The 57194-nt window shown below is 44.0% G+C and carries 58 protein-coding genes, 1 tRNA gene, 1 rRNA gene and 1 riboswitch (1 of these 61 running past the window's edge); of the genes, 29 read left to right on the top strand and 31 right to left on the bottom strand.

Annotated features, from left to right (window positions below; all coding sequences use genetic code 11):
- The 5 genes from NX845_RS19510 to NX845_RS19490 all read right to left on the bottom strand — a co-directional run.
- Positions 1-911 carry the 5' portion of an ABC transporter permease gene (locus NX845_RS19510; RefSeq protein ID WP_004735278.1) on the bottom strand. It extends 349 nt beyond the left edge of the window, so 911 of the gene's 1260 nt are visible here — the first part of the coding sequence; it begins with the start codon at positions 909-911; the stop codon falls past the left edge of the window.
- A complete protein-coding gene (locus NX845_RS19505) occupies positions 908-1624 on the bottom strand; it encodes an ABC transporter ATP-binding protein (protein WP_004735279.1) in 717 nt (238 codons plus the stop codon). Before NX845_RS19505 ends, NX845_RS19510 begins: the two co-directional genes overlap by 4 nt.
- 139 nt (positions 1625-1763) lie before the next feature.
- Positions 1764-2486 carry a DUF2796 domain-containing protein gene (locus NX845_RS19500; protein WP_260257081.1) on the bottom strand — a complete coding sequence of 241 codons (723 nt, stop codon included), beginning with the start codon at positions 2484-2486 and terminating at the stop codon, positions 1764-1766.
- A 41-nt stretch (positions 2487-2527) separates the two neighbouring features.
- Entirely contained in the window at positions 2528-2818 is a 291-nt protein-coding gene (locus NX845_RS19495) for a DUF2607 family protein (protein WP_017078801.1), read from the bottom strand.
- A gap of 91 nt (positions 2819-2909) precedes the next feature.
- Positions 2910-3461: a YtfJ family protein gene (locus NX845_RS19490; protein WP_017083758.1), complete on the bottom strand. Its 552-nt coding sequence runs from the start codon at positions 3459-3461 to the stop codon at positions 2910-2912.
- Between the two features lie 252 nt (positions 3462-3713).
- On the opposite strand from NX845_RS19490, the gene NX845_RS19485 reads away from it, so the two are divergent.
- Positions 3714-3914 carry a DUF1107 family protein gene (locus NX845_RS19485; RefSeq protein WP_004735283.1) on the top strand — a complete coding sequence of 67 codons (201 nt, stop codon included), beginning with the start codon at positions 3714-3716 and terminating at the stop codon, positions 3912-3914.
- A gap of 106 nt (positions 3915-4020) precedes the next feature.
- Here NX845_RS19485 and msrA read toward each other — a convergent pair whose 3' ends face one another.
- A complete protein-coding gene (gene msrA / locus NX845_RS19480; RefSeq protein WP_004735284.1) occupies positions 4021-4650 on the bottom strand; it encodes a peptide-methionine (S)-S-oxide reductase MsrA in 630 nt (209 codons plus the stop codon).
- A gap of 195 nt (positions 4651-4845) precedes the next feature.
- Between msrA and NX845_RS19475 the strand changes: the two genes are divergently transcribed.
- The 4 genes from NX845_RS19475 to NX845_RS19460 all read left to right on the top strand — a co-directional run bounded on the left by NX845_RS19475 (position 4846) and on the right by NX845_RS19460 (position 11157).
- Entirely contained in the window at positions 4846-6558 is a 1713-nt protein-coding gene (locus tag NX845_RS19475) for an autotransporter assembly complex family protein (protein ID WP_065682688.1), read from the top strand.
- On the top strand, positions 6555-10313 hold the full coding sequence (locus NX845_RS19470) for a translocation/assembly module TamB domain-containing protein (protein ID WP_065682689.1): 3759 nt from the start codon (positions 6555-6557) through the stop codon (positions 10311-10313). The genes NX845_RS19475 and NX845_RS19470 overlap by 4 nt, the downstream gene beginning before the upstream one ends.
- A gap of 49 nt (positions 10314-10362) precedes the next feature.
- A complete protein-coding gene (locus NX845_RS19465; RefSeq protein WP_065682690.1) occupies positions 10363-10719 on the top strand; it encodes a gamma-glutamylcyclotransferase in 357 nt (118 codons plus the stop codon).
- Positions 10720-10800: 81 nt separating this feature from the next.
- Positions 10801-11157: a DUF2799 domain-containing protein gene (locus NX845_RS19460; RefSeq protein WP_065682691.1), complete on the top strand. Its 357-nt coding sequence runs from the start codon at positions 10801-10803 to the stop codon at positions 11155-11157.
- Positions 11158-11249: 92 nt separating this feature from the next.
- Here the strand turns inward: NX845_RS19460 and fbp are convergent, their stop codons facing one another.
- A complete protein-coding gene (gene fbp / locus NX845_RS19455) occupies positions 11250-12260 on the bottom strand; it encodes a class 1 fructose-bisphosphatase (RefSeq protein WP_004735289.1) in 1011 nt (336 codons plus the stop codon).
- Between the two features lie 270 nt (positions 12261-12530).
- Between fbp and mpl the strand changes: the two genes are divergently transcribed.
- The 5 genes from mpl (at position 12531) to thiQ (ending at position 18202) form a co-directional block, all read left to right on the top strand.
- Entirely contained in the window at positions 12531-13889 is a 1359-nt protein-coding gene (mpl, locus tag NX845_RS19450; RefSeq protein ID WP_017096055.1) for a UDP-N-acetylmuramate:L-alanyl-gamma-D-glutamyl-meso-diaminopimelate ligase, read from the top strand.
- Between the two features lie 38 nt (positions 13890-13927).
- A complete protein-coding gene (locus tag NX845_RS19445; RefSeq protein WP_004735291.1) occupies positions 13928-14551 on the top strand; it encodes a flavin prenyltransferase UbiX in 624 nt (207 codons plus the stop codon).
- 43 nt (positions 14552-14594) lie between these two features.
- Positions 14595-14714, top strand: a riboswitch (TPP riboswitch).
- A gap of 53 nt (positions 14715-14767) precedes the next feature.
- Positions 14768-15760, top strand: coding sequence for a thiamine ABC transporter substrate binding subunit (gene thiB, locus NX845_RS19440; protein ID WP_017096056.1), 993 nt, complete (start codon positions 14768-14770; stop codon positions 15758-15760).
- A gap of 124 nt (positions 15761-15884) precedes the next feature.
- Positions 15885-17498 (top strand): thiamine/thiamine pyrophosphate ABC transporter permease ThiP, encoded by a 1614-nt coding sequence (gene thiP, locus NX845_RS19435; protein ID WP_017083750.1) that lies wholly within the window; start codon positions 15885-15887, stop codon positions 17496-17498.
- Entirely contained in the window at positions 17498-18202 is a 705-nt protein-coding gene (gene thiQ / locus NX845_RS19430; protein WP_020477151.1) for a thiamine ABC transporter ATP-binding protein, read from the top strand. The genes thiP and thiQ overlap by 1 nt, the downstream gene beginning before the upstream one ends.
- A 108-nt stretch (positions 18203-18310) precedes the next feature.
- On the opposite strand, the gene yjgA is transcribed toward thiQ, so the two are convergent.
- Positions 18311-18835, bottom strand: coding sequence for a ribosome biogenesis factor YjgA (gene yjgA, locus NX845_RS19425; RefSeq protein WP_004735296.1), 525 nt, complete (start codon positions 18833-18835; stop codon positions 18311-18313).
- A 118-nt stretch (positions 18836-18953) separates the two neighbouring features.
- Between yjgA and pmbA the strand changes: the two genes are divergently transcribed.
- Positions 18954-20297: a metalloprotease PmbA gene (pmbA, locus tag NX845_RS19420; protein ID WP_004735297.1), complete on the top strand. Its 1344-nt coding sequence runs from the start codon at positions 18954-18956 to the stop codon at positions 20295-20297.
- A 162-nt stretch (positions 20298-20459) separates the two neighbouring features.
- On the opposite strand, the gene mgtE is transcribed toward pmbA, so the two are convergent.
- The 12 genes from mgtE to NX845_RS19360 form a co-directional block, all read right to left on the bottom strand.
- Positions 20460-21815, bottom strand: a complete 1356-nt coding sequence (mgtE, locus tag NX845_RS19415; protein ID WP_004735298.1) for a magnesium transporter — start codon at positions 21813-21815, stop codon at positions 20460-20462.
- A gap of 149 nt (positions 21816-21964) precedes the next feature.
- A complete protein-coding gene (locus NX845_RS19410; RefSeq protein ID WP_004735299.1) occupies positions 21965-22240 on the bottom strand; it encodes an HPr family phosphocarrier protein in 276 nt (91 codons plus the stop codon).
- A gap of 2 nt (positions 22241-22242) precedes the next feature.
- A complete protein-coding gene (rapZ, locus tag NX845_RS19405) occupies positions 22243-23112 on the bottom strand; it encodes an RNase adapter RapZ (protein WP_004735300.1) in 870 nt (289 codons plus the stop codon).
- Position 23113: 1 nt separating this feature from the next.
- A complete protein-coding gene (ptsN, locus tag NX845_RS19400) occupies positions 23114-23575 on the bottom strand; it encodes a PTS IIA-like nitrogen regulatory protein PtsN (RefSeq protein WP_017107765.1) in 462 nt (153 codons plus the stop codon).
- Between the two features lies 1 nt (position 23576).
- Positions 23577-23864 (bottom strand): ribosome hibernation promoting factor, encoded by a 288-nt coding sequence (hpf, locus tag NX845_RS19395; RefSeq protein ID WP_004735302.1) that lies wholly within the window; start codon positions 23862-23864, stop codon positions 23577-23579.
- Positions 23865-23936: 72 nt separating this feature from the next.
- On the bottom strand, positions 23937-25397 hold the full coding sequence (locus NX845_RS19390; RefSeq protein WP_004735303.1) for an RNA polymerase factor sigma-54: 1461 nt from the start codon (positions 25395-25397) through the stop codon (positions 23937-23939).
- A 54-nt stretch (positions 25398-25451) separates the two neighbouring features.
- A complete protein-coding gene (gene lptB, locus NX845_RS19385) occupies positions 25452-26177 on the bottom strand; it encodes an LPS export ABC transporter ATP-binding protein (RefSeq protein WP_004735304.1) in 726 nt (241 codons plus the stop codon).
- A 2-nt stretch (positions 26178-26179) separates the two neighbouring features.
- On the bottom strand, positions 26180-26674 hold the full coding sequence (gene lptA, locus NX845_RS19380; protein ID WP_004735305.1) for a lipopolysaccharide transport periplasmic protein LptA: 495 nt from the start codon (positions 26672-26674) through the stop codon (positions 26180-26182).
- Positions 26655-27218 (bottom strand): LPS export ABC transporter periplasmic protein LptC, encoded by a 564-nt coding sequence (lptC, locus tag NX845_RS19375; RefSeq protein ID WP_004735306.1) that lies wholly within the window; start codon positions 27216-27218, stop codon positions 26655-26657. Before lptC ends, lptA begins: the two co-directional genes overlap by 20 nt.
- Positions 27215-27772 (bottom strand): 3-deoxy-manno-octulosonate-8-phosphatase KdsC, encoded by a 558-nt coding sequence (kdsC, locus tag NX845_RS19370; RefSeq protein ID WP_017080887.1) that lies wholly within the window; start codon positions 27770-27772, stop codon positions 27215-27217. Before kdsC ends, lptC begins: the two co-directional genes overlap by 4 nt.
- A complete protein-coding gene (locus tag NX845_RS19365) occupies positions 27772-28743 on the bottom strand; it encodes a KpsF/GutQ family sugar-phosphate isomerase (RefSeq protein ID WP_017080888.1) in 972 nt (323 codons plus the stop codon). The genes kdsC and NX845_RS19365 overlap by 1 nt, the downstream gene beginning before the upstream one ends.
- 34 nt (positions 28744-28777) lie before the next feature.
- Positions 28778-29743 carry a calcium/sodium antiporter gene (locus NX845_RS19360; protein ID WP_004735309.1) on the bottom strand — a complete coding sequence of 322 codons (966 nt, stop codon included), beginning with the start codon at positions 29741-29743 and terminating at the stop codon, positions 28778-28780.
- Between the two features lie 264 nt (positions 29744-30007).
- Here NX845_RS19360 and mlaF point away from each other — a divergent pair, with 264 nt between their 5' ends.
- The 8 genes from mlaF (at position 30008) to NX845_RS19320 (ending at position 35503) form a co-directional block, all read left to right on the top strand.
- Positions 30008-30802 carry a phospholipid ABC transporter ATP-binding protein MlaF gene (gene mlaF / locus NX845_RS19355; protein ID WP_004735311.1) on the top strand — a complete coding sequence of 265 codons (795 nt, stop codon included), beginning with the start codon at positions 30008-30010 and terminating at the stop codon, positions 30800-30802.
- A 1-nt stretch (position 30803) separates the two neighbouring features.
- Entirely contained in the window at positions 30804-31583 is a 780-nt protein-coding gene (gene mlaE, locus NX845_RS19350) for a lipid asymmetry maintenance ABC transporter permease subunit MlaE (RefSeq protein ID WP_017089960.1), read from the top strand.
- A gap of 2 nt (positions 31584-31585) precedes the next feature.
- Positions 31586-32077 (top strand): outer membrane lipid asymmetry maintenance protein MlaD, encoded by a 492-nt coding sequence (gene mlaD, locus NX845_RS19345; protein ID WP_017089961.1) that lies wholly within the window; start codon positions 31586-31588, stop codon positions 32075-32077.
- Between the two features lie 70 nt (positions 32078-32147).
- Positions 32148-32777 carry a phospholipid-binding protein MlaC gene (locus NX845_RS19340; protein WP_136973692.1) on the top strand — a complete coding sequence of 210 codons (630 nt, stop codon included), beginning with the start codon at positions 32148-32150 and terminating at the stop codon, positions 32775-32777.
- Complete coding sequence (locus tag NX845_RS19335; RefSeq protein WP_004735315.1) at positions 32777-33085, top strand: lipid asymmetry maintenance protein MlaB; 309 nt, start codon at positions 32777-32779, stop codon at positions 33083-33085. Before NX845_RS19340 ends, NX845_RS19335 begins: the two co-directional genes overlap by 1 nt.
- 13 nt (positions 33086-33098) lie before the next feature.
- Complete coding sequence (gene ibaG / locus NX845_RS19330; RefSeq protein WP_004735316.1) at positions 33099-33353, top strand: BolA family iron metabolism protein IbaG; 255 nt, start codon at positions 33099-33101, stop codon at positions 33351-33353.
- A gap of 8 nt (positions 33354-33361) precedes the next feature.
- Entirely contained in the window at positions 33362-34627 is a 1266-nt protein-coding gene (gene murA / locus NX845_RS19325) for a UDP-N-acetylglucosamine 1-carboxyvinyltransferase (RefSeq protein WP_004735317.1), read from the top strand.
- Positions 34628-34777: 150 nt separating this feature from the next.
- A complete protein-coding gene (locus NX845_RS19320) occupies positions 34778-35503 on the top strand; it encodes a 1-acylglycerol-3-phosphate O-acyltransferase (RefSeq protein WP_029222177.1) in 726 nt (241 codons plus the stop codon).
- Positions 35504-35626: 123 nt separating this feature from the next.
- On the opposite strand, the gene NX845_RS19315 is transcribed toward NX845_RS19320, so the two are convergent.
- The 5 genes from NX845_RS19315 to arcA form a co-directional block, all read right to left on the bottom strand.
- On the bottom strand, positions 35627-36016 hold the full coding sequence (locus NX845_RS19315; protein ID WP_004735319.1) for a RidA family protein: 390 nt from the start codon (positions 36014-36016) through the stop codon (positions 35627-35629).
- Positions 36017-36151: 135 nt separating this feature from the next.
- Positions 36152-36613 carry an aspartate carbamoyltransferase regulatory subunit gene (gene pyrI, locus NX845_RS19310; RefSeq protein WP_004735320.1) on the bottom strand — a complete coding sequence of 154 codons (462 nt, stop codon included), beginning with the start codon at positions 36611-36613 and terminating at the stop codon, positions 36152-36154.
- A 12-nt stretch (positions 36614-36625) separates the two neighbouring features.
- Positions 36626-37555 (bottom strand): aspartate carbamoyltransferase, encoded by a 930-nt coding sequence (gene pyrB / locus NX845_RS19305; RefSeq protein ID WP_004735321.1) that lies wholly within the window; start codon positions 37553-37555, stop codon positions 36626-36628.
- A gap of 287 nt (positions 37556-37842) precedes the next feature.
- Entirely contained in the window at positions 37843-38847 is a 1005-nt protein-coding gene (locus NX845_RS19300) for an ornithine carbamoyltransferase (RefSeq protein ID WP_004735322.1), read from the bottom strand.
- A gap of 156 nt (positions 38848-39003) precedes the next feature.
- A complete protein-coding gene (arcA, locus tag NX845_RS19295) occupies positions 39004-40224 on the bottom strand; it encodes an arginine deiminase (protein WP_004735323.1) in 1221 nt (406 codons plus the stop codon).
- 577 nt (positions 40225-40801) lie between these two features.
- Between arcA and rraB the strand changes: the two genes are divergently transcribed.
- Positions 40802-41218: a ribonuclease E inhibitor RraB gene (gene rraB, locus NX845_RS19290; protein WP_004735324.1), complete on the top strand. Its 417-nt coding sequence runs from the start codon at positions 40802-40804 to the stop codon at positions 41216-41218.
- Between the two features lie 125 nt (positions 41219-41343).
- Positions 41344-42141 carry a glycosyl hydrolase 2 galactose-binding domain-containing protein gene (locus NX845_RS19285; protein WP_017083744.1) on the top strand — a complete coding sequence of 266 codons (798 nt, stop codon included), beginning with the start codon at positions 41344-41346 and terminating at the stop codon, positions 42139-42141.
- 94 nt (positions 42142-42235) lie between these two features.
- Here NX845_RS19285 and NX845_RS19280 read toward each other — a convergent pair whose 3' ends face one another.
- Entirely contained in the window at positions 42236-43141 is a 906-nt protein-coding gene (locus NX845_RS19280; protein ID WP_017078781.1) for a helix-turn-helix domain-containing GNAT family N-acetyltransferase, read from the bottom strand.
- Between the two features lie 79 nt (positions 43142-43220).
- Positions 43221-43625 carry a DUF2061 domain-containing protein gene (locus NX845_RS19275; RefSeq protein ID WP_009847723.1) on the bottom strand — a complete coding sequence of 135 codons (405 nt, stop codon included), beginning with the start codon at positions 43623-43625 and terminating at the stop codon, positions 43221-43223.
- 331 nt (positions 43626-43956) lie between these two features.
- Here NX845_RS19275 and NX845_RS19270 point away from each other — a divergent pair, with 331 nt between their 5' ends.
- Positions 43957-45129 (top strand): YjgN family protein, encoded by a 1173-nt coding sequence (locus NX845_RS19270; RefSeq protein WP_004735328.1) that lies wholly within the window; start codon positions 43957-43959, stop codon positions 45127-45129.
- Positions 45130-46131: a M48 family metallopeptidase gene (locus NX845_RS19265; protein WP_260257080.1), complete on the top strand. Its 1002-nt coding sequence runs from the start codon at positions 45130-45132 to the stop codon at positions 46129-46131. It abuts the gene before it with no gap.
- A 149-nt stretch (positions 46132-46280) separates the two neighbouring features.
- On the opposite strand, the gene NX845_RS19260 is transcribed toward NX845_RS19265, so the two are convergent.
- The 3 genes from NX845_RS19260 to pepA form a co-directional block, all read right to left on the bottom strand.
- Positions 46281-49154, bottom strand: a complete 2874-nt coding sequence (locus NX845_RS19260) for a valine--tRNA ligase (protein WP_260257079.1) — start codon at positions 49152-49154, stop codon at positions 46281-46283.
- 103 nt (positions 49155-49257) lie between these two features.
- Positions 49258-49707, bottom strand: a complete 450-nt coding sequence (locus NX845_RS19255) for a DNA polymerase III subunit chi (protein WP_004735334.1) — start codon at positions 49705-49707, stop codon at positions 49258-49260.
- A 106-nt stretch (positions 49708-49813) separates the two neighbouring features.
- On the bottom strand, positions 49814-51334 hold the full coding sequence (gene pepA, locus NX845_RS19250; RefSeq protein WP_004735335.1) for a leucyl aminopeptidase: 1521 nt from the start codon (positions 51332-51334) through the stop codon (positions 49814-49816).
- A gap of 192 nt (positions 51335-51526) precedes the next feature.
- Between pepA and lptF the strand changes: the two genes are divergently transcribed.
- Together lptF and lptG are read left to right on the top strand one after the other, a co-directional pair.
- Complete coding sequence (gene lptF, locus NX845_RS19245) at positions 51527-52627, top strand: LPS export ABC transporter permease LptF (protein WP_065682695.1); 1101 nt, start codon at positions 51527-51529, stop codon at positions 52625-52627.
- Positions 52628-52630: 3 nt separating this feature from the next.
- On the top strand, positions 52631-53701 hold the full coding sequence (gene lptG, locus NX845_RS19240; protein WP_017078773.1) for an LPS export ABC transporter permease LptG: 1071 nt from the start codon (positions 52631-52633) through the stop codon (positions 53699-53701).
- A gap of 63 nt (positions 53702-53764) precedes the next feature.
- Here lptG and NX845_RS19235 read toward each other — a convergent pair whose 3' ends face one another.
- A complete protein-coding gene (locus NX845_RS19235; RefSeq protein ID WP_004735338.1) occupies positions 53765-54241 on the bottom strand; it encodes an RDD family protein in 477 nt (158 codons plus the stop codon).
- A 195-nt stretch (positions 54242-54436) separates the two neighbouring features.
- On the opposite strand from NX845_RS19235, the gene NX845_RS19230 reads away from it, so the two are divergent.
- The 4 genes from NX845_RS19230 to NX845_RS19215 all read left to right on the top strand — a co-directional run.
- A tRNA-Leu gene (locus NX845_RS19230) sits at positions 54437-54521 on the top strand.
- 246 nt (positions 54522-54767) lie between these two features.
- Complete coding sequence (locus tag NX845_RS19225; RefSeq protein ID WP_004735357.1) at positions 54768-55175, top strand: VOC family protein; 408 nt, start codon at positions 54768-54770, stop codon at positions 55173-55175.
- Positions 55176-55258: 83 nt separating this feature from the next.
- Positions 55259-56512: an HD-GYP domain-containing protein gene (locus NX845_RS19220; RefSeq protein WP_065682696.1), complete on the top strand. Its 1254-nt coding sequence runs from the start codon at positions 55259-55261 to the stop codon at positions 56510-56512.
- Between the two features lie 607 nt (positions 56513-57119).
- Positions 57120-57194: ribosomal RNA gene (locus NX845_RS19215) — 16S ribosomal RNA — on the top strand; the annotation flags it as partial.

Below are 57194 nucleotides of genomic sequence, written 5' to 3'. Positions count from 1 at the left end.
CCTAACAGTCCCGCGATTACAACAAACCCTGAAACAATCAGTAGTGCTTGTTCTGCTACTGCCATCATTCCCCATAATTCGTGAAGCGCAATGCCTGGCATAATGGCGCTCAAAGGTTCTTGGCGGTAGTTATTGATTTCTCGTTGCAGTGCAAAGGTTTGGATCTTCGATTTAAGGCCAACCATCATCGCGGTAATCTGCTTCGGTTGGAAGTCACGTTGCTTTAGCGCTTCAGCATTCGGTGTGTGCCCGAGGTTAGCCCCCGATTCCCAACCAACGTGAATCGCTTCAATGGCCTCTAACGAAACATGCACCGTTTTATCTACTGGTGTGCCGGTTGGCGCGAGTATTCCGACAATGGTGAAGGGCAGGTTATCATGGCGACTAAAGGCAACATCACTGATACCGTGCGCCAGAATGATGTGATCACCGATTTTGTAATCTAACTTCTTCGCGACATCGGCACCAATCACGACATCAAATAGCTGATTAAACTCTTTACCTTGCTGAAAAGTAAGTGGTTGCTTACTTCCATAGCGATAATTTTCGAAGTAGCTATGGTTCGTGCCCATTACGCGGAAGCCTTTATGTGAATCACCCAATGAGATTGGGATCGCCCACTTTACAGCGTTGTGCTGGCTAAATTCTTCATAGCTTTTCCAGTCGATGTTGTTGGTCGCATTACCGATTCGAAATACGGAATAAAGCAGCAGGTTTACCTGACCAGAGCGGCCACCGACGATAAGGTCAGTACCTGATATCGTATTCGCAAAGCTGCTCTTAGCTTCGGTTCTTACACGTTCCACACCGAGTAATAGAATGACTGACACCGCCACGGTGAGAATAGTCAGAATGGCTGTGGCTTTACGGTTGAGTACGCTTTTTAAGGCTAAGTGAGTAATTACTTTCATACGACAACCTTAGCTTGGTTAACGGTTTTTAAATCTATGGTTCGAGTGAACAGTTTTTCTAGTGTTGGATCGTGACTGACAAAGATCAGGGTAGAACCCGCCTGATTCGCTTGTTCTAGCAACAGTTCGATAAAGGCTTCTCGGTTGTCATGATCCAGAGCCGATGTCGGTTCGTCGGCAATAATGATTTTGGGTTGGCCGATCAAAGCACGAGCGGCAGCAACACGTTGCTGTTGACCAATACTCAACTCGGTAACGGGCTTGTCCATTAGAGCTTGAGGTAGCTTTAATCTGAGCAACAACTCTTGAGCGGTTGCTTGCAAGCTGTTCTGACTTTCAGTGACTTGCTGCTTACGAATCTTAGAAAACTGACAAGGAAGCGTCACGTTGTCGATGACTGACAAGTAAGGAAGCAGGTTAAATTGTTGGAATATATAACCAATATGATCGGCTCTGAATTTGTCTCTCTGGCGAGGTGTTAGCTGTGTGAGATCTTGGCCAAGGATAGATACTTCGCCTTGTTCAGCTTGGTTGATTCCGGTCAGTAACCCTAACAATGTTGATTTCCCGCAACCACTAGGCCCTTTGATGAAAAGGTGCTCTTGGGCTTGGATATGCAGTGAGGGGATCTCTAGCGTTGGGGGCAATTCAGGCTTCCAACGAAAGCTGATATTTTCGAGTTTGACCACAAGTGATGAACTGTCAAAAGACATATTAGCTCCAATAATTAAAGCGGTGTCTCTACTGGACAGTTATTAGAATAATAAATTCCCAGAGCACACCGATTTGTACAGCCAAGTAAGTGAATACTTACTTGGCTGCTTATCTACGTTTAATTCAATCTAATGCTAATTAGAATCGAAAACTAATACGATCTGCGTTAAGTACTTCTTGAATTTGAGCACTGTCAGTTAACAGGTTCACAGTCATTGATTTTGTGTTGCTGAACTTAGAGAACCACTGAGTATTCACGGTATCCAGTTTTTCAATGTCAGTACATTGGTAGTGGTACTCGACAGTGAACTCACCGTGGCCGCCTTCTGAGTGGTCATGGCCTTCGTGCTCAGCATGGTCATGGCCTTCGTGGTCATCATGATCGTGCTCAGCATGGTCATGGCCTTTGTGGTCGTCATGATCGTGTTCCGCGTGGTCATGGTCTTTGTGGTCGTCATGATCGTGCTCAGCGTGGTCATGACCTTCGTGGTCGTCATGTTCGCCTTCAGCGTGGTCATGGCCTTCATGGTCATCATGATCGTCTTCTAGGGTGTTCGTCACTGACTTGAACTTCAAAGTACAGCTTGCATTGTTGAAACCAAATAGTTCTTCTGGCTTGTTCAGTTGCGCAATCGCTTGTTCAAACACTTTCTTTTGCTCGGCAGTTTCTGGAGCATGTTCAAAGCCAACCACATCAGCGCCGGGAGCTGTTACTTCAACAAGCAGCTCTTGCCCATCTTGAGCGATGTTCACTTCAACTTTACCGTGCACGTGTGCTTCGTGAGAGCGGAATTCTTCGTTAGCTAGAACATTCGTTGAGACAGTCATGCCGATAACAACGGCTAAAATAGTAGGTTTCATGTTTTTTTCCTGAATAAAGGTTAATTAAAAAGTAGTGGTAATTAAGCGATATTTACAGGAGGTGAACGTGCTAAATAAGCGAAATACAGGCGCTGTAACGAAATTACTGACTCTGTAATAGTGGCTGTAAATTCTGAATGGAACTCTGGAACTTGTGGCAGTGAGTGCGCAGTAATGAACTGATTTATCGAAAACAGCTCACAGTGATGCGAAGTGTGGTGATCGGGGTCAATATCCACCATATGTGTTGCCGCTAACACGCTTAACATGAGCATCAGCCCAAGCAAGAAGCCTGTTTTGCGTTTCACATTGTTAGGTGTGTTTTGCCACATGAGTATGATTAACCACAGAATTAAAAAAGGATACTGTTATAATATAACAATATCCTTTGGTCAGGTCTCGAAAAAGACGCGAATATCTTATTTAAAGGCTCGCTTTAATCAACTCAATGACTTGAGTGACTTCTGATTCGTTTAATGCCCCTTCTTTAACAAACAAGATTTTACCTTGCTTGTCTTGAACGATAATCGCAGAGCTTTCTTCTTTTAAAGCCCATGATGACGCTACCGTGCCGTCTTCATCTAGCACCATAGAAGACCATGGAAATTCTTCTTTGCTACTTTCTGCTGACGATTTAACAAAAGACCCAGTACCCCAAATCGCATCATCTTGGTTGATGATGGTAGTGGTTTGGTAGCTGTCTTCTGCGAATTTCGATGCTGTGATGGCTGCCATCAGTGGTGCGTTGAGCTCTTTCGAGCTGCTACGGCCTGCAATAGCTTGAACGACGCGAACTTTACCTAGAAGAGCGTTGGTTGCCCAAGCTTGATATCCAGTATTTCCGTCGTTTAGTACGATTTCACCATAGTTGCTAACATCGACAGCAGGCAGAGTTGTACCTACAGATAGGTTGTGAGCATTGGCGAAGAGTGGAGAGGCTGCGGCTAAAAAAGCCAGTAGAGTTTTGTTTTTCATTATATTTTTGTTCCGCTTATTGGTTTGCTCTGGAAGTATAATATGAAATTTGAAAAATGCCTCTTTAACTTTTTTATCGTACGACGTAGAAATAAGTTGCAGGCTTGTTACCAAAAGGTATAATGCATCAATATCGAGATGAACAATAGATTATCTTGCTGTTTGCTAAAGGAATTAGCGATTGAATGTGCTTTGAATACGTTGGTGTTTAGGTACGTGACTGTAGTACTCAAATGGAATTGAGGTTGTATTATGTTAAGAAAATTTTCTACTTATCGTCCACATCAGGTGGCACGTTTCGTTAAAGTCCTATTCAAAGGCCAGTTTGCTATTGAGGGTATCGGAGAGTTTCGCTTCGACCAAGGCAAAGTGCTTCTTCCTGAAGTTTCAGACAAACAAAAGCTCACTATTTTTAAAGAAGTTAACGGCACCATTGCTGCGCTGCCGGTGTAACTGACTGTTATAGATTTGCATTGCGTCAAATAGATTTCCAATGAAAAGGGCTTCCTAGCGGAAGCCCTTTTTAATGGATGTTGTTCTAGTTTGTATGCCTAACACATTATTGCGGAGGGAAGCAGACACCCGTACCGCCCAACCCACAGTAACCGTTAGGATTTTTGGCTAGGTATTGTTGGTGGTAGGTTTCTGCGAAAAAATATTTTCCAGCAGGCAGAACTTCCGTCGTGATCTCGTTGCCTAATGATTCAGTCATTGCTCGTTGATATTCACGTTTAGAGTGCTCGGCGACGGCTTGTTGCTGTTCGCTGAATGTGTATATCGCGGAACGGTACTGAGTCCCTAAGTCGTTGCCTTGGCGCATACCTTGGGTTGGGTTATGGCGCTCCCAAAAGGTCTCAAGTATTCGAGCTAAAGATGTTTGTTCGCTATCAAAAATGACACGAACGACTTCGGTATGGCCGGTTTGTCCGCTGCATACCTGCTCGTAAGTAGGATTGACTGTGTATCCACCAGCGTAGCCAACGGATGTGGAAATAACACCATCAAGTTGCCAAAACAAACGCTCAGCTCCCCAAAAGCATCCCATACCAAGTAGGACTTCTTGTTGAGAGCCCGTAGGCGCATCAAGCAGATCGGTTTGATTGACGAAATGACGCTCAGTGATTCGAATTGGGTCAGCATTTCCCGGTAGTGCGGTTGCTGCAGAAACCAGTTGTTGTTTGTTTAGCATGTTATATTCCTTTTCGCATACGTTTACCGCGCTGGCTTTTATTTAACTTGGGTTCATATTAACTGTTGGTCAATATTGAATAAGTCTTTAAATTAGACCGTGTTATTCCAAGATTTATTACAGACTCAATGTCTTTTTAGCGGTATTATTTCTTTTCATTTATTAACGTATTGATAACTTCTTCACCAATTAAGCATGATAAGAAAAACTTTACCAGTTCTGATTGGCACTCTATTGTCATCGACGCTCGCTTTCGCTGATGTTTCCCTTGAAATTAAAGGGCTTAATGGAGCGCTTGAGGATAATGTTGATGCTTATCTGAGTGCGATTCCTGAAGAAGAGTACTCGGTTTCATTAAGGTTCCAATCTCGCTTGGAGTCTATGATAAAAGAAGCCCTGAATGCGTTAGGTTACTACCACCCTAATATCACATTTTCTCACTCCCAAGATGATACCGAAATGACCGTTACGGTTGAGCCGGGAGAGCCTGTTGTTATTTATACTTCAGATATCGTTCTGACTGGTGAAGCCAAAGATGATCCTGACTTTTTGGCTTTGATAGCTAGAAGTAAGCTGTCTAAAGGTTCGATTCTGAATCATGGCAATTATGATTCTTTGAAATCATCGATCCGCAACCTTGGATTAGCGAAAGGCTACTTCGATGGGTCGTATGATCTTAGCAAGCTAGAAGTCGCCCCTGAATTAAACCGTGCTTATGTCCGCCTTCATTATAACAGTGGTATACGCTACCACTTTGGCACAACTACAGTGACGGGCAGTCAAATTGAAGATGACAAAGTTCAATCTCTCAAGCCGTTTAAAGATGGCGAACCTTACTCTATTACCAAAGTCGGCGAGTACAACCAAAACTTGTCGAATACAGATTGGTTCTCCTCGGTATTTGTTGAGCCAGATTTAAGTCAGTTAGGCGAAGGCCGAGAAATCCCGATGAAGGTTAGCCTTGCTCCGCAAGCTCGTAACCAAATCGAAACGGGTATCGGTGTCTCAACGGACCTTGGTGTGAAAGGCACTCTTAAATGGAAAAAACCTTGGGTTAATGACAGAGGCCATAGCTTCAATAGTAGCTTGTCGATCTCCAAGCCTGAGCAGACGATCACTGCAGCTTATAAAATCCCATTGGATGACGTACTTAATGACTACTACCAAGTTAAGTACGGTATGAAAAATTTGGATAATCGTGATACCAAGAGTTTGGAATCCAACCTCGCCTTAGAAAGATATTGGCGTCTGGACAATGGCTGGCAACGCACGGTGTTCATTCGATACTTGGTCGAAAACTATGAACAAGGTTTACAAGATGACTTGGCACAGTTTGTTTTGCCGGGTTTCTCTTTCTCACGAACTCGAACGCGAGGTGGTTCGATGCCGATGTGGGGCGATAAACAAACCATTATGTTTGAAGCGGCCGATGATACCTTGTTATCCGAAACTAAGGTTGTTCGTTTTCAAGGCCAAACCGCTTGGATTCGAAGCATTGGCGATAACCACCGAGGCCTAACTCGGCTTCAATTTGGCGGTAACTTTGCCGACGAGTTTGAGAAGCTGTCTCCTTCCCTAAGATTCTTTGCCGGTGGTGATAACAGTATTCGTGGTTATGGCTATGAGTCGATCTCTCCGCGCGATGAAAGTGGCGCTCTAACGGGTGCAAAATTTATTGCAACCAGTTCGTTTGAATACCAATACCGCTTGGTTGGAAACTGGTGGGGCGCTGCATTCTACGATATTGGTGATGCATTTAATGACAAGCCAGAGTGGAAGCACGGCACCGGTGTCGGGGTGCGTTGGGCGTCCCCCGTTGGTCCAGTGAGTCTAGATTTTGCTTGGGGCCTAGATGCGAAGAAAGGCGATGAGTTCCAACTGCACTTTAGTTTAGGACCTGAATTATGATCAAAGTGATGGGCAAGTGCCTGAAATGGACGTCGATCTCATTGACGTCTATTTTGCTATTGTTGATAGCCCTGCTCGGTTTTGTTTTGTTCACCAATCCAGGGTTGAACACCGTGTTGTGGGGCGCTGAAAAAGCATTACCACAACTTAAAGTGGAAAGTACTAAAGGGGCCCTGTTCCCAAGCTTTACGCTTAATAATGTTCAGTTTAAAGATGACAGCCTGCATATCGACACCAAGGTTCAAAAGCTTAACTTGGCTATTAACCCTCGTTGTTTGCTTGATCCTAAGCTGTGTGTTGATCGTTTAGCGATTCAAGGGTTGGACTTCGCATTTACTGAACTGCCTCCACCCTCTACAGAAGAAGTAGAACCGACTCCGCCCGTGACATCGGTAAAAACACCACTACCAATAGTGATCAATCGCATCGCTTTATCTGATATCAAACTGAATATCTTGGGTCATGAAATCGAATGGGGTTTGTTCTCAACCGCTCTGAGCATGCAGGGTGAAACGCTGACGGTTTCGCCAACCTTGTTCAATGATCTTAAGGTTAAACTTGCTGAGTCGACGGTAGAACCACAAGCAGAAACTGTCGAGCCAGAAACCGCCGCTAAAACGGCTATCGAGTTACCTGAAGTCTTAATTCCTTTGCAGGTTGTACTTGAGCGTTTTGACCTAAACCGTTTCACCTTAGAACAAGAAACGCCAATTATTGTCAACCACCTTGGCCTTGAAGCTAAGGCGGGTAAGCACACGGTAGATGTTTCCACTCTAGAGCTCGATATGCCCCAAGCAAGTGCGAATTTAGCGACGAAGGTTGAGCTCAAGGGTGGCTATCCGCTAGAACTTTCTTTGGATGCGTTAGTGAAAGAAACAGACCTTGCTGGTCAGAAATTATCACTAAAAGCACAAGGAAGCGTGGCTAAGCTGCACTTAGATTCTCAGTTTTCTGAGCTGATTGAGGCAAAGCTGTCTGGGGATATTCAACCCTTAGAGCCAACTCTACCATTTGACCTTCTTTTAGAGGGCGGACAAGCGCAGTGGCCTCTTACCGGAAAAAGCGATTACCAAGCGACAATTGAGCAATTCAAAGCTGATGGCTCATTAGATGGCTTCAATGTTCTACTTAAAGGTGAGGCCGATGGTAAGGAAATCCCTGAGTTATCAATCGATCTGCAGGGTAAAGGCACGACGGAACAGATTGAGTTCGAGCGTCTAAAGCTAAACACGTTAGGCGGTGAACTCAACGGTGTCATTAAAGCGAATTGGAAGAGTCTCGTTGACTGGCAAGCTGACGTGACACTTAAAGACATTCAACCGGGCCTGCAATGGCCAGAAGCCGAGGGTAACATTAGCGGAAGCATTGTCACCTCGGGTGAGTTGACGGAAGCGGGCGGTTGGGCGATTGAATTGCCTAAACTGGATATTGAAGGGATCTTGCGAGAGTACCCTCTGGATATCGAAGGACAATTGTCAGCGTCAGATCGCAGCGCGAGCGGTGAACCAAAGTTGAAAACCAGCGGTTTGAGCTTGGCTCATGGTGTTAACTCGATTAAGGCACAGGGGCAACTTGATAAGCAATGGGACATGGGCGTTGAGATCTTCTTCCCTGAGCTTGCAAAAAGTAGTCCTGAGCTGAAAGGTAGAGTGATCGGTAGCATCCAACTTAGCGGCCCAACGAAAGAGCCTGAAGTCGATCTTGCTTTAAATGTTGATAAGGTCGATTGGAATAACGAAGCAACACTAGAATCCTTGTCGCTTAATGGCTCTTTGGTTCCTCTGCCATTACCTGAAGCCCAAGCCGATCTTGTACTCAAAGCTAAGAACTTGACCTATCAAGATCAAAACGTGGAAAGTATTGATCTCACGGTGAGTGGTGGTGAGAAGAAACACACAGTGACACTTGATGTGATATCCGACATCGTGTCGACAAGTTTGGCGATCTCTGGAGAGTTGATTCAAAAGCCTTCTATTATTTGGGATGGGTCGTTAGACCGCGTCAAAATAACCACTCAGCAAGGTCCTTGGGTATTAGATCAACCTGTCGCGATAAAGGCGGATGTCGATAAACAGTTTGCCGATGTTCAAGCGCACTGTTGGAAGCAATCTGGTTCGAGTGTGTGTTTGGATGAAGACGTTCGTGTCGGTAAATCGGGTGAGGCCAAGGTGGCCATCAATCAATTCGATTTCGAGCAGATTAAAGCCTTTGTGCCTAAAGAGACGCAATTGCAGGGCTTAGTCAATGCGACTGCCCATGCTAAGTGGTCTGAACAAGGTGAGCCTGAGGTTACGGTAAGCGTTGATATGCCGAAAGGTCAGGTTGTTCAACAAGTTGGTGAGCCAATTACACTGGGTTGGGAAAGTATTGCATTGAATGCCCAGTTGAAAGACAACAAACTGGATGCCGATTTTAAGCTGGATGTTTCCGACAATGGTGACCTGTCTGGTACGGTGTCGTTACCGGATATCCTTGCCGAAGACAAAATGGTCGATGCTGCAATTAAGCTGACCACGTTCCACCTCGATTTCTTGCAACCAATCCTAGGTGAGTACAGCCTATTGAAAGCCGGCCTTGAGAGTGATCTTCAAGTTAAAGGTTCTTTGATGCACCCTCAAGTTTTTGGTCAGTTCTCGGTTGATGGTATTCAAGTCAAAGGCGACGTCACGCCTGTTGATGTGAAAGATGGCCGTATCGATCTCGACTTTGATGGTTATAGTGCAAAGCTTGATGCGAATGTAGAAACACCTGACGGTCACCTTGATATTGAGGGAACCGGAGATTGGCAAGATCTTAAAGCATGGCACTCTAACGTTAGAGTTTTTGCCGATGAGTTGATGGTTGATATCCCGCCGATGGTCAAGGTTAAGGTCGTACCTGATATGACTATTGATGTCACGCCCGAGCTGGCAAAAATTACGGGTGACATAGCACTACCATGGGGACGAATTGTGGTAGAAGACTTACCACCGTCAGCGGTTGGTGTGTCTTCCGATCAGGTGATATTGAACAAAGATCTTGAGCCTGAAAGTGAAGATACGATCCCATTCAATGTGATGACCAATATTAATATCTCCATTGGTGATGACTTTAAATTGTCTGCCTTCGGTCTTGAAGGCGACTTGGTTGGTAAGCTCAATGTAGCTCAAAAAGACCAAGGCCCATTCATCACTGGTGAAGTGAATATCGTCGATGGTACTTACCAATCATTCGGGCAAGACCTCTTGATCGAAGAGGGTAAAATTCTAATGAATGGTCCACCGGATCAGCCATATGTAGCCATCAATGCGATTCGTAACCCTGATAATACTCAGGATGATGTGACAGCAGGTATTCGAGTTACAGGCCCTGCGACAGAGCCGACCATCGAGATTTACTCTGATCCAGCGATGCCACAAGCGAACGCGCTGTCTTATATTTTGCGTGGCCAAGATATCGATGGTGAGTCGAGCGGTTCGATGACAACAACCTTGATCGGTTTGAGTTTGGCTAAGAGTGGTAAGGTTGTTGGCGAAATCGGCGAAGCCTTTGGTGTACAAGATTTACAACTGGATACAGCAGGCTCTGGCGATGACTCTCAGGTTACGGTAAGCGGCTATATTCTCCCAGGTTTACAGGTGAAATATGGTGTGGGTATCTTTAACTCGTTAGGCGAGTTTACCGTTCGTTATCGATTGATGCAGGATCTCTACGTTGAGGCAGTATCGGGTCTAGACAGTGCTGTGGATCTTCTCTATCAATTTGAATTTGAGTAACACTTTGAGCGGTGATTGATTAGCGGATGACGAATGCTAGGGAGTGAGTATGCAGCACCTCGTTTTTGTTTATGGGACATTGAGAAAAGACCAATCAAACCACCACTATTTAAAACAGTGTGAGTGTTTAGGAAGGTTTGACACACCTGAGGAATACGCACTTTTTGATTTAGTTGCGTATCCGGGGATGATTTTTGGAAAGAAAAGTGTCGCTGGCGAGGTCTATATCATTAACGACGAAATTTTGGAGTCGCTCGATCGGCTAGAAGATGTTCCTGTTGAGTATCGTCGCGAGCAAATAGAGACTATATTTGGATTAGCATGGGTATATTTGTATCAGCTTGATCTAACAGCTAATAAAGAAATACTTTCGGGTGACTGGTGTAAGCGGGACAACCCGCTATAGTGAATGAACTACTGGAAGCATTCTGACGTAATAGCTAAAAGTCTCAATGTACGAGCTAGTCTTTTCCATCAGGAGGAAATTATGAAATATATATTATTGGTGCTATCAGTAATGCTATTTGGTTGTGCGCAAACCCCGCCACCAACATCAATGAATACGACCGATTGGCAGAGCTTTGGCGAAGAAATGGCGCTAAAAGGGAAAACCAAACAGACTGAAGCAAGTTTGGCAGAAGCTGCGTCTTCACCATCTATTGATGCCGATTTGTATGCGGCTTACGACCAAGGTTATGAAGTGGGTAAAACTCAGTACTGTTCACAGAACCCGCGAGCGCTAGGACGCCGCGGTGAGACCTACCTTGGCATTTGCGATGACGTCGATAAATGGTTCCGTTTTAATTACGAGCGTGGTGCTGAATCAAAGTATAGCGTTCAATAGTTCGGTGATTGTTTAATTCAGCGAACAACAAAAAGCCAGCATATAAATGCTGGCTTTTTTAATGACGTTATTTTGAGAAATAAACGAGAGAATTAGTCTCGGTTAAGCTCAAGAAACTCTTCTACTTTGCGAACCATGTCTGTTGAGCCAACAAAGAAAGGTACACGTTGGTGTAACTCAGTTGGTTTGATGTCCATGATACGTTGAGCACCGTCTGAAGCGATACCACCCGCTTGTTCCATAAGGAAAGCAATTGGGTTGCACTCGTAAAGCAAACGTAGTTTACCTTGAGGATGGCTTTGTGTGCTTGGGTATAAGTAGATGCCACCTTTCAGCAGGTTACGGTGGAAATCTGATACTAGAGAACCGATGTAACGAGAGGTGTAAGGGCGGTTATCACTTGGCTCATCTTCTTGGCAGTACTTGATGTACTTTTTAACACCCGTAGGGAAGCGGAAGTAGTTACCTTCGTTGATCGAGTAGATCTTACCTTCATCAGGGATCATCATGTTTTCATGAGATAGACAGAAGGTACCCAGTGATGGGTCGTAGGTGAAACCATTGACGCCAGCGCCTGTTGTGTAAACAAGCATGGTTGAAGAACCGTAAATTACGTAACCAGCTGCGACTTGTTTGTGTCCAGGTTGCAGGAAATCTTCTTGTGTTGGTGGGGTACCAATCGGTGACACTCGGCGGTAGATAGAGAAAATCGTACCAACCGATACATTCACATCGATGTTTGAAGAACCATCAAGTGGATCCATCAGAACAACGTATTTTGCGTTTTTGTTGAGCTCTTTATTGAAGGCAACAGCTTCGTCTTCTTCTTCACTTGCAACGCCACAAACTTGGTCACGAGCTTCTAGAGCCGCTTTAAATTTGTCGTTCGCGTAAAGGTCTAGCTTTTGTTGCTCTTCACCTTGAACGTTGTCTGTACCAACAGCGCCAGTAATGTCGACAAGACCTGCTTTGTTGATTTCACGGTTAACAATTTTCGCAGCAAGACGAATTGATGACAAAAGGGATGATAGATCACCACTTGCATGGGGAAAGTCACTTTGTTTTGCAACAATGAACTCACCAAGGGTGCGCATCTCAGACATGTTATTTCCTTAAACTTCTCTCAATATTAGGGGGGATTTGAGCACTGTAGATTAGGCCTCTTGAGTGGGCTTTATTCATCTAGACGCTTACCTAAATTCTAAAGGTTAGATCTTTTTAATGGTAATGAACTAAGCGACACAGATCTCACTTACTATGTCGACTAAATTTGTTTTGCATTGCTGCTCGCTTTTAATCGCCATTTAATGATAATGAGTGCAAGTAGTTTGATTTAAACATGGCTCATTTAGCCAAGCGTTTGGAAGCAATATATGCATATTCACATCTTAGGAATTTGTGGCACCTTCATGGGTGGTGCCGCGGTATTGGCTCGTCAATTAGGTCACAAGGTTACGGGTAGTGACGCGAATGTTTACCCTCCAATGAGCACTTTGTTGGAATCGCAAGGGATTGAAATTATTGAAGGGTTCGACCCTAGTCAATTAGAGCCAAGGCCTGATCTCGTGGTTATCGGTAATGCGATGAGCCGTGGTAACCCGTGTGTTGAGTATGTATTGGATAATAACCTTAGATACACATCAGGCCCGCAATGGTTGCAAGAATTTCTACTGCATGACCGTTGGGTTCTTGCGGTCTCGGGAACGCATGGCAAGACCACTACATCAAGCATGTTGGCTTGGATCTTGGAAGACTGTGGCTATGCTCCGGGCTTCTTAGTTGGTGGTGTGTTGGGTAACTTTGGTATCTCTGCTCGCCTTGGTGAAAGCATGTTCTTCGTGGTTGAAGCCGACGAATATGACAGTGCTTTTTTCGATAAACGATCTAAGTTCGTTCATTACCACCCAAGAACCTTGGTGATGAATAATCTTGAGTTCGATCATGCGGATATCTTTGACGATCTTGAAGCGATCAAGCGACAGTTCCATCATTTGGTTCGCACTGTGCCAAGTAATGGTCGTATTTTCTCACCGAAGCAAGATACGGCTATTGAAGATGTTCTATCTCGTGGGTGTTGGAGTGAGACTGAATCGAGCGGCGAACTTGGCGATTGGGATGCCAAGAAACTGGTTAAAGATGGCTCCAAATTTGAGGTCTATTTCCAAGACGAATGTGTTGGAATGGTAGACTGGGATTTGGTTGGTGATCATAACGTAAGTAATGCCTTGATGGCGATTGCGGCGGCAAGACATGTTGGTGTGACACCCGACTTAGGATGTGAATCACTGGCAACTTTCATTAATACCAAGCGTCGCTTAGAGTTTAAAGGCGAAGTGGCAGGTGTTTCTGTCTATGACGATTTTGCTCATCATCCTACAGCGATTGAACTTACTCTGGGTGGCTTACGTAATAAGGTCGATACGAAAAAAATCATTGCTGTTTTAGAGCCTCGTTCTGCCACCATGAAGCGTGGTGTGCATAAAGAAACCTTGGCTGATTCGCTCAAACAGGCGGATTCTACCTACTTATTCCAACCGGATAACATTGATTGGTCTGTACAAGATGTTGCCGATGCGTGCCATCAAACCGCACATGTAAGTGATGACATGGATGCATTCGTTGCTAGAATTGTCTCAGAGGCACAAGCGGGCGACCAAATCTTAGTCATGAGTAATGGTGGCTTTGGTGGTATTCACCAGAAATTGTTGGATGCGTTGGCACTCAAAGGCTAACGGCATCCACGACCTTATATTTTGAAGTAATTGAGAACATGACAAAACACGATAAAGCTATAACCCTCGCTTTCACTGGCGCATCAGGTGCGCCTTATGGCCTGCGTTTACTTGAATGCCTTTTGGCGGCGGATTATCAGGTCTATTTACTGATATCGTCGGCTGCGCGAGTGGTGTTGGCGACCGAGCATGAACTTAAGTTACCTGCAGGGCCCGATGCCGCGAAACAAGCTTTGGTTAAGCATTTAGGCTGCGACCCAGAAAAGCTCGTGGTGTGTGGCAAAGATGATTGGTTCTCACCGGTTGCCTCTGGTTCTGCAGCGCCGAAGCAGATGGTCGTTTGCCCATGTTCAGCGGGAAGCTTGGCTTCAATTGCTCATGGCCTGTCAGATAATCTGATTGAGCGTGCTGCAGATGTGGTCATGAAAGAACGAGGCCAACTGTTGTTGGTGGTTCGTGAGACGCCATTCTCGACGCTGCACTTAGAGAACATGCATAAGCTATCGACTATGGGCGTGACGATCATGCCTGCCGCTCCGGGTTTTTATCATCAACCTCAGTCGATTGAAGATCTGGTCGATTTTATGGTGGCGCGCATTTTGGATCATCTTGGCATCGAGCAAGGTTTAGTGCCACGTTGGGGTTACGATCAACGTAATTGATCCAAACTTGATAGCTTATTGTTAAAATTCGAATTACAATTCTGAACACTCATCGGGGAGCGAACCATTCAAATAATGAATGCGAGCTGAGATCAAGCAAGTGCTTGGGACCCGTAAACCTGAACCAGATAATGCTGGCGTAGGAATTGAGTTAGGAACAACTTCTACCGTTCTCCTCCCTCAAACCTGTGCCGCTCAGACCATGGAGAGCGTCCAGTGAAATTCACATTAACAACTCTTGCTGTTACTACAGCCATCTCTTTTTCTGCCTTTGCTGCAGACAATACCCTAACGGTTTATACCTATGACTCTTTTGCTGCGGATTGGGGACCTCGTCCTGCCGTTGAAAAAGCATTTGAAGAAAAGTGTGGCTGCGATGTGAACTTTGTCGCGCTAGAAGATGGCGTATCTATTCTGAACCGCTTGCGTCTTGAAGGTGGGAACAGCAAAGCTGATATCGTGTTAGGCCTAGATAACAATCTGATGGCTGAAGCGAAAGCGACGGGCTTATTAGCTAAGCACAGTGTTGATACGTCATCAGTAACGCTTCCTAATGGTTGGAGTGACAGTACTTTTGTCCCTTATGACTTTGGCTACTTTGCGTTTATCTATAACAAAGAGAAACTAGCAAATCCACCTAAGAGCTTGAAAGAACTGGTTGAGCAGCGTGACGACCTTAAGGTTATCTACCAAGACCCACGTACATCAACGCCGGGTCAAGGCATGATGCTATGGATGAAGTCAGTATACGGTGATGAAGCGACAGCAGCTTGGAAGAAGCTCTCTCAGAAAACGGTTACTGTGACTAAAGGTTGGTCTGAAGCTTACTCTATGTTCTTAAAAGGTGAATCGGACTTAGTCTTGTCTTACACGACTTCTCCGGCTTACCACATCATTGCAGAAAGTGATTCTAAGTACGCAGCAGCAAGCTTTGAAGAAGGTCATTACACTCAAGTGGAAGTGGCGGCGAAAGTTAAAGGCAGCAAGAACGAAAAGCTTGCCGATGAGTTTATGGCGTTTATCCTAAGTGATGAATTCCAATCTGCGATGCCAACGGGCAACTGGATGTACCCAGTGACTGATATCGAGCTACCAAAAGGGTTTGAGCAGTTAACAGTACCGCAGAAAGCTCTGAGTTTTACGCCTGAAGAAATCGCTGCTAAGCGTAAGCCATGGATTCGTGAATGGCAGAGTGCACTTACTTTTTAAAAGATTAGCTTTCTAGCTTAACTTTCTAAAGATTAGTTTCCTAAAGCTCAGCTTTCTAACTTTCTGTATTTAAAGGTTCGTTCGATATTAACTGAGTGAACCACTTACGGTAAAAAATCAATTTATGATAAAGAAAACACCTAAGGTCGGGATCTGGGTTGCGATACTCATTACCGCCTTTGTGGTTTCAGCAGTTGGGGCATTGCTTAGCAATGCCCCTTCTCTTGATATCAGCCAAGTATGGTCCGATCCTTACTATTGGCATGTAACGAAATTCAGTTTTTATCAAGCGACACTCTCAACTGTGCTGAGTGTTGGCTTTGCTATACCTATTGCTCATGCTTTGTGTCGCAGGCAATTTTTTGGGCGAGCTCTGTTGTTAAGGCTGTTCGCGTCGACCTTGGTTCTGCCTGTGTTAGTTGGCGTGTTTGGTTTGCTTGCAATTTATGGCAACAGTGGTTGGTTAGCTAAATTTCTGGCGAACTTCGATATTGAATTACCATTCTCGATTTATGGTTTGAATGGCATTTTGCTGGCGCATGTCTTCTTTAACCTGCCCTATGCCAGTCGTTTACTTTTACAAGCTTTAGATACCGTGCCTGCCGAGCAACATAAGCTGTGTGCTCATTTGGGTATGAGTCATTGGAATAAATTTAAATGGGTTGAATGGCCTCGTTTAAGACAACAACTGCCTCATGTGTGTGGCCTAGTCTTCATGCTGTGCTTCACCAGCTTTGCTACCGTGATGGCGCTAGGTGGAGGTCCGAAATCGACCACTATCGAACTGGCTATTTATCAAGCGATTAAATTCGATTTTGACCTACAGGCTGGTGCGTTACTCGCGATATGGCAAATGCTGCTGTGTGGTGTATTAGCGGTGAGTATTCAGCGCCTGTCGAAACCTATTTCAGTGACGGCCAGTCAGTTGTCGGAAGAGAAATATTTGGTTAAGGACTGCTGGTGGTCAAAAGCTTGGGATAGCTTTTGGATCATAGTAGTCTCAATGCTGGTATTGCCGCCATTAGCCATGGTTATCGTCAGTGGTATTAACTCACAAGCACTGATTGTGCTCAGCAGCGAACCGTTTTGGGCTGCGTTAATGACCTCAGTTAAAGTTGCGTCCTTAGCAAGTGTTATTGCTGTCGGTATTGGTATTGCGATACTGCTGACCAGTCGTGCATGGCGTTTGCAGAATAAGAACTTTAGAGCCGATAAAATCGAGCTGATTGGTACCATTATCTTAGTGACACCAGGGTTAGTGATCAGTACGGGACTCTTCTTATTACTGCGTTCATTTACCGATGTATTTAGCTTAGCTTTCTTTATTGTGATTGCCGTGAATAGCTTAATGGCACTGCCTTATGTGATTAAAACCTTAGCCCAACCTATGTTGCATTTATCTCAACAGTATCAATACGTGTGTGCAAGCTTGGGAATGACAGGTTTCACTCGTTTTAGGCTGGTGGAGTGGCGCGCACTACGTAAACCAATGGCGCAAGCCTTTTCTATTAGCTTTATGCTGGCGATGGGGGACTTGAGTGCCATTGCCTTGTTTGGTAGCCAAGATTTTAGAACGCTGCCTTTGTATCTATTCCAATTGTTAGGCAGCTATCAAATGGAAGCTGCCGCGGTGGTTTCTGTGAGTTTACTGCTGCTGAGTGTGGGCAGTTTTAGCTTAATAGAATTTTTATTTACTCGAAGTTCAAAGCCCAATGCTAAAGAGTTAAGGAACCGATGATGTTAGTGATGAAAGAGGTGGACTACCACTATCACCGAGAGTTGTTTCGCTTTGATTTTCAAGCTGAGCAGGGCGACATTGTCGCGTTGATGGGGCCGAGTGGCGCTGGTAAATCAACGTTGTTGGCGCTAGTCGCGGGATTCATAGAGCCTACATCGGGTGAGATCTCAGTGGCAGGACAATCGCTTATTGGTAAAGAAGCGCACCAACGTCCATTGGCGATGTTGTTCCAAGAGCATAATTTGTTTGCCCATCTCACCGTACGTGAAAATATTGGTTTAGGGCTGCATCCAGGATTAAAGCTTACCGCAACCCAAAAGCTCAAAGTTGAGCAAGCAGCCGCACAAGTAGGTGTTGCAGAGTATTTAGATAGATTGCCTGAGCATTTATCGGGTGGCCAGCGCCAGCGTGTCGCGTTAGCCCGCTGTTTTGTTCAGCCTCATGATATCTGGTTGCTTGATGAACCTTTCTCTGCGCTTGATCCTTTGCTGCGCGAGGAGATGCTTAGCTTAGTGAAGCGATTAGCGGCAGAACGAAATATTACGGTATTGATGGTGACGCACCATTTAGGTGATGCACGCAGTATCGCGAATAAGTTTATTTTTGTGGCGCTAGGTAAGGTGTTGGTTGAAGACTCGATAGAGGTACTGACCGCTACTCATCCACAGCAAGAATTAAGCTCGTTTGTTAAAGCGGGTGAGTGACGACTGAGTATTGGTCTTGATGGCTTTTGATATTGAGTAAGTCGAAAACAAAAAGACCTAGCATGTGCTAGGTCTTTTATTATCTTTCTGAGTAAAAGGAGACGAAGGTTATTCGCCTTGCTTTAGCTCTTTTAAGATTTGGAAGATCTCGCGAGAAGACTTCGCTGGCTTGTTCGCTGATTTCTCTTTGTTAGCTTGGCGAGCTAGCTGACGAAGACGTTGACGGTCTGCTTCAGGGTACATTTCCATAACGTCAGAAATGGCAGCATCGCCTTCTGCAACAACGCGGTCACGCAGTTGTTCTAGTTTGTGCAGTTCAACTGTTGCTTGAGAGTGTTTGTTGCGAATTTTATCTAAAGCCGCTTGAATTGGCTCTGGATCTACATTGCGCATTACTTTGCCAATGTATTGAAGCTGACGGCGCTTTGCTTCATTTTTAAAGCGTTGTGCATCTTTAATCGCTTGTGCCAGGTCTTCAGACAAAGGGAACTTATCAAGAATAGAAGGCTTTAGTTCAACAAGCTCTTCTCCCAGCTTTTGCAGGGCATCCATGTCCGTTTTCATTTCTGTCTTACTTACCCAGATGATTTCTTCTTCTGGTTCCCATGGGGCTTTTTGGTTTTTGCGAGCCATCTTTTCTGCCTATGTCACTATCTCAAACGAATATATTGCCTATTTTAGCAAGAATCTTGGGGAGAAAGCGAAATTCTTGTTATCCTACGTAATATTGACCTAAAAAATTAGAATAGATATGGATGTAAAACAGCAAGTCGCCCAGCAAAGAGTTGAGCTAGAAGCCGCAGTAGCTAAAGCGTTGGATATGGCATCAGTGAGTGCAGACGCAGCTGAGGTCGCTATTACTAAGTCAACGGGTTTAAGTGTTTCAACACGTATGTGTGAAGTGGAAAACGTTGAATTTAATAGTGATGGTGCTCTAGGTATTACTGTTTACCGCGGCCAGAAAAAAGGCAGCGCATCTACATCTGATCTGAGTGAAAAGGCAATTGCTCAAACAGTAGCGGCTGCGCTTGATATCGCTCAGTACACTTCTGAAGACCCATTTGCAGGTCCTGCCGCAAAAGAATACATGGTAAAAGAAATTCCAGATTTGGATCTTTTCCACCCTGATGAACCAAACCCTGACTATGCCGCTGAGATTGCGATTGCTGCTGAGAAGCAAGCGCTAGCTTATAGCGACAAGATCAAACAAAGTGATGGTGCAAGCTACGACAGTCATTATGGTGTTAAGGTTTATGGTAACAGCCATGGCTTACTAGCAAGCTACGCCTCAAGTCGCCATAGCACGAGCTGCTGTGTGATTGGACAAGGCGCTAATGGTGAAATGGAACGTGACTACAGCTACACCGTTGCACGTCATCGTGATGAGCTATGGGCGCCTGAGCGTGTTGGTCAAGAAGCGGCAGAAAAAACCATCAGCCGTTTGGATGCTAAAAAGCTACCAACAGGCCAATATCCAATTATGTTCGCGAACGATGTTGCTACAGGTCTAATTGGCCACCTTGTGATGGCAATTAGCGGTGGTAACCTTTACCGTAAGTCTTCGTTCTTACTGGATCATCTAGGTCAGAAAATCTTGCCAGATTGGTTCAATATCTCTGAGCGTCCGCATATCTTACGTGGTTTGGCTTCAAGCCCATTCGATAGCGAAGGTGTTTACACTCAAGATCGTGAAATCATCACCGATGGTGTGTTAGCAACTTACCTGCTAACGAGCTACGCCGCACGTAAAATGGATATGACACCAACAGGTCATGCGGGTGGTATTCATAACTGGTTCGTTAAATCGACCGGTCAAAACTTTGAGCAAATGCTAAAAGAGTTAGGTACAGGCTTCCTTGTGACTGAAGTGATGGGTCAAGGCGTTAATACCGTGACAGGTGATTATTCTCGTGGTGCTGCAGGTTTCTGGGTTGAGAACGGAGAGATCCAATACCCAGTATCGGAAGTGACGATTGCGGGCAATCTAAAAGATATGTTCACTCAGATTGTAGCGGTAGGTAACGACGTTGAAACTCGTTCACAAATTCAAACCGGTTCTATCTTGCTTGAATCGATGAAAGTCGCGGGTGAGTAATTTGCTTAATTTGCTTTAGTTTAAATCTGAAGTTCAAACCTGAAGCGTAAATCTGACATATTAAAAAGGGAGCCTCTGGCTCCCTTTTTGTATTCAGCATCCCATCTTAGAATAGGCTATCTGTTTATTACACTAGATATGTATGAGTTAGATAAGCATGAGTTAGATAAGAATGGTGGCTAAGCCTAAGAATACCGATAGGCCAATCACATCGGTTACTGTGGTCAGAGCCATACCGCCTGCAAGGGCAGGGTCGATATTCATCTTCTTCAGCATCACAGGAATGGTTACACCGGCGATACCCGCGACAATCAAGTTTGTCATCATCGCTGCTGAGATGATGCCTCCCAAGATCCAATTGCCTTTCCAAGCAACCACTATGCCGCCAATGATAACGGCCCATAGAATGCCGTTAAGGAAGCCGATAGAGGCTTCTTTGAGTAGCAGTTCGCGTTTGTTACTGTCACCAATGTGACCAAGCGCTAAACCACGAATCACTAGAGCGACGGTTTGGTTACCTGCAACACCACCCATGGACGGTACGATAGTCATCAAAACAGCAATCGCGGCCATCTCATTCAGTGTGGCCTCAAACATATTCGACACAGACGCTGCCGCGAGTGCTGCCAAAACGTTTGCGCCTAACCATACACTACGACGACGAGCGGATTTTACGACCGGTGCGAAGGTATCTTCGTCATCGTCCATACCCGCCATACTCATCATTGAGTGCTCGGCATCTTCACGGATAACATCAACCACGTCATCGATCGTGATACGACCTACAAGATGTTGATTTACATCGACAACAGGAGCTGACACCCAGTTACGACGTTCGAACAGGCTGGCGATATCAGAGGCACTGGTTTCAACGGCGATCGCTTCGTCGGCATCTTCCATCACTTCTGAAACAGACACATCAGGCTGAGTCGTAATCAGTGTGCTGAGCGATAGGTTACCAATGAGGCGTTCGTCGTCATCGATAACATATAATGCATCGGTAGCGTCAGGTAATTCACCACGCATACGTAAATAACGCAGTACGACCTCAACATCGACATCACCGCGGATCGTGATTACGTCGGTGTTCATTAACGCACCCGCTGAATCTTCAGGGTACGAAAGGGCGGTCTCTACTAATGCACGGTCAACGGAGTCCATTTGGGAAAGGACTTCGCGAGAAACATCGTCAGGTAGGCTTCGAAGTACGTACGCGACGTCATCGGTTTCCATACCTTCGGTTGCTTCTGCCAAGGTTTCTGGTGCCATTTTTGACACAAGAGCATCTTTGACATCTTCGTTTAGTTCATCAAGAATTTCACCGTAGTCTTCAGGATCGGTGAGTTGCCAGAGTACATCACGACTTTTGCGAGGGGAGGCTTCTAAAAGGTGTGCAATATCTTCAGGTTCCATATCCTGAAGTTGTCGGCGTACGTGAACAAATCGGCCGTTTTCTAGGGCTTCGCTGACTTCTTGGAGGGTTTGGTGAGCTTGGTCGAATTCTAATTGCTCTGCCATATTTTCCTCCTATCTCATTATTCTAACAATGCTTGGAATAGTAACTTAATTCTGGGGCTTATTTAAATCATTAACTTAGGTAGAACTAAGAATTAATATTGGTTGATGCGTGGTTTGAGTTTTAGATGTTGTGAGTGAAGCGTTTTTTGCTACTCGCCCTCATCAAACCGGTCTTCAATTAGGTGACAAACGGCATCAAGCGCTTGCTGTGAATCGGTGCCTGCGGCTTGGATAGTGATGTGTTGCCCTTGCGCCGACTCCAGCATAAGTAGCCCCATTACACTGTCTGCTGTTGCCGTTTTATCTTCTTCACTATGGATAGTGATGGTTGCATCAAAGCTTTGTGCAAGCTCAACCAATTTTACGGCTGCTCTAGCGTGAAGACCCAAGCGATTTTGGATCAGTACAGTTCGAGTTAATTCCATGGTTAGCCCTGTTGGTGCTTCTCTAGGGAGGCGTGTCTGATTTGAACTTGATGGCCAAGTTGTTCGAAGTATTCACCAATTTTCTGAGTTAGGTAAACCGAGCGGTGTTTACCGCCAGTACAACCAATAGCGACCGTTAGATAACTGCGATTATTCTTCTCTAACATTGGCAACCACTGCTCAACAAAGCCTTGAATTTGCTGCTTGAGTTCAAGAACTTCTGAGTGTTTTTCAAGAAAAGAGTGAATGGGTGCATCAAGACCCGTTAATGGTCGTAGTGCGGGTTCCCAGTGAGGATTCGGCAAAAAGCGAACATCAAACACATAGTCTGCATCACTTGGTAGTCCGTATTTGAAACCGAAAGATTGAAAGACAATGATCAGCTCTTGCTTCTCTTTGCCTTCAACTTTAAATCGAACCTTTTCGCTCAATTCGTAGAGGTTGCAGTCACTGCTGTCAATCACAATGCTGGCTTGCTCTGCGAGAGGTGTTAGGAGTGTCTTTTCTAAATCAATCGCTTGCTCAAGAGATAGCTTTTCCTGACCGATCGATAAAGGGTGGATTCTGCGTGTTTCGCTGTAGCGTTTGAGTAGCGTTTGCTTACTTGCGTCTAGAAACAAAACGTTCACATCAATATCAGTGGCGGCTTCAAGTTGTTCTAGTGTCTCTGTAACTAACTGCGGTTCTTTCGGTAGGTTGCGAATATCAATGCTAACAGCGACGTTTTGATTGATCTCGCGTACCGATTCGACGAAGTCGCTTAGCAGGTTTACTGGAAGATTATCAACACAGTAATACCCCAAGTCTTCAAGGACTCGTAACGCAACACTTTTACCGGCCCCAGATTGGCCACTCACAACGATTAATCGCATGTTATTGCTCGCAAGTTGGCACTTGGATCATGATGTCGTAAAGCTCTTGATCGCTTTGAGCATTACGCAACTGTTTAAGGGTCTGCTTATCGTTAAGTCGTTCTGCCATACAAGAAAGGGTTTTTAGATGTTCTTTACATTGTTCACTAGGAACAAGCAGAGCAAATAATAGGTCGACAGGACGGTTATCAATCGCATCAAATTCGATGGGTTCTTGGCATTGCAGTAATACAGCAATCGCTTTATCACTGACATTCATACGAGCATGCGGAATAGCGATGCCATTACCGATACCAGTACTGCCCATCTTTTCACGGCTCAACATGCACTCAAACAGTTCTGTTGAATCTTGACCGCAGCTTTCAGCGGCGATTTGACTGATGAGCTCAAGGGCTCTTTTTTTGCTTGTGCATTGGACTGCACTTTTGGTGCAGTCCAATGAAAGTACTTCGCTTAATTGCATGTTAGTGACTACTTAGCTTTTCTTTGTGCTTGTTGAGTTGGCGGACGAGTTTATCAACCAATGAATCAATCGCGGCATACATGCTTTCATCAGTTGCTGTCGCATGGATTTCCCCCTGATTTATATGCAGGGTAGCTTCCGCGATTTGATTGATTTTCTCAACTTTTAAAACAACCTGAACGCTATTGATATGATCAAAGAAGCGCTCAAGTTTGTCGAATTTAGTGCGAACATAGTCTTGCATTGAATCGGTAAGATCAACGTGATGGCCTTGAATATTGATTTGCATAGACTTTCCTTTTCAGTTGGTTGCCAGGTTATAACTAAATTAATAGTTAACTAAATAGCTAACTAAATTAGCTTATAGCAGGCGTTTACGCTGACTCGATGGGGCAATGCCCAGAGACTCACGGTATTTCGCTATGGTACGTCTAGCTACCTGAATTCCTTGGTCAGCCAGTAAAGCAGCAATCTTACTGTCACTGAGAGGCTTAGCGGTATTTTCCGCTGCGACAAGCTTCTTAATGAGTGCGCGAATTGCTGTAGATGAACATTCACCGCCATTGTCAGTGCTGACATGGCTTGAGAAAAAGTATTTGAGTTCGAAGATGCCACGTGGCGTGTGCATGAATTTTTGAGTCGTCACACGAGAGATCGTGGATTCGTGCATATCAACGGCTAACGCAACATCATTCAGAACCATTGGCTTCATCGCTTCTTCGCCATGTTCGAAGAAATCACGCTGATGTTCAACAATGCATCGCGCAACTTTGAGTAGCGTCTCATTTCGGCTTTCTAAGCTTTTGATTAGCCATTTTGCTTCTTGCAAATTTGAGCGAATGAATTGGTTGTCTGCGCTGCTGCCCTTGCTACCAAGAGCGGCATATTGCTGATTTACTTTCAGCTTAGGGACACTATCAGGGTTAATGGTGACTAACCACTTTCCAAGATCTTTGAACACCGTTACGTCTGGAACCACATATTCAGTTTCGTCCGGTGTAATCTTACTGCCAGGTCGAGGATCCAGTTGCTGAATCAGCTGTAGAACCTCACGCAGTTCCGCTTCTTTCAGCTTGGTTTCTTTGATGACTAATTTGTAATCGCGGTTACCGAGTTGGTCGATGTGGCTAGTAAGTACTAACTTAGCTTCGTTAAGCCAAGGGGTATCCTGGGGAAAGGTTGCCAGTTGCAGTAACAAGCAATCTTGTAGGTTCACTGAACCGACACCCAGCGGGTCAAACTGCTGAACTCGTTTGCGGACGGCTTCAATCTCATCAAGCTCTACTTCTTCGCTATCGAAGTTTTCAAGGATATCTTCACAAGATACGGTGAGGTAGCCATAGTCATCAATGGCATCAATCAGCGCGAAAGCAATGCTTCGGTCAGTTTCAGAAAATGGTGTTAGGTCGAGTTGCCAAAGTAGGTAATCGTGTAGGCTTTGAGTCGTTTCGCCTTGATAAACAGGCATGTCGTCATCAATCGCAATACCAGTGTTACCTGTGTTGGCGCTGTAGACGTCTTCCCAAGTTGTGTCGATTTCTAGTTCGTTGCCAATTTCTGATTTTTCGATTAAGTCTGAACTATCAGGTAAATCTTGCTCTGTGGCTTCAACTGTTTCTTTCTCGTCACTGCTAGGTTTCTCTTCCGATGTAGGCGTATCTTCATTGCCCTCTTCGACATCGAGTAGTGGATTAGATTCAAGTGCTTCTTGAATCTCTTGCTGCAAATCTAAAGTAGACAATTGCAACAAACGAATCGCTTGCTGCAATTGAGGAGTCATTGCTAACTGTTGGCCTAGCTTAAGTTGTAATGAGGGTTTCATTCAGTGTGACTTACCTAGTTATTATTCTTAGAACTCTCGATACTCTCTATATAATCATAGACGGAATTGTTCGCCTAGATAAACTTGTTTAACTTGTTCGTTATTGAGAACATCTTCAGGAGTACCTTCAGCGATCAGGTGTCCTTGGCTTACGATGTAAGCTTTTTCACACACATCTAATGTTTCACGAACGTTGTGATCGGTAATCAAAACGCCCAAGCCGCGATCGCGTAGGTGAACAATGATTTTCTTGATATCGATAACTGAGATCGGGTCAACACCGGCAAACGGTTCATCCAGCAGAATGAATTGCGGGTTTGCTGCTAGAGCTCGAGCAATCTCCACACGACGACGCTCACCACCTGACAGAGCCATACCATTACTGGTGCGGATATGTTGGATGTGAAACTCTTCTAGAAGGTCTTCCAGCTTATCTTGGCGCTGCTCGTTAGTCATCTCATCACGGGTTTGTAAAACGGCCATGATGTTGTTCTCAACAGACAATTTACGGAAAATCGATGCTTCTTGCGGTAGGTAACCGATACCAAGACGAGAACGACTGTGCATTGGCAAGATACTGATGTCACGGTCGTCAATGCTGATAGTTCCTTCATCACGCGCAACCAGGCCAACTATCATATAGAAAGAGGTCGTTTTCCCCGCACCGTTAGGGCCAAGCAGACCAACGATCTGGCCTGACTCTACCTGCAAGCTTACATCGGTAACAACTTTGCGCTTACTGTAGGTTTTCGCTAGGTTTTTTGCTTTAAGAACAGCCATCGTTACTTATTCACTTCCGTTGGTTGTAAAACCGTTGACACTCGTTTGTTTTCACCACTGTCAGCGACTAATTTTTGAGAGCCGATCTGGTAGGTGATCTTAGAGCCACGAATGATGCTGCCATCTTGAGATAGCATTGCATTCTTAGTCATGATCAATTTGTCGGCAACAAGCTGGTAATGTAAGTCATCAGCTTCACCGTAGAGTGTCTTCCCGTCGTCAGTCAGTTGAGAGAAGGTCGCTGGCTTACCGAAGCCTTGAATTTCTTCAATCTCACCGTTTACGGCGTTGCGGGTAACAATAACCTTATCGGCATTGATATTGATGCTGCCTTGCTTAAGGTTTACATCACCAAGGAAAGTCACTTGGTTACTTTTCATATCCAATTGCTGGCTGTCTGAGTCAATGTAGACAGGTTGCTCGCTATCCGAAGAAAGGGCATAGACATTAGGCGCCGCAAGGGTCAAAGCGAATAAACTAAGGTGTAAGAGTTTCATATCTACCTTGAACAGAATTAAAGAGGGTTGCATTGTTGGTACCGAAGTTACCTTTCATTGCTTGTCCCTCAGTTTCAAAAAATGTACCGATCATATGGACCGGAGTCTCTGAATAAAAATCTCGGCTAGGCAGCTCAACAACCATTTTATCTGTGGTCATTGTATCGAAGCTGGCTTCTGGCAACAGGTTCTTTGCCACGACGTTGTCATAAAACGTGACAACTTGATTCTCATCCATAATCGCGCGATCAGCGGTGACTTGCCATTCAATCGTGTGCCCTTCTCGGAATACCGAAAGAACCGGGTTTTGAAAGTGCGTATCGCCAACCACTGAGTAGTGTTCTAAATACGTCGATTCAACCTGATAGCTACGAATACCGCTTTCGTCATAGCTAATGTTGTTTAGACTTTTGCCACTAAACGCGGGCAGCTCCAAATTTGGAGCCACTTGTATCGTTGATGTTTGCTCTTTGTCGTACAAGTAATAGGTCGACCAAGAGGCAATAAATATGAGTATTAAATAGATAATACGAGTAAAACTCATATGCTTAAACCTTTATGCACGTCGAGTTCATTTCTTGCTTGTAAAATAAGGTCGCAAACTTCACGTACCGCACCGTGACCACCGTTAATGGTTGTCACGTAATTTGCACGCTTTGCAAGTAGTGGATGACCATCTGCAACACATATTTTCAAGCCAACTTTTTCCATCACAGGCCAGTCGATCAGATCGTCTCCGATGTAGCCCGTATTTTCAGGATTTACAGAAAGCTTATCGCAAATATCTTGGTATGCCTTAACTTTATCATCCTGACCTTGGTAAATAAGCTTAATACCGAGAGCGGTCATTCGATTCTCAACAATTTGAGATTTACGGCCAGTGATGATCGCGATTTCGATACCAGCGTTCATCAGTGACTTAATGCCATAGCCATCACGAGTGTGGAAGGTTTTCAGTTCTTCACCGTTGTTGCCCATGTAGATGCGACCATCTGAGAATACGCCATCGACATCGCAAATAAGCAATTTGATCTCTTTTGCTACGGCAAACACTTCTGAATCTACCGTGCCGTATAGAGTTTCGACTGTCTGTGTCATTACATTACTCCTGCTTTCAGTAAGTCATGCATGTTTAACGCTCCGACTAGTTTGCCTTCATGGCACAGCATTAGGCCATTGATGCTCTTAGCTTGCATCAAGTTCAAACCCTCAACCGCGAGCATGTTTGGTTCTGCTACCGTCGGATTTAGCGTCATCACGTCGCCGATCTGCGTATCATGGATATCGATGCGCTTGTCTAGGATACGGCGCAAATCACCATCAGTAAAAATACCGGCCATTAGACCGTCTTCACCCACGACTGCCGTCATCCCCAAGCCTTTTTGAGATATCTCCAAAAGAGCGTCTCGTACCAATGCTTCCGGTGCTACCACTGGAAGTGCATCGCCCGTATGCATGATATCTTCAAGCTTCAATAATAGTTGTCGACCCAAAGCGCCGCCAGGGTGGGACAAAGCAAAATCTTGCGCAGTAAAGCCTCTGGCTTGTAACAGTGCGACGGCTAATGCATCTCCCATCACCAAGGTTGCCGTGGTGCTGGTTGTTGGTGCAAGCCCTAATGGGCACGCTTCTTCTGGCACTGATATTTGTAAATGAATATCAGACAAAGTCGCCATGTTTGATGCTGGCTTACCTGTCATGCTGATAATCTTGATGTTCAAACGCTTCAATACCGGGAATAAGCTTAGGATTTCACCTGATTCGCCAGAGTTGGATATTGCTATCACAACATCGCCAGCCCCGATCATTCCTAAGTCACCGTGCGCAGCCTCCCCGGGGTGTACGAAGAAAGCGGATGTCCCAGTACTTGCTAGTGTTGCTGCTATTTTTTTGCCGATGTGGCCAGATTTTCCCATGCCCATCACAACCACTTTTCCTTTGTTGTTCAGGATAAGGTCGCAAGCTTTGCAAAAGTCATCATTAAAATATTGGTCCAATTGAGTAAGACCTGCAACTTCGGTTTCCAAAACTTGCTTTGCAACACTGCGATAATCGAATGACTGAGACATTAAATACTCCAAGTACGGGAAGTTAAATCAATAATTAAGCTGACATGTTCATAAGTAGGTAAGCTTGGTAGGCCACGAATGTCACTATTAACACACCGCCTTCAATACGATTCACACTACGTGATTTACCTAGTGCCATTACAACAAGAAGTAGCGATACACCTAGCATTACCCAGAAATCACGCCCCATCGCAAACTCGCTCAAGACTGAAGGGTTGAGGATGCCAGGGATACCCATAACAGCAAGGATGTTGAATACGTTCGAGCCAATGATATTACCCACGGCCATATCATCTTCACCCTTCATTACGCCAGCAAGTGATGCTGCTAGCTCAGGCAGACTTGTACCAACGGCAATAATGGTTAAACCAATCACAAGGTCGCTCATGCCAAAGAACTTCGCGATAACAACCGCGTTATCAACCAACATGTTGGCAGCTAGAGGCAGAATTATCAGACCAACTACCACCCACATTGCGGCTTTAGGGTTGCTCACGCCTTCAGGAACTTCAGATTCTTGTTCTTCAAGGAAGGCATCGCCGTTCTTTTTCTCACTGCGGCTGATTTGCAGCATCGCGAATAAGAATGCGGCAAAAAGAACAAACAACAATACGCCTTCGTAGAACCCTAAATGGTTGTCCCACAGCAAAGCGCCCGCTAGTAGAGTCACACCAATCATCAATGGTAGTTCACGGCGAATCACACCAGAGCTAATTGATAGCGGTTTGATAAGCGCTGTAATACCCAAAATCAGTGCGATGTTGGCGATGTTAGAACCGAGAACGTTACCTACAGCTGTATCTGTTTTTCCATCAAGAGCAGCTGTTGCTGAAACCATCATTTCAGGAGCTGAAGACCCCATTGCTAGAATCGTCATACCGATAACTAATGGTGAGATACCAAAGTTGCGAGCAAGAGCAGCGGCTCCATAAACCAGTTTATCTGCGCTCCACACCAAAAAACCTAGACCGATAATAAGAAACGCAATCGCTTCAAGCATGATGATTCCTAAAAATTAATAAAAAACGGAGAATTAACCGCTAATTTTGACTTGTTGCTAGATAAAAGGGAAGTCACTCGGCAAATTAATTACCAGTTAGCAGGCAAGAAAGAGAGCTCAATAGATAATTTTCTAATGCTTTCAAATTCCTGCATAGATTTCTGTTTAATATGAATTAATTGAACAGTGCTTTTAATTCTAAAGTAGACTCATTATTATTGCAGCCATAATTGGCGTATTTTAAAGCAAGGAAACAACAAAAATATGTTGAACACTGAGCTTGTGAAAGTTAAGAACCTCAGCTTCTCACGCGGTGAGCGCGTTATCTTTGATGACATCAGTTTAGAGGTGCCTCAAGGCAAAATAACCGCCATCATGGGCCCGTCAGGGATCGGTAAAACGACCTTGCTGCGTTTGATTGGCGGACAATTACCGCCAGATGAGGGCGAAATTTGGTTTGATGGCGACAATATCCCTGCATTATCACGTCGTAAGCTATATCAAGCCCGCAAGAAAATGAGCATGCTTTTCCAATCGGGTGCACTTTTTACTGATCTTAATGTCTTTGATAATGTGGCGTTTCCGCTGCGAGAGCATACTGAACTTAACGAAAAATTCATTCGTACCATCGTATTACTTAAGCTTGAAGCAGTAGGGTTACGAGGTGCTGCGCAATTGATGCCGAGTGAATTGTCTGGTGGGATGGCGAGACGTGCTGCGTTGGCCCGTGCGATCGCACTGGATCCTGAACTCATCATGTACGATGAACCATTTGTTGGCCAAGACCCGATCACTATGGGCGTCTTGGTTGAGCTGATCCGCAATCTCAATCAAGCTTTGGGCTTAACCTCTATTGTCGTTTCTCACGATGTGCCTGAGGTGATGAGTATTGCCGATTGGGTTTATCTGATGGCTGATGGAAAAATCATTGCTGCTGGTGCGCCTGATGAGTTGTACAACAACAGCGATCCGAGAGTGCAGCAATTTTTGCAAGGTGACGCGGATGGCCCTGTGCCGTTTAGATTTCCTGCGAAGAGCTTAAAAGAGGATTTGTTTTAATATGATTGTTAAAGCTATTGCGGGTGTCGGTAAGCGAACACTTGCGATCTGTGAGTCATTTGGTCGAGCAAGCCTGATGTTATTTGGGGCTTTGCTTGGAATCCCGAGACTAAAGAATTTCCCTTTATTCGTTAAACAACTTTATAGCGTTGGTGTTCAGTCATTAGCTATCATTTTAGTTTCGGGTTTGTTTATTGGCATGGTGCTCAGCCTGCAAGGCTATGTCGTGTTAATCGACTACGGTGCTGAGGGTAATCTTGGTCAAATGGTCGCGCTTTCATTGTTACGTGAGTTGGGCCCAGTGGTGACTGCGTTATTGTTTGCAGGCCGCGCAGGTTCAGCGTTAACGGCTGAGATCGGCTTAATGAAAGCAACCGAACAGATCTCTAGCCTTGAAATGATGGCCGTCGATCCTCTCAAACGCATTATTGCGCCACGCCTTTGGGCCGGGCTTATCTCAATGCCACTGCTCGCCATGATCTTTATGGCGGTCGGGATTTGGGGGGCTCAGTTAGTTGGTGTTGATTGGAAGGGCATTGACCACGGCAGTTTCTGGTCTGCGATGCAGTCTTCCGTTGAGCTAGGTCGAGATATTGGTAACAGCACGATCAAATGTATGGTCTTTGCTATCACAGTAACTTGGATCGCACTTTTTAATGGTTATGATGCGGTACCGACCTCAGAAGGTATTAGTCAGGCAACCACACGCACTGTAGTGCACTCTTCTCTAGCGGTATTAGGGCTAGATTTTGTTCTTACCGCATTGATGTTTGGGAATTAATCATGCAACAAACTCGAAAATTAGAATTATGGGTCGGCACCTTTGTTATTGTCGGAATTTGCGCAATCTTAATCATGATCTTTCAAGTCGCTGACGTAAAAGGCTTAGGTTCGAACCATACTTACAATCTAAAAGCGACCTTTGACAACATTGGTAGCCTAAAAGTTCGCTCTCCAGTGAAGGTGGGTGGCGTCGTTGTCGGTCGAGTTAAAAGTATTGAGCTTGATAGCGAGAGTTACCTCCCTGTCGTTGATTTATCTATTGATGCGAAGTACTCACAATTTCCAGATACCTCTAGTGCTCAAATCTTAACGTCTGGCTTAATCGGTGAGCAGTACATCAGTCTGGTTCCTGGCTTCATTTTTGATGATGAAGAGATGTTGGTTGATGGTGATTCTATTGAAGACACCAAGTCAGCATTAGTACTAGAAGATTTGATTGGCCAAGTGCTGTATAGCGTTGGTGGCTCTGATGACAGCGAAGCTAAGGAGTAAGATGATGTTGAAAACTATTAGTCATTTAAAAGATATTAGTCATTTAAAAGCTATCGGTTACTTGAAATCAATGTTTATGGTCGCAATGGCTTCACTTGTTTCTGCTCAAGTTTTTGCTTCAGAATCGATTGATCGCACTCAGCCTTATCAGATGATGACGCAAGTTGCTGAAGTGGCATTTGATCGTTTGAAGAGTGAGCAAGAGAATATCCAGCAAGATCCTGAGTTATTGAAGGTCATTGTGGAAGAAGAGTTGATGCCCTATGTTAATGCTCAATATGCGGCTCTTAAACTGCTAGGTCCAAACTTGAAAGGCGCGGATAGAAAAGACGTAGGCGTGTTTATCGATGCGTTCCGTAAATACCTTGTATCTTCTTATGCTCAAGTACTGACTCAGTACACAGATCAGACGATTGAATTTGGTCCAGAACCAAAAATCAAAGCAGATAGTCGTATTACCAGTATTAAGGTTAGTATCATAGATACGCCGCGACCAAACATTAAGCTTGAATTTAAGTTACGCAAAGACAAGAAGTCGGGCGAGTGGAAGGCGTTTGATATGGTTGCTGAAGGTATTAGCCTATTATCGAGCAAGCAATCAGAGTGGAATACTAAAATTCGTCAAGAAGGCATTTTACAAGTTGCTGATGAATTAGAGAAACTTGCAGCACAACCGATTCGTTTTGAGAGTAATAAATAATGAGCCACTCTCAATGGCAAGCACTAAGCTCTAAAGAGTATCAGCTGCTCGGTGATATAGACCGAGACAGTGTCCCTGCAATCTGGCGTATATTGGAAAAGTGGCAAACGACGGAATCGAGCGTTGAAATTGACCTTAGCCATATAAATCGAGTCGATTCAGCAGGAATGGTGATGCTAATTCACTTATTAGAGCATGCAAAAAATCAAAACTGTCATATAATGCTCAGTTTCGTGCCAGAACAATTACGAACGTTGTTCCAATTGAGCAATATCCAGCCAATGATGGCAGAACACATAAAAAATTAGGCAGGAGCTATTTGTGGACAGCACAAAAGTACAAGAATTATTAGCAGCGGCACTGAACCTTCAGGAGATTTTCGTGAAGGGTGAAGGCAGTCATTACGAAGTTGTTGCGGTTGATGCATGTTTTGACGGCATGAATCGAGTTAAGAAGCAGCAACTAATCTACGGCCCACTAATGGAATACATTCAACGCAATGACATCCATGCTCTTTCTATTAAGGCTTTCACGCCAGAAGAGTGGGAACGTGATAAGAAACTGATGTCACTTTAAGGTTTATGATGGAAAAGTTTCGAGTTATTGGATCGGATAAGCCGTTAAGCGGTGAAGTGACGATCTCAGGCGCAAAAAATGCAGCGCTACCTATTTTATTCGCCTCAATCCTTGCTGAAGAGCCGGTTGAAGTGAGTAATGTTCCTCACCTACGTGACATCGATACTACGATGGAACTACTTAAGCGTTTAGGCGCAAAAGTATCACGTAACGGTAGTGTTCATGTTGATGGCAGCGAGATTAATGAATTTTGTGCGCCTTATGATTTAGTAAAAACAATGCGTGCTTCTATTTGGGCTTTAGGTCCTCTAGTCGCTCGTTTTGGTGAAGGTCAAGTGTCACTTCCTGGTGGTTGTGCAATTGGCGCTCGACCTGTTGATTTACATATCCATGGCCTAGAGCAATTAGGTGCGACCATTAAGTTGGAAGATGGTTATGTAAAAGCAAGTGTTGACGGCCGTTTGAAAGGCGCGCACATCGTGATGGATAAAGTAAGCGTAGGCGCTACGATTACTATCATGTGTGCAGCAACGCTAGCGGAAGGTACAACTGTATTAGATAACTCAGCGCGTGAGCCTGAGATTGTTGATACGGCTGATTTCCTAAACAAACTAGGTGCTAAGATTTCTGGCGCAGGTACAGATACGATTACTATCGAAGGCGTTGAGCGTCTTGGTGGTGGTCATCACTCTGTGGTTGCTGACCGTATCGAAACGGGGACGTTCCTTGTTGCTGCTGCTGTTTCTGGCGGTAAAGTGGTTTGTCGCAACACCAACGCTCATCTTCTTGAAGCTGCATTAGCGAAGCTTGAAGAAGCGGGTGCGAAGGTTGAAACGGGCGAAGACTGGATCAGCCTTGATATGACAGATCGTGAGCTGAAAGCGGTGAAAATCGTAACAGCACCTCACCCAGGTTTCCCAACCGACATGCAAGCACAGTTTACTCTGCTCAACATGATGGCGAAGGGCAGTGGTGTTATCACTGAGACTATCTTTGAAAACCGCTTTATGCACATTCCTGAGTTACAGCGAATGGGTGCAAAAGCAGAAATCGAAGGCAACACGGCTATCTGTGGTGAAACTGAGAAGTTAAGCGGCGCTCAAGTAATGGCAACGGATCTTCGTGCATCTGCGAGTCTAGTTATTGCTGGCTGTATTGCCCAAGGTGAAACTATCGTTGACCGTATTTATCACATCGATCGTGGCTACGATAAGATTGAAGATAAACTTTCAGCTTTAGGCGCAAACATTACACGATTTAGCGAGTCGAACTAACTTAGGTTAGTGGATTCATGAATCAGTAAGATGAAAACATAAAAGTCGGAACCTTGGTTTCGGCTTTTTTATAGTTGTATTTACCGCAAGTGAATCTATTGCCTATTCTGTGTGAATAGATGAATCAACTTGGCGGTTGTGAGGAACAAAATGATAGCAATATTACGTATTTTCGCAGTGGCGATATTTGCGATTCTTATGTTTGTATTTGGTTGTGGCTATTGTCTATTAAGCCCACGTAACCCGAAACATGTATTTACCTTTGGCCGTTATTTCGGTCGCATGTCGAAAATCTTTGGCATGAAGTTAGAGCTTCGCATCCCGGAAGATGCTTACTCTCGTGGCCAACATGTTTACGTTGCAAACCACCAAAACAGCTGGGATCTATTCACGATTTCATCAGCGGTAACACCTAAAGTTGTGACAGTAGGCAAGAAAAGCCTAGCGTGGATGCCTCTTTTTGGTCAGCTATACTGGTTGACGGGTAATATCCTAATCGACCGAGCTAACCGCAGCAAAGCGGTAGGTACGATTGACCAAGTGGTTACTAGCCTTAAAGAGAGTGATGTTTCAGTATGGATGTTCCCTGAGGGGACTCGTTCTCGTGGTCGTGGTTTGTTGCCATTCAAAACGGGTGCTTTCCATGCTGCGATTGGCGCTGGCTTACCTATTATCCCTATCGTGTGTAGCTCAACTGGTGGCGTGAAGCTGAACCGTTGGAACAATGGTCATGTGATTGTTGAAATGCTACCACCAATCAGCACTGAAGATTACGATAAGTCTAATGTTCGTCAACTGGCTAACTTAGCCCGTGAGCAGATGGCTGCTAAGCTTGAAGAGTTAGACAAAGAAGTGATTGAGCTTAATAAGAAGTAATCATCTAAGTGAAACGATGAACAATAAAAAAGGTTGCCAATTGGGCAACCTTTTTTGTATCTGATAAACGCTCAGCTTCATGCCAACTTGTTTACTAGAAACCGTTAATTCTAGAGGAAGAACCTATTTGCGAACCGCAATAGCTTCGATCTCGATACCTACATCTTTTGGTAGACGAGCTACTTCAACACATGAACGTGCAGGGTAGTTTGCAACACCGTGCTCATCAAAGAACTTACCGTAAACTTCGTTTACTGTGCCGAAGTCGTTTAGGTCTTTAACGAATACCGTTAGTTTTACGATGTCTTTTACAGTCAGGCCAGAAGCTTCAACAACCGCTTGAACGTTGTCTAGAGATTGGCGAGCTTGCTCTGCGATATCAGCAGATACTTCACCAGTTGCTGGGTTTACTGGGATTTGACCAGAAGTCAGAACCATATTGCCAAGGTCAACACCTTGTACGTATGGGCCGATTGCAGCTGGAGCAGATTCTGTGTGAAGTACTTTAGTCATTGGTTATTCCGTCAGTTATTGGATAAAAAGCAATTTTTAGTGTGCCTTCAAACTCAGGATAGGTAAAGAGCAAAATACCCCGCACAGGCGAGGTATTGAATAGTTTTTGCGTTCGATCGGCGTTGCCGTATGACGTTATCTTTCTGTCACGATCTCACGAGAGAATACTTTTTCGCAGTACTTACACTTCAATCGAATATCTTCTTTCTTTTCAAAGATCTTAAAGCTGCTTTCTACGGGCTCATTGTGAGTAATACAGTTGGTGTTTGGACACTCAAACACATCATTGATTTGCTCAGGAAGTTCTAGTGGTAGCTTCTTAACCACTTCGTAATCTTCGATTTGGTTTACCGTTGCGTGAGGTGCGTAAAGTGCTAACTTGCTCGCCTGTTCTTCAGTGATAAAAACATTCTCTATCTTGAGTAAGTCTTTGCCGCCTAGAGCAGAAGATGGCAGGTTTAGGCCAATCGTTACTCGCTGATTTGAGTTATGCATGTCGAACAGTTTGAGTACCTTGATCCCGATGTTGGCTGGGATATGGTCGATAACCGTTCCGTTCTTGATTGCTTCAACTTTTAATTGAGTCTCTTTAGACATGATATCTCTCCTCTACAGCGTTTCGTTAAGAACAAGGGCTAGCAGTGCTTCACGTGCGTAAACACCGTTCTCTGCTTGCTGGAAGTAGTAAGCGTAAGGTGTTTTATCGACATCGACAGTAATTTCATCAACACGAGGAAGAGGGTGAAGAACCTTTAGGTTATCACGTGCATTTTCCAGCATCGGAGCAGTCAGGATGTACGCTGATTTGATGTGCGCGTATTCCGATTCATCGAAGCGCTCTTTTTGAACTCGAGTCATGTACAAGACATCAAGTTCTGGAATGACATCTTCCATGTCTGTCAGCAGTTGATACTTGATACCCGCTTCATCAAGTTCTTCGCAAATGTAGTCTGGCATCGCCAGTGCTTCAGGTGCTACGAAGTAGAAACAGATGTTATCGAACTTCGCTAGCGCTTGAGTCAACGAGTGAACCGTACGGCCGTACTTAAGGTCACCAACGAATGCAACGTTGAGGTTGTCTAGGCGGCCTTGTGTCTCAGCGATAGAGAATAGGTCTAATAGCGTTTGTGTTGGGTGTTGGTTTGCGCCGTCACCTGCGTTAATAACCGGTACACCGTTAGAAAACTCAGAAGCCAGACGCGCAGCACCTTCTTGAGGATGACGCATTACGTAAGCATCAACGTATGAAGAGATAACCTGTACCGAGTCCGCTAGCGTTTCGCCTTTCTTCGCTAGTGACGTGTTACCACCACTGTCGAAACCAATCACATCACCACCTATGCGTTGAATAGCCGTTTCAAAAGAGAGACGAGTTCGCGTTGAAGGTTCGAAGAAGCAGCTGGCAACAACTTTGTTCTTGATGAGTTCTGGGTTTGGTTCAGCCTTTAGCTGACCTGCCGTTTGAACAATTAATTCTAGCTCTTCACGAGAAAGCTCTGGAATTGAGATGATGTGCTTTTGATAGAGCGAATTCGCCATGATCTTCTTCCCCACAATAATGTATTGGCCATAAAAAAGCCCCCCATAATGGGAGGCTTTAAAAAAGTGCTGAAAAGCAGAATAGACGGCCTGGCAAGCATGCTAGCTTGCGAGCAATATTTGGTGTTTTCACAATTTTATTATGTGTTTTCACAATATCATTATGTTTTATCACAACATTGCTTGGCGTCATTTTCACTACTCTCAGACAAATTGCCGAGAATTATACGCTTTCAATTTGTGAGCGCAAGCGATTACATCAAGCTTTTGTTTACTTTCAGTATTCGCTATTGGCCCAGAGTCGCAACCATTACCGCTTTGATGGTATGCATGCGATTCTCTGCTTCATCAAATACAATTGAGTAATCCGATTCAAAGACTTCGTCAGTGACTTCTAAGCCGTTCATTCCATATTTGTCTGCAACTTGTTGGCCGATCACGGTTTCATTGTTGTGGAAAGCGGGCAGGCAATGCATGAATTTCACTTGAGGGTTACCTGTGAGCTTAATGACATCCATATTCACTTGGTAAGGCGTCATTACAGCAACACGTTCGTCCCAAGCTTCTGGCGCTTCACCCATAGAAACCCAAACGTCGGTATAAAGGAAATCACAGCCTTTAACACCTTCAGCAACGTCTTCTGTCAGCGTGATTTTTGCACCTGTACTTTGTGCGATAGCTTGGCACTCTTCGACAAGGTGCTCTTCTGGCCAGAATGCTTTAGGTGCGACAAGGCGAATATCCATACCCATTTTAGCTGCACCCACTAACAGAGAATTACCCATGTTGTTACGTGCATCACCTAGGTAAGCAAAACTGATTTGATGTAGATGTTTACCACGACCATGCTCAAGCATAGTGAGGAAATCAGCCAAGATCTGAGTAGGGTGGAACTCATCGGTTAAGCCATTCCAAACCGGTACACCGGCATAAGCGCCTAGGTCTTCGACAATGCTTTGGCCAAACCCTCGGTATTCAATGCCATCGTACATGCGACCTAATACACGCGCCGTATCTTTCATTGATTCTTTCTGACCAATCTGAGAACCAGAAGGGCCTAAATAAGAGACTTGAGCACCTTGATCAAAAGCAGCTACCTCAAAAGCACATCGAGTTCGAGTGGATGCTTTTTCAAAGATCAAAGCGATGTTTTTACCGTTAAGCTTTTTCTGCTCTGTACCTGCATACTTAGCTTTTTTAAGGTCGGCAGACAGGTCGAGTAAAAACTGAATCTCTTTAGGAGTAAAGTCGAGAAGTTTTAGAAAGTTACGATTGCGAAGATTAAAGGCCATCTCTCGCTCCTTGCGTATATAGGATCAATGAAGAACTCAGTTAAACATAAAAATGCTATATTTGTGAATATTTATTTTATTAATTTGATAAGAAAGGCCAGTACAATGGTACTGGCCTAGATAAGTTAGTGTGTTTGCTTTATTGAGTTTTGTGGCTTAGATACCGTCTCTTTCGATAGGACAACTCATACAGCGAGCGCCACCTCGGCCACGACCTAGCTCATTGCCCGGAATCGTCAGAACTTCGATGCCTGCTTTGTCGTATTTTTCATTGGTGTAAACATTACGCTCATAGCCGATAACCGTACCCGGTTTCACCGTCAGTACGTTGTTAGCGTCATTCCACTGCTCACGTTCAGCTTCGTAGTTATCACCACCGGTTGTGATGATCTTCAGTTGATCGAGGTCCAGTGCGCCTTCAATCGCTGTTAGGTAGTTTTCAGCTTTCTCTACTCGCATTTCGCCATTTTCTTTCGGCGTTAAGCGCCAAGTATCTAGGTCTTTACGAACGATCTCTGGATAGACTGAGAATGTGTCGATATCCATGTGCGTCATTACTGTATCAAGGTGCATACAAGAGCGGTGCTTCGGTAAATCAATCGCAATCACTTCTTTAGCTTGACCAGATTTGAATAAACTAGCGGCTAGGTTTTCAACACCTTGTGGCTTAGTACGCTCTGAAATACCGATAAGCACGGCACCTTTACCGATAACCAGAACATCTCCACCTTCAATATTCGCATTGTCATAGTGAAGATCTTCATCACCGAAGTGCTTAATGAAATCTTGGCCTGCGAATACAGGGTGCCAGCGGTAAATTGCTCGCAAATGATTCGTTTCTCGTTGACGGGCAGGCATCATCATCGGGTTAAGAGAGACACCTCCATAAACCCAACAAGAAGTATCGCGGGTAAATAGATGGTTGGGTAGCGGCTCAATAACGAAATCAAGCGGGCGGTGCATCTTCGGTAGCATTGAAGAAGATTTAATAGGAAGTTCAGAGTAGGCTAAACCACCCAGTAGGATCGTGGCTAAGTGCTCGTTGTCCATTTGAGCAAGGTATTCTCTTAAATCACGTGCGAATGTAGGGCCGTAACGGAAATCAGAGATTTGAGTAGTCAGTAGCCACTCACGAGCTTGAGCCACAGCGAGTGTCTCAACCAGTAGGTCATGCAGTAATAACACTTCAACGTCTTGGTTACGAAGTGTCGTCGCAAAGGCATCGTGTTCTTCACCTGCGGCTTCTACTGCAAGTACATCATCAAAGAGTAACTCATGACAGTTAGAAGGGGTGAGGTGGGTGAGTGCCCTTTCAGGTCGATTTAGGAGAACTCGTCTTAATTGACCGACTTCGGAGCCAACGTACAGCTTACTCATTTTGCATCCTTACTATTAATCCAGCGTCTATTTATGACAAGCTTGTTCGTAATATGCAAGTTTTGAAAATTGTGTAAAGGTTGTGTTATCTCTCAACTATTGGTTTTTAATGCTAATTAATTAAAAATTAGTAATATTAAAATCCAATTGAAAGACTCAATGCTAGAACAAACTTTTTGCGGTTCTATGCTCAAATTTCAGTAATTCGATAATCCATTTTGCTTGGTGAACATGATTTTTCATTCAAAATTTATGCAATTATCTACTTTTAAATGAGATCTTATGCACCAATGAAGTGATCGTCAGTATGCATTTGATATGACTAACCACTCAGTTTTAGAGAAGTAAGGCGAAAAGTAACAATAAAAATGAAATGCTAAAACACACGTTAGTTAATAATATGTTGAAAATTTGTTTCTGTGATTTTGATTTCACTTTTTAATTGATATCCCCTCTGTTATCTAGCGATAAACTTACTCTTCTATACCTGATCTAGGTGGCTTTTCTAGGCGATCCATGCCATATTTCGTGGCAATCAAATTTGATCTTTTCATAGTCAACACTCTGGAGCAGACACATGTCTCACGAAGATGAATATCTATCAGTAGCGGAATTAATTGAATTTCAAAAAGGAGAGACTCGCGACATCATTGAAGCACTAATCGAAGATGGTAGCGATCCTGAAGCTCTATACGATATCGAGCATCACCTTTTTGCTGAAGATTTCGCAGTACTTGAGAAAGCCGTTGTTGAAGCATTCAAAATGGGCTTTGAAGTGCTTGAAGCTGAAGAGACAGAAGACGAAGATGGCAACAAGCTACTTTGTTGTGATGCAACGATGCAGTGTACTCTGAACGCAGAAGCGATTGATGAGCAAGTTGAGAAGCTTGTAAATCTTGCAGAGAAGTTTGACATTATCTACGACGGTTGGGGCACTTACTACGAAGGTGAAGATGCTATCTACCCTGACGAAGATGATGAAGACGAAGAGTAATTTCTTCCCAGTTTTAAAGAATGCCAGCCTTGAGCTGGCATTTTTTTATCCTCAGAAAAATAAATGTCTTTATATGCATTCATTCATTATAATGCGGTCAAAATTGATCTAGCTCAAGGAATGCTATGCGATTACCTCTCGATGGTCTTTGGCAAATATCGCCACTAACGGATCTCTCTATTCCACAAGATGACATTACCTTTCCGGCTCCGTTAAGTTCAAAGCTTCCTGATAGCTTGAGTGAAAGTGAAATCGCAGAGCAAGAGTGGCACCTGATGCATGACATCGAAGTGGATGATGCGATGTTGGCGTGCCCGTTTGTTGAGTTAGTAATGGCAGGTGTTGATTACTTTGCGGAAGTGCGACTCAATGGCGTTGCCGTGTTTGATTGTGATGGTAGCCAAGTCGAATATCGTAAAGATATTCGACCTTACATGCAGTCTGGTCGCAACCGTTTTGAGATTCTTTTCCTTGAAGAAGAGGAGAGCCTGTTGCTTGAAGAGGATATGGATGAGTCAGTCTCTTCACCGGCTGTCTCTAAATCGGATTCTCGTATCGGAATCTGGCAAGCGCCATATCTGCAGTTCGTTCGTCACGTCAAGCTTGAGCAAGTTGTGACAGAGCAGATCTGGCATTACGGTGGTGGTTGTGAGTTCAAAGTGGATGTTATCTATCAAACGCTAAAGCCGGGGCTAATATCGGCATCAATCAAGTTTAATGGTATGACATTGGTGATGCCGATAGATGTGCGAGCAGAACATACGGGTGTTGTTTTCCAGGTTGAGGCGCCGATCATTTTTGATATTGAGAACCCTAACCCTAAACATTTATACTCGTTAGAAGTGGTACTTGATGGGCAGGAAGAGAGCTCTTTTGTCGCCTTGAATCCAGCTTCTTGCGTCAGTAATTTTTTGCGTAGTTAGCGGTTATTTAATTGGCCCGTTACGTAAGGAATCAATTCGCTCACTTGCTTATCATCTGATGAACTGCCGACGCTAACCCTATTTCAAAAACACATTATAGCGTTTTGGCCATGACAACCTCACAAGCGTCATGGCCTGTTTCTCCCCAAGCTGAATCAAGGTGTTCAAAGCCCAATTTTTCGTAAAGTTTAACGGCAGCATTAAGGCATTCGGTCGTTTCTAGATACATATGTTGATAACCCAGTTCCTTAGCTTTCTCCATCGACATATTAACCAACCTCTTAGCTAAGCCTTTGCCTCTTGTTTCTGGCAAGAAGTACATCTTTTGCAGTTCACAGACTTCTGGCATACCTGCTAATGGTGCAAATCCACCACCACCGACAACCTTTCCATCAAGTTCAATTACCCAATACTGAGATCTTTCATTGTTATAAACGCTGAACATGTCTTCTAAGGTGGGATCTGCTACACCATAACCTTTATCTTCGGTTAGCCCATTCTCATAAGAGACTTGGCGAATTACATTGGCCACTACGGTGTTGTCTTGCTGTTGTAGGGGACGAACCACCACATCACTTGAAGCGTGGCTTTGTTGCAGTGCTTTAAGGTAGTGCTCGATTCCCCCCGAAACTTGTTGAGTTTCCGCTTCCGTTAAACGCTCAAGTACCGAGTCATAAAATTGATTTTGTTGATTGTGAAGTTTGGCAAGAGTGTTTATCCCTTGCTCTGTTACTGAAGCAACAACACTGCGCTTATCGTTGGGGTGTGGCGAGGTTTGGATTAACGAGTTCTTCGCTAGATTATTGACTGCTCTACTGGCGTTGGACTTATCAATATTGAGCTTATCCGCTAATTGATTCACGGTTAATGGCTGCTGCTCTAGTTCGATAAGCGTATGCGCTTGAATCGGAGGTAGGGCAATATCACCACAATCTTTGTCGAGCATTCCAAGCTGTCGAACGAGCTGACGTGATAATTCTCTAAGTTGTGCTGAAGTCATGTTGTCTCTCAATATGGTTGCGATATACAACTATAATTTAATTGCGCGCCGCAACTATGTCAACAATAAACTCTCTAGGTTAAGCGTGTTGGTGCAAACAAAACTGTGGCTGTGTTGTTTGGCTTTCTGCTTTTCGTAGCCAAACTTTCTCATGGAAGTAGTAAGCCACGGTATTCAAAGCGGGTTCTAACGTTGCCATCACACCACCAACAAAGGCATCGCCAGTCAATAAGTAGACAACGGTAAAGGCAACACTAAAGTGGATAGTAGCGAAGCTTGCTGTTTTTAATTTAGTCATCCACTGACGAGCTTTAAGCGCTGGAACTTGAGCCCAAGCCTTTTCATGAAAATAGAAGGCCACAGTATTCACAGAGGGCTCAATCATGGCAATTAAGCTGCCAATTAAGATGTCGCCTGTGAGTACGTAAGCGACACTAAATGCGATAGTAAAATGTAATGCGGCAAAGGTTAGTGTCTTTTTCATGATAATTACTCAATCGTTGTGTTGTTTCGATAGGTCTATTATTGATAATTATTATCATTAGTTAAAATGGGTTTTAGGGATTAATTCGATAGATGAAACCTATCAAAGGATTCTAGGGGTAAAATAATCTCTGGTTGAATGTAACTGTATAGTGATAAATATCTTAGTAAGGCTTATTCAACTCCTTGTTATCATTTGCAAAAACTATGATAACTCCCTTTGATTTATCCATTCAGGTTATTGATTAGCACGGCGTGTTTCTATAGCGTGCAATCTCTCAATGCGCACCAAGATGCGCATGGTTTAATGATGAACGTCAGATGGAGTTAAAATGGAAAACAAAGAGTTGGAAACTAAGGTTCTCTTTAGTGGAAAAGGGAAAGAGTATTTTGGAATATGGATTGTTAACATTCTACTATCAGTGATCACGCTCGGTATTTATTCAGCTTGGGCGAAAGTTCGAAATAAACGTTACTTTTATGGGAATACATTTATTGGTAGTGATAGCTTTGAATATCATGGTAAGCCCATGCAAATATTGAAAGGGCGAATCATTGCGTTGATTTGTGTAGTCGCTTGGGGAATCAGTAATCAATTTGCTCCTCAGGTTGCATTGGTTTTATTACTGGTATTTTTTGCATTGTTACCATTGTTATCTCGCAGTAATGCTCGTTTTGATTCTGCAATGACAAGCTTTCGAAATGTTCACTTCTCTTTCCATGGTACTGTTTCCGGAGCCTACTGGGCAATTCTTGGGCGTGGTCTTGTTGTGGGTGTCGGCGTATTTACGGCAATCATGGCAATAATATTTACGATGCAAATGAACATGATTGCTGGTGGTATCGCCATTTTAATATCCATACCTTCTTATGTTTATTTACAATCCTGGCTACTTGCCGGTATCGCCAATTATTTTTCTAATGGTTATCGCTATGGCGATCGTCAGTTTAAAGCTGATTACCAAGATGGCTTTTATTTCAAAGTATACTTAACCAGTATGATTGCATGGCTGGTTGTCTCTATTGTTGCCGTCTTGGCTCTCTTCAGTGCCGTTGGCTTCAACATGATCAGCAACCCTGAGTCGTTATCCGAAATCGCTAACAACGGAAGTTTGACTTCAATGATGGTTGCTTATTACTTTGCTTTCATTGTTATGAGTATTGCGATTGCTGCTTACATTCAAGTTAAAATTAGAAATTACACCTTCTCTGAATTAGTGCTTGAAGGAAAAGAAAATGAGGCCGATTCAACGTTAAGTTTTGCTTCGACATTAACGATAAAAAGCTACATGTTTTTAGTCTTGACTAACTTCTTACTTCAAGTGATTACCCTCGGGTTAGCTAGACCATGGGTGATGGTAAGAACGATGAACTACTTGTCGGAGAATACGTATGTTCAAGGTAACTTAGATTTACTAGTAGCAAACGACCAACCGTCTGATGTGGAATCGGCTATTTCTGATGAAATAGCTCAAGCGTTTAATGTTGATCTTGGTATTGGCTAAATGATCTCTGGTGTTGCACACCCGCCTCGTAGTTCTGAACGCTGCGAGGCCATTTTAGATATCTCTCACCCTGATAAACTACTCCTGAGTGTGGATGGCTCTATTGTTTCTGCATATTTTGAACGTGTTGAAATTATGCGAGGCGTTGGATCCGCTCCAACAAAGCTCAAATTCCCAGATGGATGGCAATTTATCTCGGAGGAAAGTGATGAGCTGGACGCCTATTTGAGAGACAGAGGTAAACATAATTTCTTAGGTAAATTAGAGAAGAACATCACGGCTATCTTAGTTAGTAGTGTTGTTCTCGTGTTACTTACTATTTCTATGTTCACTCATGGGATCCCGTGGTTAACTCATCAAATAGTCACTTATCTACCTGATTCGGTGCCTAGGCTGGTTGAAAATCAGGTTTTAGAGTCTTTAGATGAACAGTTCTTTGAGAGCTCCACTCTGTCGGAAGAACGACAGCGCCACATTCGACAGCGCTTTGAAAGGCAGTTGCAAAAAATGAGTATTGAAGGCGATGTACAGTTGGTTTTTCGTTCTTCAGAGCTTGGATCCAATGCTTTTGCGCTGAGTGCTGGGACAATCATCGTATTAGATGATCTCGTTAGATTGACTACAACGGAAGAGCAATTAGACAGTATCTTGTTACATGAATTAGGACATGTTCAGCACCAGCATGTAATGAAGGTATTGGTTCGATCAAGTTTGTTGTCAGTAACTGTAGCGGCTTTGACAGGTGAAAGCTCTGGGATCATTGATAACCTTACTGGTCTTGGTGTGTTTGTTGCAAATAATGGTCAATCACAAGATGCAGAGCGAGAAGCGGATTCATTTGCTTCCTATTCGATGATCGAGCTGCATGGTTCTAATCAAGCTATGATTGAGATGTTTGAATTGTTAGGAAAAAATTCTGATGGACATGCTGAACTACCCACATGGTTCAGTTCTCATCCTGAACTGGGTGAACGGATTGAATCATTGAGGGACGTACATTAGTTGTTTAGTGAAAAAGGTTAGTGTTAATGCCTAAATCGTTGTTATCTAATTGTAATTCATATTAATCAAACAATTAGCACCGAATTTTAGACAATAAAAAGGGCAGATTATTATCTGCCCTTTTTCTTACTTAAAAACTATCGCATGGATTATAAAGCTGCGATTGTCGCTTTTTGCTCTTCTAGCTTAACAAGAGTTTCTTGGTAGCCTTCAAGCTTTTCACGCTCTTTCGCGATAACGACTTCTGGTGCTTTAGCAACAAAACCTTCGTTACCTAGCTTACCTTCGATACGCTTAATCTCACCGTGAGTCTTCGCTACTTCTTTATCTAGACGAGCAAGTTCAGCATCTTTGTCGATAAGACCCGCCATTGGGATCATCAGCTCAGATTTGCCAACCAGTTTGGTTGCACAAGCTGGAGTTGCTTCGCCGTCTGCTAGAACTTTAATATCGTCTAGCTTAGCTAGAGAAGTAAGAACGATCTTATTTGCTTCGATACGAGTTGCATCTTTCTCATCAGCGACTTTGATCATTACCTCTAAGCCTTGGCTTGGTGCAATGTCGTATTCCGCACGTAGGTTACGGATAGCTGTGATGAAAGTTTTAACCCATTCGATGTCGTCAACGATCTCAGCATTGAAGTTAGCTTCATTAAATTGAGGAAGCGCTTGAGTCATGATGGTCTCGCCTTCAACGCCGTCTACTAGCGGCTTAACGCTTTGCCAGATAGATTCAGTGATGTAAGGAAGAACAGGGTGAGCAAGACGTAGAGTCTTCTCTAGAACCGTGATAAGCGTGTAACGAGTCGCTTGTTGTTGAGCTTCAGTGCCTTTCCAAAGAACCGGTTTAGTTAGTTCTAAGTACCAGTCACAGAATTGGTTCCAGATGAATTCGTAAAGCGTGTTTGCTGCCATGTCTAGACGGTAGTTGTCTAGGTGAGCATTAAACTCTTTCGCTGCAACTTCAAACTGAGATTCAATCCACTTATCCGCTAGAGAGAATTCCATGTTTGCACGGTCTTCAACAGACAGTGACATGCCACAATCGTGCTCTTCTGTGTTCATCAGTACGTAACGGCTCGCGTTCCATAACTTGTTACAGAAGTTACGGTAACCTTCAAGGCGCTTCATGTCCCAGTTGATGTCACGGCCAGTTGAAGCCATAGCAGCAAGAGTGAAACGCAGTGCGTCAGTACCGTAGGGTTCGATACCGTTTTCGAATGTTTTACGTGTGTTCTTTTCGATCTTAGCAGCCAGTTTAGGTTGCATCATGTTGCCACAACGCTTCTCTACTAGCTCTTCAAGGCCGATGCCGTCAATCATGTCGATTGGGTCAAGTACGTTACCTTTCGACTTAGACATCTTATCGCCGTTTTCATCACGGATAAGACCTGTCATGTAAACAGTTTTGAAAGGTACTTGAGCCTTGCCATCTTCGTCTTTCACGAAGTGCATGGTCATCATGATCATACGAGCAACCCAGAAGAAGATAATATCAAAACCAGATACTAGTACTTCAGATGGGTGGAATGTTTTCAGTGCTTCAGTATCTTCAGGCCAGCCTTGTGTGCCGAACGTCCAAAGTGCAGAAGAGAACCAAGTATCCAGTACGTCGTCGTCTTGCTTAAGCACAACAACAGGCGCTAGGTTGTTCTTTTCACGAACTTCTTCTTCAGTACGACCTACGTAAACTTTACCATCGTTGTCGTACCATGCTGGGATACGGTGACCCCACCAAAGTTGACGAGAGATACACCAGTCTTGCACGTCACGCATCCACGCGAAGTACATGTTTTCGTACTGCTTAGGTACGAATTGGATCTCACCATCTTCAACGGCTTTAACGGCAGGCGCAGCAAGAGGCGCTGTACGTACGTACCATTGGTCAGTCAGCATTGGTTCGATAACCACGCCACCACGGTCACCGTAAGGAACGGTTAGATCGTGATCTTTGATTTCTTCAAGTAGGCCTAGCTCTTCAAATTCAGCAACCGTTGCACGACGAGCTGCAAAGCGTTCCATACCTTGGTATTTAGCTGGAAGCTCTGTTGAGTATACATCGCTCTCTTCACCGTTAGTTGTGAAGATTTCAGCCGCATCACGGATATCACCGTTGAACGTTAGGATGTTGATCATTGGTAGGCTATGGCGCTTGCCCACTTCGTAATCGTTAAAGTCATGAGCTGGCGTAATTTTTACACAGCCTGTGCCTTTATCCATGTCAGCGTGCTCATCACCTACGATAGGGATAAGACGATTTACGATCGGAAGCTGGATTTCTTTACCGATAAGATCTTTGTAGCGAGGATCTTCAGGGTTAACTGCAACGCCTGTATCACCAAGCATGGTTTCAGGACGCGTAGTCGCAACGACAATGTAGTCTTTGCCGTCAGCGGTTTTAACACCATTCGCTAGCGGGTAGCGGAAGTGCCACATGAAACCTTTTTTGTCTTTGTTTTCAACTTCAAGATCAGAAATAGCAGTGTGCAGTTTAGGATCCCAGTTTACTAGGCGCTTACCACGGTAGATTAGGTCTTCTTCGTATAGACGAACAAACACTTCTTGAGTCGCAGCCGATAGGCCGTCATCCATAGTGAATCGCTCACGATCCCAATCTACAGAAGCACCAAGACGACGAAGTTGTTGAGTGATCGTGCCACCTGATTCGCCTTTCCATTCCCAGATCTTGTCGATGAAAGCTTCACGGCCGTAGTCGTGTTTTGTTTTGCCTTCTTCAGCGGCGATCTTACGCTCAACAACCATTTGAGTGGCGATACCAGCGTGGTCAGTACCCACTTGCCAAAGAGTATTTTTGCCTTTCATACGTTGAGCACGGATAAGCGTATCCATGATCGTATCTTGGAACGCGTGACCCATGTGTAGGCTGCCAGTGACGTTAGGTGGCGGGATCATGATGCTGTAAGCTTCTTTTGATGTGTCACCGTGTGGCTTAAAGTAGCCTTTCTCTTCCCAAGTCTTATACAGAGCTTGTTCGATTGATGTTGGGTTGTATGTCTTTTCCATAGTGCTCTTATAACGGATACTGTGAATGGTTAATCGTGGTCAAACTTCATAAGTGAAGCTTCTTGAATCTAAATCCAAAGATAGCTTTAACTATGAGGTTTGACTATGGATGTTGAATCTCGATAGTTTGTAGCTGATATCCAGCCTGACGGTAAATTTTATACCTTTCTCGAGCGAGTTGCTTAGCTTTTTCTTCGCAAGGAACGAAGTCTATCACCTGAGCAAAGGCGTTCGCAAAGGTTGTATTATTATCGGCCAGATTTATTACCAGTTGGCGATTCCAATTATGTTTTACGCCTTGATAGCCAATTTCGATGTTGGTTGAATACTTTGGGCCTTCGCCAACTAAGTTATGTGCAATAAATTCATTGGGTTCGACCTGCCAGAAAACCTCAGCGATACGTTCGGCATGTTCTTTGTCATTGCAGTTGAGATAAAGTTTAGCGCCTTGTGTAGCAAAGTGCTTAGCAAGAAACAGCACATAGTGAGCAAAACCATCTTCGCTGGCTTGCGGGCTGTCTGAAGGCACAATGTAAAACGTGGCAGTCTGCATACTTAACACTCGAAACTTGAACTGAAAATCGTGGATATCAATATTACTTGGTTAACAGGGTCTAACAAATAGCGCATATTAAAAAAGGGCCCGTAGGCCCTTTTCATTATTTTGAAGATTGCTCTTCAGTCTCTTGGCCGCTGCGGTTCAATAAGAATTGGACTAGCATTGAGACAGGACGACCTGTCGAGCCTTTCGCTGCACCTGACTTCCAAGCAGTACCTGCACTGTCGATGTGAGCCCAGTGGTACTTCTTAGTGAATTTAGACAGGAAGCAACCTGCGGTGATAGTACCGCCAGGGCGGCCACCGATGTTTGCCATATCAGCAAACGGACTGTTCAGCTGCTCATGGTACTCGTCTGCCATAGGTAGACGCCATGCGCGATCACTTGCTTGCTCTGAAGCATTAACAAGTTCATGAGACAGTGGGTTGTGGTTAGATAGAACGCCACTGATGTGGTGACCTAGAGCGATAACACATGCACCAGTTAGCGTAGCAACATCGACAACACAATCTGGTTCAAAGCGCTCAACGTAAGTTAGGGCATCACATAGAACCAAGCGACCTTCTGCATCAGTATTTAATACTTCAACGGTTTGGCCTGACATGGTTGTTAGAATGTCACCTGGGCGGTAAGCATTGCTACCAGGCATGTTTTCACAACCTGCAAGGATACCTACAACGTTGATTGGCAAGTTAAGTTTCGCCAGTGCTTTCATTGTGCCGAATACAGATGCAGCACCACACATGTCGTACTTCATCTCATCCATGCCTTCACCTGGCTTAAGCGAGATACCGCCTGAATCGAAAGTAAGACCTTTACCGACTAGAACGATAGGTTTTGCATTTGGATCAGCAGCGCCTTTGTACTCCATGATAGACATCATAGATTCGTTCTTAGAGCCACGGCCTACAGCTAAGTATGAAGTCATACCCAGCTTTTCCATCTCTTCTTCACCGATGATCTTAGTCTTTACTGTCTCATAATCGTCAGCTAAACGACGAGCTTGAGAAGCTAGGTAAGCCGGGTTTGCGATGTTCGGTGGCATGTTGCCAAGATCTTTAGATGCTTTCACACCTGAAGCAATAGCAAGACCATGAGAGATCGCTTTTTCGCCAAGGCTTAGCTCGCGACGAGTTGGTACGTTGAATACCAATTTACGCAATGGACGACGAGTCTCTGGTTTGTTGCTCTTAAATTGGTCGAATGTGTAAAGACCATCTTTAGTCGCTTCTACCGCTTGACGAACTTTCCAGTAAGTGTCGCGACCTTTAACGTGAAGTTCTGTAAGGAAACATACTGCTTCCATAGAACCTGTTTCGTTTAGTGTGCTGATGGTTTTTTGGATAATTTCTTTGTATTGACGTTCGCCTAGCTCACGTTCTTTACCACAGCCTACCAGTAGAACGCGTTCTGAAAGTACACCAGGTACTTGATGCAGTAGCAGCATCTGGCCAGGTTTACCCTCTAGATCACCGCGACGAAGCAGTGAACTAATGTAGCCATCGCTAATCTTATCTAATTGCTCGGCTACTGGAGAAAGGCGGCGCGGTTCGAATACACCGACAACGATACATGCGCTGCGCTGTTTCTCTGGGCTGCCACTTTTTACACTGAACTCCATGCGTACTCCTACATCCTGAAGACAAATCGAACTAAATGTTAGATAATGGGTTCTTACTTGTTGGATCCTATAATGGAACTAACCTTAAAGAAGAACGCTAACACTTAGCTAAAAATTTAAAAAAATAAAAGGTTCAACGGGAAATTATAGTGATTCAATCAAAAAAACAAGTTTTGTATAGGTAATTTGAGCGTGATTATTGTTAGATATTTGATCCGCGAGACAATCAAGAGCCAATTTGCGATCTTTTTTGTTCTCTTTCTCGTGTTTCTCAGCCAAAAATTCATCAGTGTTTTAGCGGACGCCTCTGATGGTGATATTCCTGCGAGCCTCATATTGTCGATTGTTGGTCTAAATATGCCAGCGATGGGTTTGTTGATGCTTCCACTCAGTATCTATATTGGTATTTTGCTTACTTTTGGCCGTCTTTACGCTGAAAGTGAAATAGTCGTAATGAATGCTACTGGGATTGGTAATAAATTCCTTATCCAATCGGCGCTTTATTTGGCTTTGATTACTGCATCTGTTGCTGCCTTCAACTCATTTTGGTTGTCTCCTTGGTCGCAAGATAAAGTTGAACAAATGTATGAAGAGATGGCTGCAGAAAATAGTGTTGATTTGCTGCCAAAAGGTAAGTTTGAAGGCACGCCGGATGGTTCCTCTGTCGTGTTTATCGATGATATTAACGGCAATAAGTTAGAAAATGTGTTCGTTGCTCAGATGCGTCCACGTGATTCAGTATTACCCAGTGTGATGTTCTCCAAGTCGGGAGACATAAAAGAGCTCAGTGATGGTCGCCAAGTGATTGTGATGTATGACGGTACTCGTCATGAAGGTGTGCCAACTCGTCTTGATTATATGGTGACGCACTTTGAAGAGTACGAAGGCTTAATCGGTCAGCGTGAAGTCAAGAAAAAAGGTCGAGATTGGGAAGCTATTCCTACACTCGAACTGATTGGTAATCCAGAAAACAGTGCGAAAGCGGAATTACAATGGCGAATTTCATTGGTACTTTGTATTCCATTGTTGACCATGCTTGTTGTGCCACTGTCTGCGGTGAACCCTCGACAAGGTCGTTTCGCTAAAATTGGGCCTGCTATTCTAATTTACCTAACCTATTTCTTAGCAATCAGTGCAACCAAATCTTCGATTGAAGAGGGGAGTATCCCTGCGGTAGTCGGCATGTGGCCAATTAATGCGTTATTGTTATTTGTCGCAATTGGTGCAAACTTTATGGATAGCGTGCCAGTAAGGCGTTTGAAAGAAAAATTCAAGAATAAAAGGTTAGCTTAAGCCGTGTTTAAGATTCTCGATTTATATATAGGCAGAACCATCATCGCAACGACGTCACTGGTATTGGTGACGTTTGTTGGTCTCTCTGGGATCATCAAGTACGTAGAGCAGCTGAGAAAGGTTGGTCGTGGTACCTATGATCTATTACAAGCGCTGTATTTCGTTCTATTAAGTGTTCCTCGTGATATCGAGATGTTCTTTCCAATGGCCGCATTACTTGGTGCATTGATTGGATTGGGTATGCTTGCTGCGAGTTCTGAGCTGGTGGTGATGCAGGCGGCGGGTTTCTCTAAGTTAGATATTGGCCTATCGGTGCTCAAAACCGCAATTCCATTAATGATCGTGGTGACTCTTCTTGGTCAATGGGGTGCGCCTCAAGCACAGAAGATGGCTCGTGACTTAAGAACTATATCGATTGCTGGTGGTAATATTATCTCTACCCAAAGTGGGGTATGGGCACGTGATGCCAATGACTTCATTTTCATTGTCAAAATCGATGATCAGAAGTTATATGGTATGAATATGTGGCGCTTTGATGAGAACAAGGCTCTGAAAACAGCTATATACTCAAAAGAAGTCGATTACGTTGGCAACAACGTTTGGACTATGAACGATGTAGAGATCACGTCTTTCGAAAATGAGCTTCAGATTACCAAAGAAAGCTTACCAACTTATACTTGGGAAACATCACTCGCTCCGGATAAGCTTGCGATCGTAACGGTTAAACCAGAAGAACTGTCTTTAAGTGGGTTGTACGATTATGTTTCCTACCTTAAAGCTTCGGAGCAAGATGCATCACGCTATGAACTCGCTTTATGGAGAAAGATAACTCAGCCGATTTCGATAGCGGTCATGATGTTGATGGCATTGTCGTTTATCTTTGGTCCACTACGAAGTGTGACTATGGGAGCTAGGATTCTTTCGGGGGTTATTGCAGGTTTTACCTTCTATATATCCAGTGAGTTCTTTGGTCCGGTCAGTTTGGTTTATCAAATACCACCGGCCTTTGGTGCGCTAGCCCCGAGCGTGGTCTTCCTCGGAATAGCCATAATGCTCTTGAGGCGTAAACTGTAAATAGAAAAAAGGAAGGCATAACGCCTTCCTTTTTTGATCTTGACTGTAGCAAGTTTAATCGCGTTATCGTGCTTGTGGTAGCACTACTACTTCGGTCTTCGCCCAGATGTCGTGAAAGCCACGTTTCTGAGGATCGAATGGAACACATAAGTTTGCTAATCCAAATCCTGAAGTTCCTAAGCGAATCAGCGCTTGGGTTACCGTAATAGCGGAGCCATCTTTGTTTTGAATGCGCAGTTTCCAAGCTCGCATTCCTAGCGTTTGACCTGCTCTTGTCCAAAAGAACACAAAGAAGTACACCCAAACCACAACTAAGTAAAAGGTATATGCAGGGCTCCAAATCGGATGGTTGCTCAAGAAGTCACTAACATCGGCATAACCGCTATGGTTAAAAACGCCAAGTGCCATGAGCGCATGCAGCAGAGCGACAATGACGCCAGCCGCCAGCATCTCAATAGCGATTACGATAAGGGCGTCATAGAACAAGGCACCAAATCGGCGCATTACTCCTGCTGGTGGCATTGTGTTTGTTGGTGTCATGGTGTTATTACTTCTTCAAAAATTTAGGCGTCAGAATATAGTCTAAGGCTTGGCGTGAAAAGAGACATGACGCACAGCTTATGACTTAGTGGCGAAATTATCGGCAAACACACATGAATTCAAGTTTTTATACTTGCCACATCAGTTCGCATACGTATAATGCCAGACATCGAAAGGGCAACGCCCCAAGATAATGCCGGTATGGTGAAATTGGTATACACGACGGATTCAAAATCCGTTGCCTTCGGGCGTGGCGGTTCAAGTCCGCCTACCGGTACCATATTTAGATAAAGCCCTGATCAGAAATGGTCGGGGCTTTGTTGTATCTGGAGAACAGAAAAGCTGACCTTTATTTTAACGAAAGAAACGCTTTTTTAATCAGTCAGATCTTGTTGTTTCATTCCTAAACCACACCGTTTCCCTCCACAATTCTATTCCTTAATAAATTAATCATCTTAAATCATGATGTTACCTACCATTCTCTCTTCTATTGTCTATGTTTAAAGGAATAATAGAGGAGAGATATATGCTGACAGTAACGCCTTACTTGTTTTTTGATGGCCGTTGTAACGAAGCGTTGGATTTTTATCATAAATGTTTTGGCGGTGTAGTTTTATCGAAACAACTTTTTAGTGATGCGCCACAAGTAATAGAGGGAGCTCAACCTGATTGGATTATGCATGCAGAGTTTGAAGCGTTTGGTATGAAGCTGATGATGTCTGATGGTGTTAAAGCGAAAGAGCTCGAAGGTAACAACCTTGCACTCTCGCTTGTTACTGAGGATACCGCGACTCAAGAGCAAATCTTTGAAAATCTGAAGCAAGGTGGGCGAATAATGACACCTTTGGCGGATACGTTTTGGGGAGCTCGGTTTGGCAAAGTGGAAGATAAGTTCGGCATACGTTGGATGGTGCACTGTGATTCTTTAAGTTGAACCTGTGAAATTGGATAGTGAAATTGCTGCTCGGTTTTATTAGAATTATAAATAGAGATTATTGATCAATATTATATATAAAAATGGGCAGCATAAAGATTACCGTAGATCGCATTCAGCCCGGTCTACATGTACGACTCCCAGTAAAATGGAATGAACACCCATTTCTACTTAACAGCTTTAAAATCAAAGATGACGCTCAAGTACAAGTAATTCGACATCTTGGGATTAAGCACGTCTATATAAATCCGAACCAAAGCGATACATCACCTTTACCCGCAAACCATGTGAGTGAACAAGACCTTGATACTGATTTACAAGTAAGTCTTAAAGCAGAAAGAATGTGGAAAGATAAGCATGAGCGTATCGAAACTCTAAGCTCCTACCGTCGTAGGGTGAGTCATTGCGAGAAAGAGTTCGAACGTTCGCTTGCCCGAATGCGTTCTGTGATGACCAAAATCCGTAATCGCCCATTAGATGCGGTAGGGGAGGTTAAAGCTCTTGTTGATGATATTGTTGAAACGCTAGTGAGTGACGACAACGTAACCTTGCATCTCATGAATGCAAAAGCTGACTTTGAAGACATTTACTTCCATACATTAAATGTCTCTGTTGTTGCATTAATGATTGGTAAAGCAAAAGGCTACAATACGCAACAGTTGAAAGACCTTTCATTTGCCGCGTTGTTTCACGATATAGGTAAAATAAAGATACCCGTAGCGATACTAAGAAAGCAGGCTGCTTTGACTGTGCCAGAGGCGAATTATCTCAAACTTCATACTAAGTATGGGGTAGATATAGTCACGGCTATTGAGGGTTTTCCTGACAGTGCGAAGAGAGTGATTGGTCAGCATCACGAAATGAATGACGGCTCAGGTTATCCAGAAGGCTTAACTGAAGATGGTATAGATGAGTTTGCAAAAATAGTCGCGGTAGCAAATGCATTTGATAACCTTTGCCACAGTAAAGCGCAATCCCAGCAAAAGATCCCTTACTTAGCACTCTCTCATTTATATAAGAACTGCAAACACCTATATAGTCAGGATAACTTGAGTCTGTTAGTCAAGTTTATGGGAGTGTACCCACCGGGCACTGTTGTGCAGCTTTCAAATGAATCAATTGGAATAGTGATTTCAGTTAATGCCAAACACATGCTTTACCCGAATGTACTGATCTATGATCCTAGCGTGCCAAGAACCCAAGCCCCGATCATTGACCTCTTTACTAAAGAGATAAAAATTGTCAATGCAGTTCATCCGAGTAAGTTACCGGAACAAGTTAGAGAATATCTAAACCCTAGGGCTCGTTTATCTTACTTTTTTGATAATGGCGAGTAGTTATCCACAGGGTGTTGTGAGTAATTTGTTCGAAACTTGGGTTAAAAGTGGTATAAACAAGCCCTTGGTTGAAATGTCTTCGCTTAACCTCTTTTTTCAATAAAAAACGCATTTAATGCTTGCCAATAAGAGCTGCATCTCTATAATGCCGCCTCACTGACACGGCAGACGCCACAAGGCTTCAGCGCAGAATGTTGGTAAGGCAACTAGCTTAAAGCGTTTAATCGCTCCTACTTTTAAAAAGTAGAAATTAATTCCCAATAAGTGTTTGACACTGAGAATTAAAACGCTAGAATGGCCGTCCACTTCGAGAGGCTCCTTACTTAAAAGGAACGCTCAACAAGTGAAGCTCTTTAACAATTTAAACCTATCAATCTGTGTGGGCACTCGTTGATGAATATCAAAACGTTATTACTTAGGTAGTAACAGTTACTTCGGTAACAAACTTGATTTCAATGAACTGAGTGACCAATACGAAATTAAGTTTACTTAATTTTGGCACAGTCAATTCATTACCATTCTGTTGGAATGGTAATAGCTTTAAAATTACACTCTTTATTTATAAAGAATAGTTTTGAAGTCAGTATTCGTTGAGTCACAAAATCTTAAATTGAAGAGTTTGATCATGGCTCAGATTGAACGCTGGCGGCAGGCTTAACACATGCAAGTCGAGCGGAAACGA

Source organism: Vibrio sp. NC2 (assembly GCF_025195005.1).
In the GTDB taxonomy this organism is placed as follows: domain Bacteria; phylum Pseudomonadota; class Gammaproteobacteria; order Enterobacterales; family Vibrionaceae; genus Vibrio; species Vibrio splendidus.
The sequence above is the reverse complement of the archived record's forward strand: the minus strand, read 5'-3'. Positions and strand labels throughout refer to the sequence as shown.

Excerpts from the sequence above, each read along its gene's own strand:
- NX845_RS19315 (WP_004735319.1), bottom strand. The coding sequence starts at position 36,016 with ATGACTAAAGTACTTCACACAGAATCTGCTCCAGCTGCAATCGGCCCA.
- NX845_RS19270 (WP_004735328.1), top strand. The coding sequence starts at position 43,957 with ATGGAAAACAAAGAGTTGGAAACTAAGGTTCTCTTTAGTGGAAAAGGG.
- murA (WP_004735317.1), top strand. The coding sequence starts at position 33,362 with ATGGAAAAGTTTCGAGTTATTGGATCGGATAAGCCGTTAAGCGGTGAA.
- rraB (WP_004735324.1), top strand. The coding sequence starts at position 40,802 with ATGTCTCACGAAGATGAATATCTATCAGTAGCGGAATTAATTGAATTT.
- NX845_RS19255 (WP_004735334.1), bottom strand. The coding sequence starts at position 49,707 with ATGCAGACTGCCACGTTTTACATTGTGCCTTCAGACAGCCCGCAAGCC.
- NX845_RS19340 (WP_136973692.1), top strand. The coding sequence starts at position 32,148 with ATGTTTATGGTCGCAATGGCTTCACTTGTTTCTGCTCAAGTTTTTGCT.
- mlaF (WP_004735311.1), top strand. The coding sequence starts at position 30,008 with ATGTTGAACACTGAGCTTGTGAAAGTTAAGAACCTCAGCTTCTCACGC.
- NX845_RS19275 (WP_009847723.1), bottom strand. The coding sequence starts at position 43,625 with ATGAAAAAGACACTAACCTTTGCCGCATTACATTTTACTATCGCATTT.
- NX845_RS19505 (WP_004735279.1), bottom strand. The coding sequence starts at position 1,624 with ATGTCTTTTGACAGTTCATCACTTGTGGTCAAACTCGAAAATATCAGC.
- NX845_RS19390 (WP_004735303.1), bottom strand. The coding sequence starts at position 25,397 with ATGAAACCCTCATTACAACTTAAGCTAGGCCAACAGTTAGCAATGACT.
- lptC (WP_004735306.1), bottom strand. The coding sequence starts at position 27,218 with ATGAGTTTTACTCGTATTATCTATTTAATACTCATATTTATTGCCTCT.
- rapZ (WP_004735300.1), bottom strand. The coding sequence starts at position 23,112 with ATGCGATTAATCGTTGTGAGTGGCCAATCTGGGGCCGGTAAAAGTGTT.
- NX845_RS19285 (WP_017083744.1), top strand. The coding sequence starts at position 41,344 with ATGCGATTACCTCTCGATGGTCTTTGGCAAATATCGCCACTAACGGAT.
- mlaE (WP_017089960.1), top strand. The coding sequence starts at position 30,804 with ATGATTGTTAAAGCTATTGCGGGTGTCGGTAAGCGAACACTTGCGATC.
- mlaD (WP_017089961.1), top strand. The coding sequence starts at position 31,586 with ATGCAACAAACTCGAAAATTAGAATTATGGGTCGGCACCTTTGTTATT.
- NX845_RS19500 (WP_260257081.1), bottom strand. The coding sequence starts at position 2,486 with ATGAAACCTACTATTTTAGCCGTTGTTATCGGCATGACTGTCTCAACG.
- NX845_RS19235 (WP_004735338.1), bottom strand. The coding sequence starts at position 54,241 with ATGACACCAACAAACACAATGCCACCAGCAGGAGTAATGCGCCGATTT.
- pyrI (WP_004735320.1), bottom strand. The coding sequence starts at position 36,613 with ATGTCTAAAGAGACTCAATTAAAAGTTGAAGCAATCAAGAACGGAACG.
- NX845_RS19475 (WP_065682688.1), top strand. The coding sequence starts at position 4,846 with ATGATAAGAAAAACTTTACCAGTTCTGATTGGCACTCTATTGTCATCG.
- NX845_RS19485 (WP_004735283.1), top strand. The coding sequence starts at position 3,714 with ATGTTAAGAAAATTTTCTACTTATCGTCCACATCAGGTGGCACGTTTC.
- NX845_RS19280 (WP_017078781.1), bottom strand. The coding sequence starts at position 43,141 with ATGACTTCAGCACAACTTAGAGAATTATCACGTCAGCTCGTTCGACAG.
- NX845_RS19220 (WP_065682696.1), top strand. The coding sequence starts at position 55,259 with ATGGGCAGCATAAAGATTACCGTAGATCGCATTCAGCCCGGTCTACAT.
- NX845_RS19490 (WP_017083758.1), bottom strand. The coding sequence starts at position 3,461 with ATGAAAAACAAAACTCTACTGGCTTTTTTAGCCGCAGCCTCTCCACTC.
- NX845_RS19320 (WP_029222177.1), top strand. The coding sequence starts at position 34,778 with ATGATAGCAATATTACGTATTTTCGCAGTGGCGATATTTGCGATTCTT.
- thiQ (WP_020477151.1), top strand. The coding sequence starts at position 17,498 with ATGTTAGTGATGAAAGAGGTGGACTACCACTATCACCGAGAGTTGTTT.
- pmbA (WP_004735297.1), top strand. The coding sequence starts at position 18,954 with ATGGATGTAAAACAGCAAGTCGCCCAGCAAAGAGTTGAGCTAGAAGCC.
- mpl (WP_017096055.1), top strand. The coding sequence starts at position 12,531 with ATGCATATTCACATCTTAGGAATTTGTGGCACCTTCATGGGTGGTGCC.
- NX845_RS19410 (WP_004735299.1), bottom strand. The coding sequence starts at position 22,240 with ATGGAATTAACTCGAACTGTACTGATCCAAAATCGCTTGGGTCTTCAC.
- mgtE (WP_004735298.1), bottom strand. The coding sequence starts at position 21,815 with ATGGCAGAGCAATTAGAATTCGACCAAGCTCACCAAACCCTCCAAGAA.
- arcA (WP_004735323.1), bottom strand. The coding sequence starts at position 40,224 with ATGAGTAAGCTGTACGTTGGCTCCGAAGTCGGTCAATTAAGACGAGTT.
- pyrB (WP_004735321.1), bottom strand. The coding sequence starts at position 37,555 with ATGGCGAATTCGCTCTATCAAAAGCACATCATCTCAATTCCAGAGCTT.
- kdsC (WP_017080887.1), bottom strand. The coding sequence starts at position 27,772 with ATGACACAGACAGTCGAAACTCTATACGGCACGGTAGATTCAGAAGTG.
- NX845_RS19495 (WP_017078801.1), bottom strand. The coding sequence starts at position 2,818 with ATGTGGCAAAACACACCTAACAATGTGAAACGCAAAACAGGCTTCTTG.
- thiP (WP_017083750.1), top strand. The coding sequence starts at position 15,885 with ATGATAAAGAAAACACCTAAGGTCGGGATCTGGGTTGCGATACTCATT.
- NX845_RS19265 (WP_260257080.1), top strand. The coding sequence starts at position 45,130 with ATGATCTCTGGTGTTGCACACCCGCCTCGTAGTTCTGAACGCTGCGAG.
- NX845_RS19445 (WP_004735291.1), top strand. The coding sequence starts at position 13,928 with ATGACAAAACACGATAAAGCTATAACCCTCGCTTTCACTGGCGCATCA.
- NX845_RS19360 (WP_004735309.1), bottom strand. The coding sequence starts at position 29,743 with ATGCTTGAAGCGATTGCGTTTCTTATTATCGGTCTAGGTTTTTTGGTG.
- NX845_RS19260 (WP_260257079.1), bottom strand. The coding sequence starts at position 49,154 with ATGGAAAAGACATACAACCCAACATCAATCGAACAAGCTCTGTATAAG.
- NX845_RS19460 (WP_065682691.1), top strand. The coding sequence starts at position 10,801 with ATGAAATATATATTATTGGTGCTATCAGTAATGCTATTTGGTTGTGCG.
- msrA (WP_004735284.1), bottom strand. The coding sequence starts at position 4,650 with ATGCTAAACAAACAACAACTGGTTTCTGCAGCAACCGCACTACCGGGA.
- fbp (WP_004735289.1), bottom strand. The coding sequence starts at position 12,260 with ATGTCTGAGATGCGCACCCTTGGTGAGTTCATTGTTGCAAAACAAAGT.
- lptB (WP_004735304.1), bottom strand. The coding sequence starts at position 26,177 with ATGGCTGTTCTTAAAGCAAAAAACCTAGCGAAAACCTACAGTAAGCGC.
- NX845_RS19225 (WP_004735357.1), top strand. The coding sequence starts at position 54,768 with ATGCTGACAGTAACGCCTTACTTGTTTTTTGATGGCCGTTGTAACGAA.
- NX845_RS19335 (WP_004735315.1), top strand. The coding sequence starts at position 32,777 with ATGAGCCACTCTCAATGGCAAGCACTAAGCTCTAAAGAGTATCAGCTG.
- yjgA (WP_004735296.1), bottom strand. The coding sequence starts at position 18,835 with ATGGCTCGCAAAAACCAAAAAGCCCCATGGGAACCAGAAGAAGAAATC.
- hpf (WP_004735302.1), bottom strand. The coding sequence starts at position 23,864 with ATGCAAATCAATATTCAAGGCCATCACGTTGATCTTACCGATTCAATG.
- NX845_RS19470 (WP_065682689.1), top strand. The coding sequence starts at position 6,555 with ATGATCAAAGTGATGGGCAAGTGCCTGAAATGGACGTCGATCTCATTG.
- lptA (WP_004735305.1), bottom strand. The coding sequence starts at position 26,674 with ATGAAACTCTTACACCTTAGTTTATTCGCTTTGACCCTTGCGGCGCCT.
- pepA (WP_004735335.1), bottom strand. The coding sequence starts at position 51,334 with ATGGAGTTCAGTGTAAAAAGTGGCAGCCCAGAGAAACAGCGCAGCGCA.
- ptsN (WP_017107765.1), bottom strand. The coding sequence starts at position 23,575 with ATGCAATTAAGCGAAGTACTTTCATTGGACTGCACCAAAAGTGCAGTC.
- NX845_RS19365 (WP_017080888.1), bottom strand. The coding sequence starts at position 28,743 with ATGTCTCAGTCATTCGATTATCGCAGTGTTGCAAAGCAAGTTTTGGAA.
- NX845_RS19465 (WP_065682690.1), top strand. The coding sequence starts at position 10,363 with ATGCAGCACCTCGTTTTTGTTTATGGGACATTGAGAAAAGACCAATCA.
- NX845_RS19300 (WP_004735322.1), bottom strand. The coding sequence starts at position 38,847 with ATGGCCTTTAATCTTCGCAATCGTAACTTTCTAAAACTTCTCGACTTT.